Origin of the sequence: uncultured Vagococcus sp., from assembly GCF_963518325.1 — a bacterium.
Taxonomy (GTDB): Bacteria; Bacillota; Bacilli; order Lactobacillales; family Vagococcaceae; genus Vagococcus_D.
This window is the reverse complement of the sequence record NZ_CAUQJB010000029.1, coordinates 1-57,671: the sequence shown is the minus strand read 5'-3', so window position 1 is coordinate 57,671 and position 57,671 is coordinate 1. Positions and strand designations below refer to the sequence as shown.

The following is a 57,671-nucleotide window of genomic DNA, read 5'->3' as shown; positions in this document are numbered from 1 at the left end:
TTTTATCGAGGCGGCTGTTGCTTATTATCAGTCAACAGGCAAACGACAATTGTTGACGATTATGGAAAAATTTGTTGAGCTGATTCATCGAACCTTTGGCAGTGAATTAGGCAAACGTCATGGTTACCCTGGTCATGAGGAGATTGAGTTGGCTTTGTTAAGAATGTATGATGTCACTGACAATCCCATGCATTTGGAATTGGCGAAATACTTTATTGAAGAACGTGGCAAGACGCCTAACTATTTTGAAGGTGAAAAAGAAGAACGGCAAGGTAAGGACTTGACTTGGAATGATGATCACGCTATTAATTTTGGTTTAGGCTATGAGTATCAGCAAGCCCATCTGCCAATTCGTCAGCAAGAACAAGCCGTGGGTCATGCAGTCCGAGCAGTCTATTACTATACTGCAGTAGCGGACTTGGCAAAAAAAATTGACGATCAGTCATTAACAGAAACGGTCAAGCGCTTATGGCAAGATATTGTGGACTATCAGATGTATATTACTGGGGGAATAGGCTCTAGTGCCATTGGCGAATCGTTTACGTGTCATCATGACTTGCCAAATGATGCCATGTACTGTGAAACCTGTGCCTCTGTTGGCTTAGCATTTTTTGCTAATAAAATGCAGCAACTTGAGTTATCGGGTGAGTATGGAGATATTTTTGAAAAATTGATTTATAACGGTACGATTAGTGGGATGAATTTGACAGGAGATCGTTTCTTTTACGTCAATCCCTTGGAAATTAATCAATTTCAAAAACACCGTAAGGATCAAGAGCACGTTCTTTATGAGCGACAAAAGTGGTTAAAAACGGCTTGCTGTCCACCGAATTTAGCTCGGTTTATTGCCTCCTTAGATGGCTATCTATTAAGTGAAGCGCCTGGGGCTCTTGCGATTCATCAATACATTAGCTGTGAGTACCAATTGGAAGGCTTTGGTTTGAAGATTGAGTCCGATTTACCTTGGAGTGGGTCAATTCATTTAACGATAGAAACTAAGGAAATGGTAAAAAAAGCGATTCGGTTACGAATTCCTGAGTGGACTAAGGAGAATGTTCACATTTTTGTCAATCAGCAAAGACAGACACCGACGATTGAAAAAGGGTATGTGACCCTTGAAGAAAAATGGCAAAATACTGACGTTATCACCCTTGAATTTGATATGACCCCTAGATTAATTTATGCCAATCAACAAGTCATTGAAAATATCGGCAAGGTGGCCATTCAAAAAGGACCAGTGATTTATTGTGTGGAAGAGTTGGACAATGGAGCTGATCTTGCTAGTCTTTATATTGAAGACTTGGCAGACGTTGAAATTCAGGTATTGCCTTCTTTGTATCAGGGAAGAGCGCTGACTTTTACGGGTTATCGAATGACAGGAAACTCGGCAAAGATGTATCATGATAAAGGTGTGACATTTGAAAAAAACACGTTGACCGCTGTACCTTATTACGCTTGGGGAAATCGTGGTTATGGCGAAATGCGTGTTTGGTTGAATAAATACTAAATGAAAGTGGGAGACAAGATGGGTAAAAAGAAATGGGTAGTAGGGACTTTGGTCTTGGGATTAGTCTGTTCTGCGTTAGTGGGATGTGGTAAAAAAGAAGGAGAAACTGCTGACAAGGATGGCAAGGTGACCTTAAAATTTTCCAGTTGGGATAAATTTGATGAAGGCATTATTAAGGCCTTTGAAAAAGAAAACCCTAACATTAAGATTGAAAGCATTCAAGTTGCCGATAGCGACTATTCGCAAAAGATTAATACCATGATTATAGGAGGCAATGCCCCAGATGTGATTTTATCATTTGAGGCTGATTTGCCAAGGTTTGCCCAAAGCGGTGCCATTGAGTCACTGGATCCTTATATTAAAAAGGGAGCGTCATTTGATGTGGCTGATTTTATACCTGCTGTTGAGAAAATTGGTGAATCCACAGGTGGCAACTATGGCTTGCCTTGGGCTTATGCGTCAGAGATCATGTATTACAACAAAGATATGTTTGATAAAGCTGGTGTAGCTTATCCGACAGTTGATTGGACCTGGGATGATTTTAAAGTGGCAGCTGAAAAATTAACCGTGCGGGAAGGGAATAAAACGACTCAATGGGGAGCAGATGCCATTAGTTTTAGAGGCATGTGGTATTCCATGATTGGTGCAACAGGCGATGATATTGTCGATAAAGAGGGAAATTTAGCTTTAGGAGATGGTCTGGTAAAAGCTTTGGCATTTCAAAATGAATTGACTAATGAGCTGAAAGTATCGCCACAGCCTACTTCGGGTGATGCCGTTTCCGATTTGTTCGCTTCTGGAAGTGCGGCGATGACTAGAACCGGTAGCTGGATGACCATGATGTACAAGGACAATGAGTTTAACTGGGATATTGCGCCATTGCCAGCTGAAGAGCGAGATTACAATACCCTGCATACCGGTTTCTACACAATTGCTTCAAGCAGCAAACACAAAGAGGAGGCTTGGAAGTTCATCGACTTTATGATGAGTGAGACGGGGCAAACCATGACATCGGAATGGGGCAATAATCCTTCAGCCTTAAAATCGATTGCGGCTCAGGGAGCATTTAAAAACCCTGGCAAGACAGGACCAAGTAATTGGGAGACCTTTACGGAATCAGCAGATTCAGGCCAGTTTGGCTATACCTTGATTAACCCATCGGTCACTACTGGTTTGGTCAATGATTTTGATTCTTATTTGTTAGGGGCTAAGTCATTGGATGAGATTGTTGAAAAATCGATTCCAAATGCTCAAAAACAGATTGATAAAGAAGATTAACGTAAGTTTAATTGTGCGTATAAGCTTCCCTGGGGAGAATAATCTGCAGGGAAGTCTAATGGTAATAGGAGGGACAACATGAGAAAAAAGCAAGGAATGGAAGATCAATTGACGGCCTTTGGGTTTCTTTCACCATGGGTTATTGGCTTTTTACTTTTTACAGGAGGACCGATTATTGCCTCTTTTGTTTTAAGTTTAACGAAGTGGAATTTGCTGGGAAATCCAAGCTTTGTTGGGTTTGCCAATTATCAGGAGCTGTTTAGTCCATCTTCAACCTTTTACAACACTTTAAAGGCAACGTTTATTTTTACCTTGCTGAATGTGGGAATTACGGTTTTTTGGTCGTTATTTTTAGCTATATTGTTAAATTTTAAATTGCGGTTTATGAAAGTTTTTCAGTTCTTCTTTTTTGTACCGGCGGTGATGCCTTCAGTAGTTATGGCTAGTTGTTTTATTTTAATGTTTAACAATGAACTGGGAATCGTCAACTATCTTTTGTCTTATATTGGCGTTGATGGTCCTAACTGGCTTGGAAATACCAACTTGGTTTGGGTCGTAGTCGGCATGATGAGTGTTTTTACTTTTTCCACAGGTCAGATGATGCTGATTTTTAATTCAAGTTTGAAAGAAGTACCTATCGAGCGTTATGAAGCGGCCAGTTTGGATGGGGCCAATGCTTGGCAACGATTTATCCACGTAACATTGCCATCCATTTCTCCGATTTTATTATTTAATACGATTGTCGCTACGGTCAACTCTTTTAATGGTGCCTTTACAATTATCTACCCGCTGACAGGAGGCGGACCAGGAGATGTTACCAAGGTGCTTAGTCTAGAAATTTATGAAAAAGCCTTTAAACAATTTGATATGGGCATGGCATCTACGCTCGCCTTTATTCTCTTTATTATTGTCGGTCTGATTTCAATTTTCCAGTTTAAATTTGGAGATAAAAAAGTCAATTATGGTTAATTTAGTTTTAAGTAGGAGGTAGGATGATGAAAGTAGATAAGTTAGAGGGATATATCAAGGTATTCCAGTACTTATTATTAATTATAGTGGCAATTTTTATGTTTTTTCCAATTTTTTGGGTCTTTTCCAATTCATTAAAAACGCTTAATGGTATTTCAGAATATCCACCACAGATTTTTCCGAAAAATCCCCAATGGGGGAACTACATTGAGGTATTCAAACAAACGAATGTCTTGGGCTATATGAAAAACTCGTTGATTTTAATCGTAGGTAATACGCTTGGTACCTTGCTTTCTAGTTCATTGGTCGCTTATCCACTGGCCCGAATGGAATTTAAGGGGAAGGGTACCATTTTTGGTTTGATTTTAGCCACCATGATGGTACCGACCGTCACATTGATTATTCCACAGTTTATTTTATTTCGGGAACTTGGTTGGCTAGACAGTTTTTTACCTATGATTGTTCCCAGTTTTTTTGCTTATCCTTATAATGTCTTTTTATTCCGCCAGTTTTTTAAGACGATTCCTAAAAGTATTGATGAGGCAGCAATGATCGATGGTTGCAGCAAGTTTCAAATTTTCACTAAAATCATTGTACCGTTGGCTAAACCAACCTTTATTACTGTTGGTGTTTTATCAACAGTTTTCTGGTGGAATGAACTATTTGCTCCCTTAATTTTTATAGATACGGATAGTTTGAAACCACTAACTATTGGCTCACTTCAATCCTTTACTTTGCAAGGTGGCCAGAATATGACTGCCTGGAATTTGCAAATGGCCTTTGCCGTCTTGATGATTGTGCCACCGATGATCTTATACATGTTTGCTAATAAGTATTTGGTGACAGGGATGAAAACCAGTGGTATGAAAGATTAATATTTTTTTAGGAGTGTTAACTAATTTGTCAGTTAAAAGGAGGAAATGTGTTGAAGGTTGGTGGTAAGATTAATCTTAACAATCAAATCGGATCAATTGATGAGCGTTTGTACAGTTCATTTCTTGAACATATGGGGCGGGCTGTTTATGAAGGGTTCTATGAGCCTAATCATAAAATTTCGGATGATGAAGGCTTTCGACAAGATGTTCTGATGCTCTGTCAAGAACTGAAGGTACCGCTGATTCGTTATCCAGGAGGAAATTTTGTTTCGGGATATGAGTGGCAGGATGGAATTGGGGCTAAGGAAAAGCGACCAGTTCGTTTAGATTTAGCCTGGCAATCTATTGAGTCCAATCAGTTTGGTCTTCATGAGTTTATGAGTTGGAGTCAAAAAGTTGGCTCAGAAGCCATGATGGCCGTTAATTTGGGAACTCGTGGGATGAGTGAAGCTAGGAATCTCTTGGAGTATTGCAACTTTTCAGGGGGAACTTATTGGAGTGATTTAAGAAAGGCGAATGGCCAAGGAGAGCCCTTTGGCATTAAAACCTGGTGCTTGGGTAATGAAATGGATGGCCCTTGGCAGATTGGTCATAAAACAGCAGAGGAATATGGCCGTTTGGCAGAAGAGACCGCTAAGGTGATGAAATTAGTTGACCCAACGATTGAACTGGTAGTTTGTGGGAGCTCTTTTCGGGAAATGCCGACCTATGGTGAATGGGAACAGACGGTTCTTCGTCATACCTATGATGATGTTGACTATTTGTCTCTTCATCAGTATTACGGTAACCAAGAGGATGATATTGGCAGATATTTAGCAAGAGCTGTAGAAATGTCGCAGTTTATTCAAGAAGTCACGGCTATTTGTGATCAGATTCAAGAAGAGAAGCAAAGCGATAAACAAATGATGTTATCCTTTGATGAATGGAATATCTGGTATCATACGTTGGAGTCAGATAAGGAACAAGTGTTGTGGCAGGAGGCGCCTCCCTTACTGCAAGATGTTTATACTTTTGAAGATGCCTTATTACTGGGCTCTATGTTAATTACTCTCTTAAAGCACGCTGATCGGGTGAAAATTGCGTGTTTAGCTCAACTGGTAAATGTTATTGCACCTATTATGACAGAAAAGGAAGGGGCAGCTTGGAAACAGACAACCTTTTATCCCTTTCAGCAGGTCTCTCTTTATGGAAGAGGGACTGCATTAAAAACCGAGCTGACGGTCAATCATTATTTTGTCGAAGGGATTGGAGAGGTTCCATTTGTTGATTCGGTTGCGGTTTATCAGGTTGATGATCAGACAGTGACAATTTTTGCAATTAATCGTCATCAAAGCGAGGTCATGGATCTCTTTTTGGACGTTGATACCATTGTAGTTGAAGAGGTGTTAGAAGCCAGTGAATTGGCTGGGTTTGCATTAAAAGCAGTCAATACGAAAGATCAGCAAGTAGTCGTACCCTGTGAGGTAGATAATTATCATCAGGAAGGACAATCGTTCTGCGTATCGCTAAAGCCCCTATCTTGGAATATGGTTCGGTTGAAAGTGAAGTAAGTTTTAAGAGTCAAACAGCCCTGTCTGAATGTCGACAGGGCTGTTTACTTAGCTTAAATTTTCGGCAATGACTTCTAAAGCAGTCATATCTTGAATGAGGTAATAACTCTTTTCTTTTTTTAGAATATGTTCATCTCTAAAACTAGTAATGGTTCGCAGCAAATGGCGATAACTCACGTTTAAGATAGAGGCACAGGTAGTCAATTGAAAGGAAAATTGATTGTCTTTAGAGTTGGCTAAAATGAATTTGGCTAGGCGGGTTTCAACAGGCTCTGTTAAGGAATTAGCCAGTGTTACGCCTGAATTTAAACGATAACTCAAAATTTGACAGATATGTTGCAGAAACCGAACATCTTGTTGAAGAAGGTCACGGTGTTTTTTTAGGCTAATGCCAACACAGATACAGGGAGAAATTGCTTTGACATTACTTTGAGGCAGTAATTCCCATAAGGAAGATGCCTCTCCAAGAAGGGTCACTGGTTGGCTGTGATCGATGCAAATATTTTGGGTATCGGATGAATAGGAATAAATCATCACAGAGCCGTCTACTAAGAAATACAAGTAGTCTGACGGCATTTCAGACCGTATGAGGTGCTCGTCTTGCTCAAAGGAATAAAGGGCTGAGATGGGTGGTAAGTCATTGTCCAAATAGGATTGTAACTGGTTGGTTGTGATATAGGTTGATAGGCGTAATGGATCCACTACTTTTTTCATAAGTCGACGGTTCCCCTTAGTTTTTTCTTTCATTGTATATCAGAATGGGAAATGTCACAACACGAACATTTTTAGTGCTTTATATGTAAAATGAATGTAAAATACTAGTAAATGTGTTGTAAATGTGACACATGTCACTTCAAAAAAAAGAAAAACTTGGTATTCTTTAGAGGTAAGAGGAATGCAAGTCAAAAACAAGCTAAATAGGGGGAAGAAAAGTGAGAATTAGAAAATTAGGGATAAGTTTATTAGTAGTCTTAGTGGTGGCGACATTGGCAAGTTGTGGTAAAAAAGAGGAATCTGCAAGTGGTGATCAAGAGAAAAAAGAATTAGTCGTTCAGTTTGTGCCAACTAACAATGACGGTTCCATGGAAGCTAAAACAAAACCTTTTGCTGAGTATTTATCAAAGGCACTTGATCGTGATGTTAAGGTAACCTTGGCTACTGATTATTCGACAATTGTTGAGGCGATGGCGTCGAAACAAGTAGACATCGGGATTATGCCGCCCGCTGCTTATGTCCAAGCCAAAGACATGGATGCGGCTGAAGCCATCTTAACGTCTCAACTTGGGGAAACAGATGAACAGACCGGTTTGCCAATTAAAGGTGAATTGACCAATACCTTTAAAGGAGAAGTGTTGGTCAAAGCTGACAGTCCCATGGCGAAATTAACGGACTTAAAAGGCAAAAAAATCGCCACGTTAAGCCCTAACTCAGCCAGTGGTTATATTTATCCAGTAGCGGAGTTGAAAGAGGCCGGCGTTGATCCAACGACTGAAGCGACTTTAACGACGGTAAACGACATTCCAAGTGAAATAACAGCTGTATTAAATGGTCAAATGGACGCTGCTTTTGTTTTTGAAGGAGCTCGAAATGTTTTCGGAGCTAGTTTTGGTGATCAGGATTTGTTTAAAGAATTAAAAGTGCTCTACTTAACTGAGGGAGACATTCCCAATGACGCTATAGCGGTTCAACCTTCAATGGATAAGAAACTAAAAAAACAAGTAAAAGACGCTTTTCTAAAGATGAAGGATGATGAAAAAGGCGCAGAAGCCATGACGATTTGGAGTCACTTAGGATATGAAGAGGCTGCTGACAATGGCTATGACACGATTCGTCAATACACTGAAAAAGCAGCGGAATAAATCTTAACAGGAAACCGACAATTAAGACGTGTCGGTTTCTATTGATGGAATAGGTGGCGAAAAAAATGATTATTTTCGATAATGTTTCGAAAATTTATCCAAACGGAGTTAAAGGGTTACAAAATATTAATTTAGCAATCAATGAGGGGGAGTTTGTCGCCATTATTGGCCTAAGTGGGGCGGGGAAAAGCACATTGCTAAGAGCCGTCAATCAGCTGGTTCCCATTACAACCGGGGATATTCAGGTTAATGGTCGCTCAATCACCCAAGCAACGAAAAAAGAGTTACGTTTGATTCGTCGGGAAATCGGTTTGATTTCCCAGCACTTTAATTTGGTGAAACGAAGCACGGTACAAAAAAATGTCTTATCTGGACGCTTAGGTTATTACAGCACATTTAAAAGCATGTTCGGACTTTTTACAAAAGAAGACTATGGCCGAACAGTTGAGGCTCTGACCAGTGTGGGGTTATCAGATAAATTGCATACCCGCAGTGATCAATTGAGTGGTGGCCAGCAACAACGGGTGTTAATTGCAAGAGCGTTAGTCCAACAGGCGCCGATTATTTTAGCTGATGAGCCGGTGGCGTCGCTAGATCCGATCACCACTGAAAAAGTGATGGACGATTTGCGTCAGATTAATCAGACCATGGGGAAGACTATTCTGATAAACTTACATTCGATTCCTTTGGCTCGTGATTATTCATCCAGAATTATTGCGTTAAAAGAGGGGCAAATTGTTTTTGATGGCTTGCCTGCAGCATTAACTGATGAGCGCTTGGAGTCAATTTATGGGAAGCGGATCTTTGAAGAAAAGGTAGGGGATGTCAGTGAAGCCTAAGGATACCATTCATTTTAAGTGGCGTAAACAACTGCTGATCGTCTGTTTGTTGCTACTGTTATTTCAAGGAAGTGTCTGGGTAACTGAGGCTGATTTTCAAAAGATTGCGACTCATTCCGATCAGATTGTGGTATTTTTATCTCGATTAATTCATCCTGATTTTAGTTATTTTCCTAAGCTGATTGGGCCATTGATTAAAACCTTGCAGATGTCGTTGCTAGGAACGTTTATCGGTGTGATAATTGCGATTCCCGTTAGTTTTCTAGCGACTACAGTAGTGACGGGAAATCCTGTTGTGTCGACTTTTTTCCGTTTTATTCTAGGGGTTGTGAGAACGATTCCTACCTTGCTGTTAGCGGCCTTGTTTGTGGCTATTTTTGGAATTGGTGAAGCCACAGGGGTTTTAACGATTGGGGTCTTTACTTTTGGAATGGTTTCGCAGTTAATGTTTCAAGCGATTGAAACCATTGATTTTGAACCGATTGAGGCCCAACTAGCAGTGGGAGCTAATCGAACACAAATGGCGGTTTGGGCCGTTGCCCCTCAGGTCTTTAGTCAGTTTGCCAGTTATTCTTTTTATGCCTTTGAAGTCAATGTCAGAGCCTCTACTGTTTTAGGCTATGTGGGAGCTGGCGGGATTGGGGTTATCTTGAATTCGTCACTGGCCTTATTAAAATATGAGCGGGTCTCGATTATCCTATTAACGATTTTAGTTACGGTGGCTATCGTTGATAAACTAAGTGAGCGAGTTAGGAGGTCGTTGCAATGATACTGAAAGATCTGAGTAAAAAGACCATTCTGTGGCTGTCTCTTCTATTGCTGTTAATTATTTATTCGGCAGTTAGTATTGATTATTCTGGTCTCAGCAGTTTTTCTTTGGCCATGGGACTAGATGTCTTAAAGGGCTTGAGTCAACCTGACTGGTCCTTTTTATACGATGGTAGTGGTGAGGATTTGATTAGTCTGTTAATCTTAACTATTGGCATTGCCTTTTTAGGAACGGCGATTGGGACTGTTTTGGCGATTCCTTTTACCTTGCTAAGTGCGACTAATTTATGGCCCTCCTTACCATATCTGTCTAAATTAGGTAAATTTCTCTGTAATTTATTGCGGGCTTTTCCAGAGCTAGTCTTTGCGATTATTTTTGTGAAAGTAGTTGGTCCCGGTCCCTTTGCCGGTGTGATGGCGATTGGTGTTCACCAGATTGGCATGTTGGGCAAGCTCTTTACCGAAGAACTTGAAGGGATGGACGAAAGTCTAACTGAAGAAGTCGAAGCGATAGGTGCTAATTTTTGGCAAACCTTATTTTTTGTGAGAATTCCATCGTTAATGCCGATATACAGTTCTCTGGCTTTAAATCATTTTGAAATTGCCGTTAGAAGTGCGGCGACACTGGGCCTTGTAGGGGCCGGCGGAATTGGTGCCCCTTTAATATTTGCCATACAAACTCGTAATTGGAGTAAAGTCAGCATCATCTTGTTAGGTGTGGTTGTGACGGTTTTTCTACTTGATTTAATTACGGGAATAATTAGAAAGAAATTGAGATAAGATGAATATATTACATATGTCGGATATCCATTTTTGTCAGTCTTGTGACGTAGTTGAGAAAGGCTATAAGGGCATGATTGCTAAGATGGAAAATCCTTTGATTCACGTTGCCGCCTGTCTGACTCATGTGAGAGAGCGCATGGCTCTTGATTTAGTGATTATCAGTGGGGATTTGACTGAAGATGGATCAGTTGAGGATTATCGTTATTTAAAAAGATGGTTTAAGGAGCAAATCGGTGACATCCCTATTCTGGTAACTTTGGGTAATCATGATATTAAAGCCCATTTTCGAAAGGGATGGCTGGCTGAAGAGGGCAGTGAGGCGCCTTATAATCAGGTGATGAGTCTTAATGGAATAGAATTGATTTCTTTTGACAGCTCGGTTTATGGCATGGCTGATGGCCAGATGAGCCAGTCCCAATTTGACTGGTTGGAAAAACAGTTGGAAGTCGTGGGCAATAAGCCTGTTTTACTAATCACCCATCATCATTTATTGGAGCAGCAGTGTAGTACTCCTCGGCTACCGGAGTCGGTCCAATTGCTGAAGCTGATTCAAGATTATCCCGTGTTGGCTTTATTAAATGGTCATACGCATCACGCCTATACAGGGGATCTCTTGGGGATTCAGTATTATACGGCTGGGGGAATGTCTTTTGTCGGGGAGGATGAAGGCGTCGGTCAGGTCAGGTTTGAAGAACGGTATGGCTATAACGTTTATTGCATAAAAGAGGGAAAAATTAATCAGCAGACCACCGAAAATTTTATTACGGGAAGGGTCATTGCCCGAGTGAATATGCTAGAAGAATGATGAACCCCCGTTGAAGGTCTTCAACGGGGGTTTTGAGTGAGTCTGCGAATCGATAATATGATGGCAATAGACATCAGGGCACCAAATAAAATGCAATAGTAGCCATAATCCCTTGAACACTGTTTAAGACAAATTGGATAATCATGTAATAGGATACTAAGGAGCCATAAATACTTCCAGTGATTGAATAGCCTTTTTTTGTAGTTGGTGAGTTCATTTTGTCACGCTCTTTTCTTAGTTGATAAATTACCTATAACGAATCAATCACTCGTTGACTATTTAAGATTTAACTTGTTGCAAAATGAGTCGTTTTCTTGCAACATGCGATAGAAAGGTTGTTTAAATCGATCATTGATAAATACTAAACGGGTGTAAATATGAGAAGGAAATAGCTAAATCATAAATGGCAGACAGATATTAATTAAAAGTGCGTAAATCGAAAAATTAGCTGACTTTTTTTAAAAAATGCTGAGAATTGTTACGAGAACCTTAGCAATCGCTGGGAGCTACTCTACTCCTTAAGAGCTGGTAAAAAAATGGTGGAGACGGCGAAGAGGACATTGCTTTATTTAAACGAAAGTCCAAATAGCTATTTTAACCGACTGTCCCAATGCAGCTGATTTTTAATGGGGAAGGTTGCTTAATAGATAAAATGGGTTAATAGGTCTGATAAAAAACTTGTGTTTTTATAAAAAAAATGGTAATGTTCTTAAAGGGTAAAGTAAACGAACTTAAAAGGAGACGGATATGAAAAAGTTTATTAAGTTAGGTCTAAGTTTATTGTTGATGACGGCAGTTGGACCAGCGGCATTGGCAGCGGAGGATATGGTGATAATTGGTGAAGGGCCACTTGTCAACCAGAGTACAAGTCGTTCTATGATATCAGCTGAAGGACAGGATCCCTTTGAAGCGAAGAGCGAAAGAGATCGGGAACGACTGCCTGACAGTGAGCAGGCGTTAATTAGCGAGATTGAAGCGTATCTAACTGATAACGCGAATCCTAATGCTCGTAATTTTGGTGCTGTTGCTAATAAATTAATATCAGCGCTGGTTTTTGATGTGACAGTTAGGCGAGAAAATACGATTATTAATGCGGCTGAATTATTTGGTTTATTAGGTGGCAGTGGAGAGAGTAGCTGGTTTGATCATGTAGCCGGAAAAAGTGACCGTTATTTATCCGTGTATGATGAGCCAACTGGAAAAAATGTTAAACTCCATGCCTTTTATGTGGACAATCAGTCAGATAAAACAGCTGTGGTGCAACACGGCTATCGTTCTAATGCCATGAACATTATGAAGGAAGCTGAGATGCTCTATGACTTAGGTTATAATGTTATTGTGCCCGATGCACGTTCTCATGGCCGAAGTGAAGGGTCATATATTGCTTTTGGAGCCTATGAAAAAAATGATATCAATGCTTGGATTGACCAAGAACTGACAACCAAGCCTAATCAAAAAATTGTATTATTCGGTGTTTCTATGGGGGCGGCCACTGTGATGATGTCTCAGGAGACGCCGCATCCTAACGTGGAAGCATTAATTGAAGACTGTGGTTATTATTCAATTGAGCAACAAGCTCGTGATGTGACGCGTTTAATTACCTCACGCTTACAGTATATCCCAATTGTTAACTCGATTGACTGGTATAATTGTGAAAGTCAAATTATCGATTCGTTAAACGATCACTATGTGAAACCGATTTTGAAAGTGGATTTATTTTCAATTTCGCCTTTAAAGGCTGTTTCAACCTCCAATGTACCCAAGTTATTTATCCATGGAACAGCAGATTGGTTTATCCCGCCGATTGCTAAAGATAAATTATATGCTGCCGCTATCGGCTATAAAGACCAGTTAGCTATTGTTGGCTCGGGTCATGCAGAAAATATTACAGTTGGGGGAGAGGCGTATCGACAAAAAGTCGCTTCATTTTTGACAACGGTTGAGAAAATGACCAGCTCAAGACCAGAGTTGGCCGAAACTAGAAATCTGTTAATAAATTCAGAATTCAAACGGAATCAAAGTGAAACGAGTTTTGAGTCTTGGAAATTAAGCAATGACGGTGTTAACTTTAGTGAAAACTGGCAGTCTAATCCGTATGAATTTGTGTTGAAACGGTCAGGAAAAGACATTATTTCGGCGATTTCTGTGGATGAAAATGGATTGAAATTCTACAAAAAATGGGAAAAATCAGCAGGTTATGTGGGGCAGGATGTTGCCTTGATTAAAGGTCAAAACTATGAGTTGTCATTCAACTCGTGGAACCCTAATCCAACAGAATACAGTGAACAAGTCATTCACTACGGCTTTGGCCAAGTTACTAAACGGGAAAAACAGACAGCCCGCAATAAAGTTACCAAAAAATTGACTTACACCCCTGTCAGCAGTGGGGTAGAAACTATTAGCTTAGGCTCTGAGATGACTTTTTACAATTGGTTTGGTCGTACCAATACAGCGATGTATCTTTCTGATGTTAAATTGATTAATACTGATGTAATCCCGCCAAATAAGGTCATTATTACTGGTCTGGAAATAGAGGCAAATAGGACTAAGATTAAGGGCCAAGGGGAACCTAACTCGACTGTTTTACTTAGAGCAATTGGTGGAGCGGTTATTCTTGAGGCTATGGTAGATGAGTCAGGTTGCTTTACTGTGACGATTCCTAAACAAGAAACAGGGACAGTGCTTCATTTAGTTAATCAGGATGTGAAAGGCAATATCAGTGAGTCTATTGTGCTAGTGTCTAATTAAATGTAAAATTAAAATGAGCCGTCACATAATTATGTGTCAGCTCATTTTTTTAATACAGCAAGTCTAATAATCTTAAAAAGAGTCGCCTTTTTTCTTAAAGAGAGAATATCATGTCTAATAATAGAAAAACTTGTCAAAAAAATTATAATATTGTAAACAATTTGACAAAAAAAAGAGTCATTTTAGTTTACACTATTATTATGTTGTTTTTAAATCAATTAATTGAGTTGTTGTGACGTTGAGAAATTAAAGAATTGGAATAATGAGAGCAATTATGGAGGATGTTTCAGAAACTATCTATATTTATACCTATCGTGTTAGTAACGTGATCAATTTCTTTTGATGCTGCTAATCAGGTGTGGAGAAGTGTTCAGTATACTGTGGTAAATTGATTGATACATGATACGAAGACTGGATAGTGTATGGCTTGAAAGGGGAAGAGTATATGAAAATTGGATACACGGTCTTTAATCCAGACCCGTCAGACTTGATTCGTTTATACGAGGAAGGCAAGTGCGAAAAGGTAGAAGTGGTTAAGAGTAATGGGGATCGAACAAATGAGTTTCTTTCTTTTTTAAAGGAAAACAAAGGGAACGAAATTGTTGTGACAAATATCGAAGCACTTCATATTTCGTTACGGGCCTATAGCCAAATAGAGGCGCTTCTGCAACTCTATGAGAGTCAGTTGATTTTTTTAGATAAGGAGATGGAGAGCGATGACAAATACCTCTCTTTATTAAGTAAGTTAGCCATGATAGAGAAAACAATCATAGGGTCTAGGACACGAGAAGGGTTAAGAAAAGCACAAAAAACAGGGAAAATAGTGGGGCGACCAAGAATTGAAGCCGAAAAGATCAATCGAATTCAGTTTCTTTATCGAGAACAAAAGAAGACTATCAGAGAGATTGTCAGTATTTGCGATGTCTCAATTGGAACTGTTCACAAATACAAATAAAAACTAAGGGTAGTTCAGTATAATGAAGAGTTGCCTTCGATAAATGTCGGTCAGATAAACTTGTACGTTTGATTACTCAAACTAGTGGGAAAGTTTGCGTTTTATTAAAAAATTACGATCAAATTGAATCAAAAGACATGACGATTTGTATGATTGTCTTAAGTTTGATTTGTAGCTAATCACTTCCGCCAAACTTATTAGAATTTCTAATCTTGAGCAAGCGTCTCTCCTTAAAATAGTTAGTAAGTTTTACTAGTAATTTGGTACAGATTATCTGAATTTTTATAGCTAGCTTAGGAGATGAGCAATGGATATCGAACTAATGTTAGAAAAAAAAGATCAGTTATTATACAAAGTGTTGAAATATGTCAGCGCTATCGAAAATCAAGTTGTAAGTTATGAAGAACTATTTGTAGTGACAGAGTTGAGTCAACAAACTTTGAGTAAGTTGATTCACGAGCTAAAGGAGCTGGTGAATCAAGATCAAACGATGGAAATTGAAACATCGGGAGCTAGTCATTATAAATTTATTAAAAAAAATGGTTTTTCTTTAGGTTACTACTTCGGTGTTTTGTTAAAGAAAAGTTATTGTTTTAATATATTAGTAGATTTATTTTATGGGAAAAAAATAACACTAGAAAAAGTTTCTCAAACTTTCTTTTTTAGTCAATCGACAGTGTCAAGAAAATTAAAACTATTGCGATGTATTTTGCGTACTTACGATTTGGATATAAAAAGGCGTAATAAAACTTACGTTCTTACTGGTAAGGAAGAGCGTATCAGGTACTTTTTTTACCTGTTATTTGATATCAGTCAATATGAAATAAGTCCTTTTGTTAGTCAAACTGTTTTTAGTTACGATCGTTTCTGTGATATATTTCCGAAGACGTCACAGCAGTTTATTGATCGGTTTAGCAAATTCTTTAGTGTGTGTCGAAGTCGTTTTTTTCAAGGAAATCAATTGTCGGATTCAATAGAAGAAATTAGTATGGGGTTTGAGCAGTATTCTTATGAGCGTTTTAAAGCCAATATGTTTAAAATCACACAAGCACCATTGGCCAAAAATGTTATTGAAAATGAGTATAGGTTTCTGTATTTCTTTTTTTATACTGGTGGCATCATTGATATGGAAACAATTAGGGACGTATCCGTTGATTGTTCCTCTAATTTTTATAATAGTGATGAGTTATTTCAGGTTAATACAATTATTGAGACCTTTTCTGATTATATGGCGATCACCTTTACTGAGGATGATCTATTATTTTTGAAAACCAATCTATTCCTAGCGATAAAAAAATATAAGATGTTCACATCGATTACTAAGATTGAATATGAAGATATTAATTTAGAAAAAAATAGTTTTTTTTCAACGATTTATCAGAATTTTTTTAGTTTTTATCACAGTAAAATAAAGCAACCAATTCCCTTAAGCCAAGAAATATTTCATTTAATAGTAGGGGAATTTATCTTGAAAAATGAATCAGGTGTGGTCGTTCATGTATACAGTAAATATGGTTCTAGACAGAAAGAACTTATTGAAAAGAAAATCAGTAATTGTACGGATGTTCCGATAGAGTTTGTTAACCGCTTAGATAATCATCGATTACATTTAATCGTATCAGATGGATATTTTAGAAGTAATTCTAACGTCGCTTATTTTTATATTCAGGACTACGTTGAAGGTGATATTGGAAAATTAGTTAGAGTAATCAATGACCTTTATTTTGAATTGAAATCGAAAAGAACTGATACTATTTTGAACGCGAATCGACAAATAAACTCTTGAAATAACCAAGAATCAGAAAACGTCTAGTTCATTCAGGGAGCCTTTAGGTAAAGGTTTCCTGTTTTTTTGTCAAAAAAAATAAATTAACTCCTATTTTTTGACGGAAAAAAGAAAGGATTCTGACATACACTATAAATGTATCTGGTAGTCAAATAAAAAAATGCGAACTATGTTGTTTTTAATAGTTTTTTTTATTTTTCTATAATTCAGAAGATATATCAGTAAAAGGAGGAGTTTGTTATGTTTCAAGTATGAAATGGAGTAAGACTATTTGGAGAGGTTAAGTAAACAAGACCTAGCTTGTGTTAAAGTGAACGGATTTGAAGCACAGAGGTAGAGGTTGATTAAAAAGAATAATAACTGAGGAGAACACATGAAAATTAAAATGACGAAGAGTGCAATGAAAAATTATGCAAGTTTGTTTCTGGTATCGAGTATGCTTTGTAACGCCATTTCACCTACAGTGGCCCTAGCAACTGTTGAAAATGTCAGTGAGGTTTCCGCTACCAGTTTAAATGCGGAAATTGTGACGCCTGACAATCTATTGAGTAACCCAGAAGTGATGATGGAAAACGGAAAATTCCCAGGTTGGACAATGAAGTACAGTAACAGTCACATAGGTACATTGGTTCTGGCTGAATTATTGCAAGAAAACAGTGATGGTTATTATGTCATGGGAGATAAAGTTTGGATCACAGGTTATCAAAATGGATCTGAAGGCGGCGGCTTTACCATAGCTTCTAATACAGGCGCCTATTCAGCAGGGTGTTTGGAACAGGAAGTTTACTTGAAAAAAGGGCAAACCTATAGTGTAACTTTTGATGTTAGAGAATTTGGCGGCGCTCCATTAAGTAGTCCATCTAGTTCGAAGTTGATTTATTCTTTTGGTCAAGGGGATGAGGAAGCAAAAATAGAAACGATTAATTATAGTAATCAATTTTCAACAAAGACGTTGACCTATACTGCTAAAGAGGATGGTAATGCCAACTTATCGCTACAGGCTTATAATAACTGGGGTGGTATTTATGGACAAATAACGTCTCGCTTGAGGATTGAAAAAATTAAGGTAATTAATACCGATGTGACGGCACCGGTTAAACCGACTATTCGAACGGTTGTTGATACCACATCTACAGTGATTCAAGGGGTAGGGGAGCCTGATACTGAAATTACTATCACTTCAAGTGAAGGTGAGTTAGTAACAGGCCAGACAGACGCTATCGGTGAATTTATGTTTGAAATTCCAAGACAAGTAGCTGGTACTGTTTTGTTGGTCAGGAATAAGGATTTTGCAGGAAATATCAGCGAGCCTAGAGATGTTCTTGTTCGACAAGGCAAGTTGGATAAACCTCAGGTAGAGCCGGTCACTAATACTGCCACACAAGTCGTTGGTACTGCTGATCGACAAGTCACAGTGATTGCGACTATTGATAAAATTGACGGGTCTCAAAAGCAGTATTACGCTGAGTCACAAAATGACGGTTCGTACGTTGTTCCGATTCAAACACCAGAATTTGGTGAAAGCATCGGTCTTCACTCAGAAGCTAATGGGTTTAGGAGTGATAAAGAAACAGTAAAAGTATCAGATGTTATTCATCCAGAAAAACCTGAATTAACCGTTATTTCAAACGAAGATAGCGAGATAAAAGGATATGGCTTATCTGGCAATACGATTAAAGTAACGTTACCAAATGGTGATGAAGTGACAACTAAAGTTTTGAAGGACAATAGTTTCATCCTAGAAATACCTAAACAAGAAATAGGAACTGTGGTCAAAGCGGTCCAAATTAAACCCTCTGGCTTGGTGAGCGAAGAGGCTTCGATGGTGGTCACGAGAACATCTATTGTCATGCCCAAAGTTAATAAGCTAACGGATAAATCGACAAACATCAATGGGAATGGCGAGCCTAATGCAGATGTAAATATCGTCCTAAAAGATAAAGATGATCAAGAAACGGATAAATTAATAGGGGCGACGAATTCACAGGGGGATTTCACAGTGCCGGTAAAAAGTTTGGAAAATATCGCCCAAGTGGATGTCTATCTGACTAAAGAGGGCTTGACTAGTCCTGTAACGATAGTACCAGTTGAAGATACGACTCCGCCTGAAATCCCGCTAGTATTCGATATAACAAAGGATGACACAGTCATCAAAGGAACTGCTGAACCTGAGTCAATTGTGAGAGCCACTGTTGAAGGGAAAGTGATTGGTGAAGCAACTGCAACTAAAGAAGGTGAATTTTCAATACCGATCGCAAAACAAGGGACGAACACTATTATCAAGGTGACGGCAACTGATCAGGCTAACAATTCATCTGATGCTGCTGAAGTTGTGGTAGGTGAAATTTATTTAGCTTCGCCAATTCTTGAAGAAGTAACGAATACGTCAACAATACTTAAGGGAAGTGCTCTTGCTAGTGCTCGTATTACCATTGATGTCAAAAATGTTGCCGGGGATAATATTGAGTTTTATGAAGGAAATGCAGATTCCAAGGGTCAATTTAGTTTTTTACTTCGTAATCGGTTAGATGTTGGTTCAAAAGTTGAATTAAGGGCATCTAAAGATGGTGTGTTTAGTCACGTTGTAACAGAAATTGTTAAGGATGTAATTGCACCAGAAGCGCCAGTTGTTAACCCCATTTTGGTGATTGATAAGGAAATTTCTGGCACAACTGAAGGGGGCTCCTTGGTTAAAGCCTTTGTTGAGAATTTGGAAATAGGCAGCACTATCGCTGAAAAGGATGGCAGTTTTGTCATGGCGATAGAACCTTTAGAGGCTGGAACTGACGTGTTGATATCGGCAACTGATTCTGCAAACAATCAGTCAGAATTTACGACAGTGGAAGTCCAAGAGTTAATCGGCGATATATTAGTGGAAGACTATGTTATTGGTAGCAATCTCATTAAAGGGTCATACAATGGTGCTGTGTCAAAAGCTCGTCTCAAGGTTAATGATAAAGTAATCTCATGGGGAGGTGCTTTTAAAAATCAACAGTTCTCCTACTACGTTAGTTCAGGTCGGATTAAAGAAGGTGATAAAGTTCAACTTGAAGCCTTTGCGAAAAATGAAACCTTACTTGATTTAAAAGAAGTCAAGGTAGTCGTCGTGGCTGAGGGGCAAGTTGAAAAAGCAAGTCATATATTAGGAAGTAATTTAATAACTGGAAATTACAAAGATGATGTTTCTTTAATTCGATTGATTATTAATGACAAACCTGTTTCATGGGGAGGTCAGTTTAAAGATGGTGTCTTTTGCTATTACGTTAAATCGGGACAGATTAAAGAGGAAGATAAAGTGACATTAAATACCTATGACAGGTATGGCAGTCTTTTACAGGAAAATGTCTCAGTTTCGTTAAGCAAGGCGACGGGTGAGATTAAGACAGCGAATTATCTGTTGGGTGATACTACGATTAAGGGAACTTATGCAGGGAATATTGCTTTGGCCAAGTTGACCATTAATGACCAGGTCGTGTCCTGGGGAGGCGACTTTAAAGACGGGGAATTCACTTATTATGTGTCGCCAAAACGTATGAAGGACGATGATGTGGTGGTATTAAGTTGCTACGATCATGTTGGTAATTTACTTTCAGAGAATCACATTGTGTCAATCTCAGTGCCAGATAGTCAGCTTACTGAGGCACGTTATGTTTTAGGTGGGTCAATTCAAGGCACGTATTCTGGTTTGGTTTCCAAGGGTCGACTTTTTGTTAATGGACGAGCTGTTTCTTGGGGGGGAAGTTTTAAACAAGGGCAATTCACCTATTATGTTGCTCCCGGTGTTATCAAAGCAGGGGATGAGGTTAAAGTAAATGGATATGGGGCAGATGATCAATTATTGACAGAAGACCTTTTAGTCACAGTGTCAGAACAGGGGATTAATAATGCTGTTTACAAGTTAGGCGCACCTACTATTACGGGCACTTATGTGGGAACTATGACGAGGGCGCGATTGTCTCATAACGATCGAGTGGTTTCCTGGGGAGGGAATTACCACGATGGGCAGTTTTCTTATTATATTAATCCGACTCTGGTAAAAGCAGGAGATCAATTAACGTTGGATTCTTATGATGAAAAGGGAGAACTATTATCAGAAAAACTATGGGTGACTTTCAAGTAACCAAATTGCCTAATGATTAACAATGTGTAAAAAAAGTGAGGATGGGACTGTCAGTTGTCCCATCCTCACAGTTAAAAAGGGGAAAAAATGAAAAAAATTAGTTTATTAATTACCATTCTTTTACTTGTAATGTCAGGTTGTACCCAAAAAAAAGAAAGAGAAAACGAAAACAGTATTAAGTTAGTTGAAGAAGAAAGTGTTGTAATTGATGGTTTGGAAATTCAGTTCTCTGAGGTTAAAACAACAGATATTGTGACTCAAAAAGACGATGAACGGATTCTTTACACCTTTCCTGTGACAGGGAAAAATTTGAGTTCGGTATCAAAAGGTTTGGGTGCTGCTGATTTTAAACTCGTAGCTATGGATGGTAAAACATATGAAATCGACCATTCGTTCGTTATTTTCGGTGATTCAGTTGCGCCAGGTGAAAGGATTGAAGGGGAATTGAATTTTTCTTTAGAGGGCAAAACTCTGCCGGAAAAGTTAACATATCAGCCAACAGATAAGGTTGTGAAGACTTGGAAAATCAAAAAAAAATAGAGAAAGTCACTCAATTAAAGGGTGAGCGGTCCTTAAATCCAAAGCTAGCTTATCGGATTGCGAAACGAATGATTGATATTACGCTATCACTGATAGGCCTCTGCTTGTTGCTCCCTTTTTTTTTGCTAATCGCAATGGGAATTAAAGCCGAAGAGTGGGGAGGCACCGTTTTTTTTAAGCAAGTTAGGGTGGGGAAAAATGGGGCCTCATTTGTGATGTATAAATTTAGGACGATGGAAATGGCAGCGGAGGACAAGTTGCCAATGTTAATTGAAAAAAATGAAATAGATGGGGCCATGTTTAAAATTAAAGAGGATCCTAGAATTACATCCTTTGGTAAATTATTAAGAAAAACTAGTTTAGACGAATTTCCGCAGCTACTAAACGTCTTGAAAGGGGAAATGAGTTTAATTGGTCCACGACCGGCTTTACCAAAAGAAGTTGCGCATTACACAGCCTTTGACAAACAACGGCTAGCGGTCGTGCCAGGTTGCAGTGGCTTATGGCAAGTAAGTGGCAGAAATCAGCTAAGTTTTTCGCAAATGGTTGAACTCGATTTAATCTATATTGAAAAAGCCGGAATTTTTTACGATTTTAAGTTAATGCTGAGAACAATCTTAGTTATTTTTAATGGCAAAGGAGCTTGTTAATGAGGGCCAATAAGAGGGAAATGCTATTAGATACGCATATAGACTGTCTGACGATGGCAGAAACATTGGCAGAGATTGAGACGATTATCGCAGAAAAAAGAAAGGTGCACCATGTGGTATTGAACGCAAGTAAGGTGAATTTACTTAAACGAGATGCTAAATTGGCTGCGATTATTAATGAGTCTGCTCTCATTAATGCGGATGGACAGTCAATTGTCTGGGCCGGACGTTTTCTAGGGATAGATGTTCCAGAAAGGGTTACGGGAATTGACATTTTTGAAAATCTAATTGAACTCGCGCAGCGTAAGGGATACAAAGTCTTTTATTTTGGAGCAGAAGAAGAAACTGTTTTAAAGGTGAAGGCCATCCACTTGAGACGGTACCCTAAATTGCAGATTGTGGGGCATCACAATGGTTTTTTTGATGAGGCTCAGTCTGTTAAAATTGCTGAAAAAATTTCGCGTTCTCAGGCCGATATTTTATTTGTTGCTTTTTCTAGCCCTATGAAGGAGTACTGGGTTAATGCCCACAGGGAGCAATTAACGGTTCCTTTTGTCATGGGGGTGGGTGGTAGCTTTGATATAGTGGCTGGTGTGACCAGGCGAGCACCAACTTGGATGCGTCGATCAGGTTTAGAATGGGTGTATCGTTTTTTACAAGAGCCAAAACGAATGTTTAAACGATATTTTATTGGAAATGTGTCATTTATATTAAATGTTCTGCAAGAGAAATGGATGAGGAAGGGTCATGAGTAGGGTCGATAAATCAAATAAGGGCTTTTTAGTAATTTGTGGAATGTTCCCAGTAATTGATGTGTTGAATGGGTTATTTTTGTCTCTCAATTACAGTTTTCCAATTGGGATACTCTATCGTTTTTACTTTTTTCTTTTTTTACTGGTGGGCATTTTACGGAAGGGTTTAAAGAAAACTAGATTAACTGTTTACACAGCTCTGGTATTGGTGTTCGTCTTGAGCACATTACTCTTGCAGACCGTTTATTTTAATTATCCATTATCCATAATTATTGCAGATGGTTCGGTTTTAATTAAATGTTTATTTTGGTCATTAATTCCATACTATGTGTATCAGCGTAAGGAAACCATTGGGCCGCGATTAAGCCCTTTATTAATTGGGTTAAACGTGCAATTTGTGTTGGGACTATTGGTGCCTTACATATTGGGGGTAGGGAATTTCACTTATGAAAATTCTCAAGCAGGTTATAAAGGATTTTTCTTTGCAACCAATGATGTAACCTTTGCTTTTATCATCTTATCTTTCTTTTCAGGTTGGTATTTAGTGAGTCAATTTGGGAAAATGCACACATTGGCAAAGGTGAGCTTAGGTTTGCTGTATTCGATGAATGTGTTTTGTTTCTTAATTATTGGAACAAAAACAGGCTTAGTTTTTTGTTGTCTTTTGACCGTTTATGTATTGGTTCAATTACTCTTTTTGATGAATGAGGTGACCGGACTTGAGAAAATGGTCATCATTATGATGCTTCTGATCGTTTTTTTATTTTTTTTGTGGCATGGTCAGGAGTTCATAGAGGAGAAGTTAGCAGGTGTGATAAATCGATTGACTTTTTTTTATTACCATTACAATCGAGATCTTGTTAGATTATTAACGAGTTCAAGAAGTACTTATCTCAAGGAAGCGACGACGCTTTTTTTTAACAATAAATCTTGGCTTTTTGCCTTCTTTTTTGGCTTTGGGGTGGAGCAACGTCTGCTAATGTTTGGTCGTTATGGTTTGGTGGAAATGGACTTTTTTGACACTTTTTTTTCCTTAGGGGCCGTGAACCTGTTCATCATAAGTGTTGCATTTTTATTTTACAATCGCTTGAATCGGCAGAGAAAGAATAACATATTTGGTCATCTGTTTTTGATTTCATTAACGTATAGTTTTTTTGTTGGGCATGTCCTGTATTCAGCATTATCCTCAACACTTTTCGGTTTAATTTGTTCAGGAATCATCGTGGATACGTCAGAACAACAGGATGGTGCTACATGATGCCTGTTGTAAGAGGTTTGTTAAGTGCCTGGCGAATGAAGGTCTATCTGAGGGAAATGAAAGGATGAAGAATATGAAAGTGATAATGGTAGGACCTGGTGTTAAAGAAAAAGGCGGGATGGCTACGGTCATTAGTAATTTTCAACGGTATTATGCTGGGAATCATCAAATAGAGTACGTGGAGTCTTGGAATTCAAGTCACATATTGGCAAAAGTCTTTAATGCGATTTGGCAGTTGCATAAACGAGTCAAAAAAGAGGAAAAGACTGTCCTTCATTTTCATGTGGCACAAAATGGTAGCTTTTTTCGAAAGTCACTTTTGGCGATGTTATTTAAAAAAAGAGCAATGCTAATTTTTCATATGCATGCTTCACAATTTGATGTTTTTTTTAAAGAGTCATCTGCTCCCGTCAAGTGGTTAATCGCGACGGTTTTATCTGCTACCGATCAAGTGGTTGTGTTGAGTCAGGAATGGAAGTTGTTTTATTCAACGATTATTTCAACTAATATTGTGGTTATTGAAAATGCTGTATCACTCATTGAGAGTCATCCATATAATCCTTGGTCGTTAAATGTTATCACTCTTGGGAAAATTGGGGAACGGAAAGGTAGTTTTGACACTCTGCAAGTCGCTCAACGATTACCGGAAATTAATTTTCTTTTGTTTGGTGATGGGGACACGTCAGAGTTGCAACATCTGATAAAAAATCGCCAAATTAAAAATGTGTTTATCGGTGGCTGGATTGATGAAGCAACCAAACTATTACTGTTTGCAGATGCCAGCTTGCATTTATTACCCTCGTATCATGAGGGGCTGCCTATGTCAGTTTTAGAGACGATGGCTGTTGGAATTCCTAATATGGCAACCAGTGTAGGTGGGATTCCACAAGTCATTGATTCTGAGACTGGTTATTTAGTTGCGCCAGGAGATTTGGAAGCGATGGTTGATGGCTTAAAACGACATTTTAATCAATTAGAATTGAGGCAGACCATGTCTGTGGCTGCTCGTCAAAGAATCGAAAAAAAGTTTTCAATTGAGTCGTTTTTTGATAAGTGGAATATGCTCTATGATGAGTTAGAAAAAGGAGATCTATAAAAAAATGAATAATAAGGAATTGAAAAATGGAATTAATGTCATTGGCTTAGGATATACAGGGTTACCAACAGCCCTCATGTTAGCCGCATCGGGTTATAAAGTCACGGGGACAGACTGCCAAGAGCAACTTGTCTCACAATTGTCACAAGGTAGATTACCTTTTACAGAACAAGGCATGGCCGAGCTGTTTGAAAAGGCGTTAAGTCAACGGATTTCATTTTCGCGAGAGTATCAGGCCACTAATTTTTATATTATTGCCGTTCCCACCCCTTATGTGAAAGAAACTAAGAAAGTGGATCCCGTCTTTCTCATTCAAGCCTTAAGAGAAACGTTATCAGTCTGTTTAAAAGGTGCCGTTATCGTATTTGAATCCACTATAGCGCCAGGAACGATTGACACATATATTCGACCTATAGTGGCGGAGGCTGGCTTAGTCGTTGGCAAGGATATTCATTTGGCACACGCTCCGGAGAGGATTTTGCCAGGAAATATGATTGAGGAGTTAAAACAGAATGCGCGAACTATTGGGGCTGATAGCTCAAATATTGCTCAGAGAATAAAAGAAGTTTATCAGAGTTTTTGTTGTGGAGAAATTGAGGTGACAAGTATACGGACGGCTGAGATGACGAAGGTAGTCGAAAATACATACCGTGATATTAATATTGCGTTTGCGAATGAACTTGCCAAAATTTGTTCGGATGAATTAGATGTGTATGAAGTGATTAGAATTGCAAATAAGCATCCCAGAGTTGATATTTTAAAGCCTGGGCCAGGTGTTGGTGGGCATTGTATATCAGTAGATCCGTGGTTTTTAGTAGGGGCTTTTCCGGAACAAACCCCATTGATTCGAACTGCTAGGTTAGTTAATGAAAAAATGCCAGAGCATGTACGAATGAAAATAAAAGCGATTATGAACGAAAATGAATTGGTTGATGACTCTCGTGTTGGATTATATGGGCTTAGTTACAAGGAAAATGTAGATGATGTTAGAGAGAGTCCAACCTTACAATTACAATCTTTGCTAGAAAAAAAAGGCGGTCCGCTTTTTAAAACCTATGATCCGCTGGTCAATCAGATTATTACAACACATCAGATGATGAACTTTGATGACTTTCTAGCGGAAGTTGATGTTGTCGTCATAATGGTTGCTCACCAGCACCTTAAAGACAATCTTTGGAAGTTGAAAAACAAAATTATTTTGGATACGCAATATATGGTCGAAGGTGCTTATTATTTATGATCAATGGCAATAGGTAGGCTTATTCAACTTATTGACAGCTCATGTGGGGACTGTCAGATGAGATAGCCAAAGATGGAAGATAGTCGTGAGTCGTCTCACTTAGACGGAAAGTAGAGGCCATAGAATGGAAGAAGTTATCAGTTTTAAAGGGATTTTATTGATATTAAAGAGGCGGTTAGTCACATTGATTATGGCAGTTCTGATTTGTACATCGACGGTTATGTTAATCACATATGTATTTGTTATACCAAAGTATAGCTCTGAAATTGATCTAGTGTTAGGCTTTTCTTCCGAGAGTGGTCATGAGACTTTAGAAAGAGAAATGGATCAGTTGAATTTTAATATTACTATGTTAGATACCTATGATAATTTATTAAACAGCCCTGCGGTTTTGGCTGAAGTCAGTGCAGATTTAGAGGGTGGGGATTATTCAATTAAAAAATTGCAGGATATGGTGAGCATGAGCCGTGAAGAAAAATCACAAATATTCACGATTGAAGTAATCGATAGTTCTCCCGAAAATGCCAAGCAAATTGTGGAGAAGGTAGTCAGTGTCTTTCAGACGAAAGTTCAAGAATTGTTAGGTAGTAACCAAAAGATTTCCATTATTGCACCTGCCACGGTTAATTCAAAAGCCATTTCGCCTAATGCTGTCTTAAATATGATAAGTGGTGTTATCTTTGGTTTGTTGACGGGAATCAGTTTGATATTGTTTACAGAATTTATGGATAAGCGAGTGAAAAATGAGAATTTCATCAGCTCAACCCTTGGTTATGCCAATCTTGGAGTAGTCTCAACAATTAATCTGAGAGAGTTATCAGTGAGAGAAAATAGAAAGTAACCTCATGGTTGATTGACAAGCTCATAAGGTAAGGCCAAATTAAAACGAGGAGTGTTTGCCGTGTTAAAAAAGAAATATACAAAGTTGGATAATCGAAAGGCAAATTTTGTGTCGCATATATTTCCACATTCAACTGTGTCTGAGCAATATCGAACTATTCGAACTAATATCGAATTCGCCATGACTGACAAAAAGCTGACTTCACTGGGAATCACCTCTTCAATCCCAGGAGAAGGAAAAACGACAACATCAATTAATCTGGGAATTATCTTTGCCAATACAGGAAAACAGGTTCTGTTAGTAGATGGGGATTTGCGAAAAAAATCATTGACACACTTATTTAATTATGGAAATAAGACTGGCTTAAGCAATCTATTAGCTCAGCCTAAACTGGCAATCAGCGACAGTGTCAAGCAGACTAAAATTGACAATCTTTATTTGATTCCCAGTGGTGGGACATCGCAAAAGCCGTCGGAATTGTTAGGGTCTAAAGCTATGGCTCAGCGTTTGGACGAAATGATACATCAGTTTGATCTTGTCATTATTGATTTGCCACCAGTTGTTAGTGTGACAGATGCCCAAATTGTCTCTGCCAAGGTCGATGGGACTATTTTAGTCGTGAGAGAAGGGGTTTCAGAAAAAGCAAAAGTGATGAAAGCTAAGCACTTGCTGGCAATGGTGAACAGTTATGTGATTGGAGCTATCTACAATGACGCTAGTTTGGAAACTGACAATCAGGATTATGCTTACCTCTCAATGACTGACAGGTAAGGAGTGATTTAGTTGGAGTGTAAAAAAGTTACCAACTCTCACTGGAGAAGATATTAGTAACTGATTAAGAAGAGCGAAGGAGTGCTATGGATAAAATAAAAGTACAGCTTGATAAGTTAAAAGGAAAGGGTTTCTTTTATGTGTTTTTCGGCAATTTTTTAGTCAAATTTTTAGTGTTTTCTTCAAGTGTTTTTATTGTTAGATTACTAGGGAAAACTGATTTTGCAAAACTAGCCTATGTAGATAATGTATTGTCTTTTTTTTTAATAATGAATGGGTTTGGTGTATCAACATCTATTTTGCGCTATACCAGTATGGATAGTTCAGCAGGTGAAAAGAAAGCGTACATTTTCTGGGGATTAAAAGTAGGGATAGGGTTTAATTGCTTACTGATGGCCATCTTTTTGGTGATTATAAAGGCGAGCCATTTTCCTTTTTCAGGTGTACGTCAGTTATTGCTGCTGTTAATTTTGAGCCCAACCTGTACCTTTCTTTTTGAATATGGGACCATGATTTTAAGAGGGCGGCTAGCGTACTGTGACTATGCCTTGATCACGATTGTGTATTCATTATTGATGCTATTGTCAATGGGGGTGTTAGCCTATTTATATGGCCTTAAAGGAGTTGTTATCTCAAGATATTTATCAGTTATTTTTTCCTCGTTGATTCTGTTGCAAATGCTAAAAAGGTATCGAACATCAAAGAGCCGTTTCGCTTTAAAAAAAAGTAACAGAAAAGAGTTTGTTAGCTATTCATTTTATTCCATGTTAGCCAATGGATTATCCCTTATATTGCCTATTAATGAAGGGTTTATTGTCAATAATGTTATTGCTAGGCCATTAATATCTACTCAGTATAAAACGGCGATGCAAATTCCGATGGGGGTCCAATTTATTGCGACTGCCATTATCATTTTTATCTTTCCGTACTTCTCTAAAAATTCTGAAAATCAGCGATGGGTGCTTGAAAAATCGAAAAATATTCAAATGGTTTTTTTCGGTGTCTTTAGTTTAGTGGCGATAGTTGCCATTCTATTGACGCCTGGGATTGTGCAACTTTTATATGGGAAAAGTTATTTGGAAATTGTACCTTTAATGAGGGTTTATTGGGTGGTGTTTTCAGTTAATGCCGGGTTTAGGATGTTGCCGGGCAATATTCTTTCTGCCATTGGGAGAGCAAAATTTAATATGTTAAATGCATTGATGACCATGTTGTTACACTTATTTTTTTGTTTGTTGATGCTATCGAGATATGGCATTATGGGGATTCCATATGCCTTGTTGGCTTCTTATCTTATTTCAGGAATAATCTCTTGGCTCTATTTACTTAATATCTCAGGCAAGAACAATTGAAACACAGTTTTTCAGAAATAGGACATCATATTTTTGTTGAAATTGTTTGAGAAGAAATTGATACTGCTAGTTTGGACATTGCAGATGTTGAAGACAATCTTTTGACTGCAAGACTATTGAAGGGATAATCCTAAAGAAAAAAAGATGGAACAAAAAAAGTGCTCCTAGGTAGCAACACTTTCTTTGATTGAATGATTTATTTTAGAGGACCAGTCCGGTATTTACTGAGCATCGGCCTCAATTTTATCGGTATCTTCTTGAGTAATAATAAAGTCCATTAACTCTGATTTATCAGGATTTAGATAAGTTACTTGAATTTTCACATCTGGAAATAAACCTTTCATGCCATCAATTACTGGTTTCATGGCTTTGACCATCGTAGGCTTAAGTGCTTCCACATCAGGAACTACTTCAGATGCTTGAGCAAAGGTATAAGTATAAATGACTGTGCTGTCTTCCCCTTCTGTAATCGCAATATCAGAATACATTGCTGCATTTTGTTCTTTTAAGCTAGGAACTTGCGATTGAGCTGCTTCAATCATCAGTGAAAAATTCTTTGAATCGCTCGTTTTTGAACTAGATGATTCCTTTGTAGATTCAGGTACCTCTGAACTTGACGCTTGTTGGCTTGACTCAGATGACGATGACTTAGATGTTGCTGATGGTGACTTGCTTGAACATGCCGCTAAGCTCATAAGTGTCATCGATGCAAGTAGAGTCGTTAATAATTTCTTTTTCATAAATGCCCTCTTTCAGTGTTTTTCTCCTATGGTGGCTTATCACATTGGACAACCCTAAGTACATTTTATACTATTAATGAAGCTAATGGAAGAACCCATTAATAATTATTGTTTTTTTATTACTCATTTTTAAAGTTAATGTGATATGAAATCTATTAATGAATCGCTATGGCCTTTCTTTGCTGGTTTTAACCTAATAGTTCGGCCTAATAGTAAAAATCAGCTGGCTCCTATGGCCATTTTTTTTAGAATAAGGCAATATTCTTGAAAATAAGTGCTTTTATGCTTTAAGATACGGTATAGGTAGTTGTTCAAACAGAAGGGAATGGTTTCGAGTGAGTGCAAAATCGATGAAAATAGTGAATCGGGTAGTAGATTCCTTTTTAATTGTATTGGGTATGTTATTAATTATTATTATGGGGAGACAAATTTGGGGAATCGGATCAGAGATTTTTCAGATTTCAGAGGGGAATCCCGATCAGGTTATTCATGATGTGTTATCATTCTTTTTATTTTTCGAGTTTTTTACAATGATTTTACGTTATCTTCAAGAGGACCATCATCTTCCAATTCGTTATTTGATTTACATTTGTATTACGGCAATTCTTCGTCATCAGATTGGGAGTCCGACTAATGCTCTAGACACATTGCTAGTTTCCATTTCTATTTTAGTCTTAGTTTGCACCTTAGTTATTATGCAGAAAACCATAAGCAAAGGGGCAATTGCTTCAGAGAATGAGTCGGAACCATACTAAGCACGCTCAAACAACATCATTCGGAGTTGAATGATGTTGTTTGAGTGTTATTTATTAAAGCGGTAGCCACTGCCCCAAATTGTTTCAATGGGGAAATTGTCGAACTGCTTGTCTTTTGCTTTTTCTCTAATACGTTTAATGTGGACAACGACGGTTGAGACATCGCTGTCGAGGACATCCATACCCCAAACTTGTTCAAAGAGCTGCTCTTTGCTCCAAAGTCGATTGGGATGTTCGGCTAAAAATAACAGTAAATTAAACTCTTTGGTGGTAAAAATGACTTCCTCTTCAGAGATAAAAATCTTATGGGCTCTTTTATCAATTCGTAACTTTCCGATTTCAATGAGTGGCAGTTCCTCGTCATTGTCAAGTGTTAGGGTCTCATGTCGTTTGATGTGAGCTTGGACGCGGGCCACCATTTCACTAGGGCTGAAAGGTTTAATCATGTAATCGTCGGCACCCAGGCCTAGGCCTCTTATTTTATCAATGTCTTCTTTTTTTGCAGAGATAATGATAATCGGCGTTTGTTTGTGCTGTCTAATCTGTTTGCAAATGTCAAAACCATCCATGCTGGGTAACATAATGTCGATGATAATTAAATCAAAGGAATCAGCTAAAGATCTATCTAAGCCGGCTTTGCCATCATTTTCAATAACTGCATTCATGTTGTTGATTTCTAAATAGTCTTTTTGAAGATTAGCGATACTAGGATCGTCTTCAATAATTAAGATCTTTTTTGTCATGGTAATCCTCCAGAAGTCGTGGGAGAGTGATGATGATTTGAGTGTATTCTCCTAATTGACTGTTAATTTGAATGGAGCCATTGTGATGCTCCACGATTTGCTTAACGATACTTAAGCCTAAACCGCTGCCTTTGACCAGAGGCGTCCGAGACTTGTCAACACGATAGAAACGCCTAAATACGTGAGCCAGTTCGTCTTGGCTGATGCCTGTACCATTATCTCTTAGAGAGAAAAAAAGGTGGTCATTGTCAAAGTCTATCTTAAAGTCCAAAGTGAGAACTTTGGTTTTATCGCGAAACTTTAAACTATTTTGAATTAAATTAGTTAAGACCTTATTCATTTGAATCGGGTCTATTGAGACTAGCAGTTCCTCAGTGGGGAAGTCTGTTGTGAGATGACTCTCATTATCCCAGTGATATTCTTCTAAAAGATGGCGAATATAGGGAATAAAATCAATAGTTTTTTTGTCAAAGATGACCGCATCTAAGTCTAGCTTGGAGTATAAAAAGAGTTCCTCGATTAGCTCGTTAAGATGAGTCCCTTGTTTATGAATGATTTCCAAGTAACGCTGTTGTTTTTCCTCTGTATTTGCCACGCCGTCTTGTAGGCCTTCTACATGGCCGATGATCGAGGTAATTGGCGTTTTTAAATCATGAGAAATATTAGCGACTAATTCTTTTCGATTGTCTTCATAGCGACTGCGGTCGGCTTCGGCTTTCTGAAGCTCACGCCACATTTGTTCAAAACTTTCTTCCAGCTGGCGGACTTCTTTTGATTTGCTTACAGGAGGACTATTTTTTTTTGATTGAATAAATTCAGTGAAATTAGCAATCGATGTCGTGGCTGATTCTAGCTCTTCTAAAGGTTCAATTGTTGTTTTGGTCAGTCGGTAATTAATCAACCAAGCCGAGAAAATGGCGATAGCAATAATGATTAGAATAATCCAAATGCCCCACTTAGTAAAGAATTCAAATAAATTACTTTCACGTTTGAGAATAATAAAACTGCCGCTACTGCCGTCAAGGTATTTAAAATCAAGCTTGATGTAGTGGAAGAGTCGTCCAGCATTATCAAGGGTTCCTGCTGGTGTGAAGTTATTGAGTTCATAATCAGGTGAATGAGCGATTAGTGATTTTTCTACCAGATTACTGGAATAATAAGAAAATTGTTTGTTTTTTCTAATAACGACTTCCAATCCTTTTTCTTCTATAGAATGAATGGTGGCTAAAATCTCTTCACTAAGAGGAGCGTTGAGCAAATCAGGCGATTTTTTTACAATTCGATCCAAGGCAATAAAACTTTCTTCTTCTTCGATAGTTAGAGCTCGTTGCTTAGTAATCATTTTATAGACCTCAGTTACACTGGGAATTTTATTAAGAGTCAGGTAAAAGACCAGAGACAAAATTAACAGTAAGGAGCTGATTGAAATAATAAAGGCACTGAGATAAGAAATCAAGAAACGTTTTTTTATGGTCATAGTGGCCTCCTTTTTATTTGTTATTATATCATGTTATCGGAAGAAACTTATAGAAGTCAGTGCTAATTCATCTTATGTTTAGATTAGTTTATAGTTTGTTCATTTTTTGTCTCTTGGGAGTTAATAAACAGTTGTTATACTGTTATTAGATAAGCAAAGGGGATAATGATTATGAAGAAAAAACTATTGCCAATTATTGGCACAATGATGGTGGCAGGACTGGTATTAGCCGGCTGCTCGACTAATGCTACAACTGAGAGCTCAACGTCACAAACAAGCACTGAGGTCAAAAAAGAAACAGTGGAAACACCAAGTGAAACTAAAGGTGAAAACTTAACTCACCTATTATCAGGGACGAATTGGCAAGGAACTAAAGTTTATGATAAAGACAACAATGATTTAACAGTGGAAAACCAAGGGTTTATTGGTCTGGCCAAATACGATCAGGAGACAGGTTATTATGAGTTTTTTGATAAAGAGACTGGAGAGACTAGGGGAGATGAAGGCACATTCTTTCTGACAGCTGATGGCGAAAAACGAGTGTTGATTTCTAAAACGAATAATTACCAAGCCGTTGTTGATGTGACGGAATTGACCGAAGATATTTTCACATACAAACGCATAGGGAAAGACAAAGCTGGACAAGATGTAGAAGTATTTGTTGATCATATTCCTTATAGTGATAAGGAGCTGGCATTTACAAATGGACGAGAAGCCTTAACCAGTGAAACTGGTACAATAGAAACAGCTCGACCTGGCTCATCTATTTTAGGTGATACTTTATGGAATGGCACCAAAGTGATAGATGAAGAGGGCAATGATGTAACTGAAGCAAATCAAGCGTTTATCAGTTTGGCTAAATTTGATGAACCCACAAGTAAATATGAATTTTTTAATCTAGAAACAGGCGAGACTCGTGGTGATTTTGGTTACTATGATGTATTGGCTCACAATAAAGTACGAGCTCATGTTTCAATTGGGGAGAATAAGTATGGCGCAGTTTTGGAAATAACTGAATTAACGGATAAAAAGTTTACGTACAAACGAATGGGGAAAGACAACGAGGGGAACGAAATTACCGTTTTTGTTGAGCATGAACCTTATACAGGTGAATTTGACCCAACATTTACATTCTAGTGATAAGGGAAAAGCCAAGGTTAGAATGTGGGAAGTATTTTAACCTTGGCTATGTTTAAATAAAATGAAACAAGTTGAGGTGAGGGGTCTGATGAAAAAAATAACTAGCTGTATGGTGTTATTGAGTGTAATCGTGTTAGGAGGCTGTAAACCAGATGTCAGAGAGGGACAAGCCCAGCAAAGTTCTGAACCAGAAGTGACCCAGGTGACGGTTAGCAACAGAGAATCTGAGCCTTCAAGTGAGCCCACAGAGGAATCAGCAGATGAGTTAGTGTTTGATCAGCACGACTACCAGTACGATGTAGTGACGGGTGCGACTCAAACTACTTTTGGCACGACTCCTCCAGCCCTCTATAGTGAAACAGAAAAAAAAGCTAAAATGTTTTGGTCCAATCAGCCACCTCTTGGTCTTCTCAAAGGGGATTATTATAAAAATGAAGGTCAGTTTACTGGCGGGAACTATGGGATTGTTGAAATCGTAACGGCTGAAAATGAAGGTAGAATTCTAGATGTGGAATTTACTGAATTTGCCAGTGAGCCATATTATGACACCAGGTATTCTGGCGTTAATAAGCGACTGTCGGATTATGCTTTTTTTCAAGCGAGTAATACTCGGACCGATAGTACACTTGTAACGGTGGTCAATGGGATTACCTATCTTGAAAAGCAAATGCGTGATGAGAACCGAGTAACGGGTGACTTTTATACCGTTAAAGGATCATCTACATCAGCTAGGGATGGCTTTATGCCATTAGCGGCGGCTTTGGATAATGCTATCAGAAAGCCAACCACAACCAAGTATCAGGGGTATGCAGAAGAGTTGGAGAGCGGCTTAATTGGTCGTTTGGAAGTAATCACCACCGATGGCAAAATCGAAGAAGTTTACTACGATGAATATTTTGGGGATACGGAAGAAAAAATAAAAGATCCACTATTAAAGCCTTATTACCGACAATCAAAATACTATTCATTGTCCTATCAAGAAAAAATGGGAAATGAGTTTATTGATTTTTCTGATCAATTAGTATCAGAGATTAAGCAAACCCAGTCTTTAAGTCTGGCAAATGCAACTTTGGAAAAACACCCTTCTTATGAGGTCTATCAGAAACTGGCAGAACACTTGAAATTGGACGAATAAAGAAAGGATTGGATGGTTATGAAAAATAAGAGATGGATTAGCTTACTCTTTTTAGTTAGTGTGCTCTTGTATGGCTGTCAACGACACGAGACCGTCAGCAGTGACTCAACAGTAATCAGTGAAGTGAGTGCCAGTGTTGACAGTGAATCGAGTCAAACCAACCAGTCATCAAGTGAGACGGTGCCAGTGCCGGCGCCAGAGATGTTTAGCCCAAATGACTTACTGAAAAGTGTTAAGGAAGGGGATCTTGGTCAAGTAGAAAAAATTCTGACCGATAAAGATTATAACATCGAGGAAATCGATCATGAGGGGAACACGCCTCTAAATGTGGCTGTTCACAGTAATCAAATCGAGATTGCCAAGAGATTAATTGATCATGGGGCAGATATTAATCGGCAAAATACTATCAGCGACAGTCCTTATCTTTATGGAGGGGCTGAAGGTCGAACAGAAATACTGGCTTATATGTTAAGTAAGGGAGAGCCTGATTTAAGCAAGGTTAATCGGTTTGGTGGGAATGCCCTCATTCCAGCGGCAGAAAAAGGTCATCTTGATACTGTTAGACTGTTGCTTGACGATGGTCGAGTGGAAGTGAATTTTCAAAATAATTACGGCTACACGGCGTTGATTGAAACCGTAGCGCTAAATGATGGCTCTCAGCTTTATCAAGACATTGCCAAAGCGTTACTGGATCATGGTGCCAGCAAGTCATTAAGAGATAACAGCGGAAAGTCAGCAGAGGATTATGCTGCTAACTATGGTTATCAGGGAATGACTCAGTTGCTCCAAAATTATTAGGCAAACTTTAAGACTATTTGAATGAAAAGGGGAGGCTGGGACAATTGTCCCGGCCTCCGATGCTTTTACGAAAATTGTACGATAGACGCGCTCCAAAAGTCTGCTCGCTTCGCTTGGACCGGTTCTTCGAGATTGCCGTCATTCTTAAGACTTTAGTCTTTAGAAATGAGGGACATCGTAACCTGTGTAGTGCTCGGAGCATGTGTTTATCTGTGACGAGTTGTCGAGGAAACAAAACGACTTTATGTCCCAGCTTGTTTTTCTTTTTATTAGAGATGGATGGATTCGGGCTGGTTGATATACCAAGTGTGGCAACAGTGTTGGCACATGTAAAAGCATTTCGATGGATTCAAGTTCTTGGCAGTTTCCATGGCGCTCTGGCTGTCAATTTTTGGCCCAATCTTAATGGCGTTAAAAAAAAGAGGGGCGTATGAACAGGTGCTTTTATGGATTTCATGTTGGCCATTTGAATCACTGGTTTTACCGTAAATGTATTTATGCATAACAATACCTCCTCTCTCTAATAATAGACTCAAAAATGATATAGGAGCTATTTTTTCACTATATGAAAAATAGTAAGCCATGGTGTTGTAGGGATTTGGGATAATAATGGCGTGAAATAAGTCTGATTCATGGGGAATATATCTCTAGATAATGTTAGATTTGCCTCTGTTATACAATTGGAGATGACTTTAGTAATTGTAGATAAACTAGGCCAAACAACTTTTGATGTAATCCCTAAGACTATGGAAATGAACATCGTCTATCTTTTTCGTGATGGGAATGGCAGAAGTGTTCGAATTTAATCGGTCTACTCTCAAAATATAAAAAGCCGTGGATTGGCGGTAACTGGGTAAAGAAGACAAGCTATCGGTTATGGAGCGAAGTCCAGTAACTGATTTGGAAATTCGGTATCTTATAAAAGAGACTCATACAGACTTTATCAATAAACGTGATGTTTATATGAAAGGAATCGTAGTAATTGATTATTTTAAATGAAAGCACGCTTGTCAGATCAACATTGATCTGATAAGCGTGCTTTCATTTAAACCAAGTAAAGGGTTATCCCACTTTCTTCAAGGTGTGACACCCATTCCTGAGGCAAGTCCTCATCAGTAATAACTGTGTGGATTTGTCTCAAGTTACAAAAAACAGCCGGTGAGAGGATGCCAAATTTACTGGAATCAACCATTAAAATCACTTCTAATGAGCTATCGAGACTAGCTTGCTTAATGGCAGTTTCGTAAGTATTGATACAAGTAATCCCTAAGGTTTCATGGATGCCTGAAGCCGAAGCAAAGTATTTAGTGGCACGATGTTTTTTTAAGAAGGCGATGCTTTCTGGGCTTTCAAACATCCCAGTTTCCGGGTGATAGTCTCCACCACAGAACTTTAAAGTAATCTGACTATTGGTTAATAATTCCTTTAAAATATGTGAGTTATAAGTTAGGATAGTCGGTTGTTTTTCGTCATCTAAATAAGGAATTATTTTAGAGGTGGTGCTACCAGTATCGATGATAATGGTCTCATGGTCTTCAATTAAGGCGGCGGCTTTTTCACCTATTCGGAATTTTTTTTGATGTTCTTTTTTTAAGGCTGTCAGCAAATCGTATTCTGTTTGACTGGCTTTTTTTGGTTCAGTATCGTGAAGAGCTTCTAAATCCATCAAGTCGCGGCGAATCGTCATCTCTGAAACGTTAAGTAACTGAGCCAGTTTCTTAACGGAAACCTCGCCGGTTTTTTTAATTTGTTGATAGATTTTTTCTTGTCTTATTTTTTTCTTCATATAGAGCTCCTTTTATCAGGAATTTATTTAATTATAACAGTTATCACACATTATTTGTTATAAAAATGATTGTCATTGACTGTTTTAAATTAAAATGTTAGTATTGTGTTAACAAATGTTATAAAATAATAACAAAGAGGTGTTGTAATGAATAAAGCGAGTGTATTAAGCAAAGTGGATCATACAATATTATCACCAACTGCAACAAGAGAAGATGTTGAGCGTATTTGTCAGGAAAGTATCACGTATCAAACGGCTTCTGCCTGTATTCCTCCATACTATGTGAAGGACATGAAAGAAAAGTTCGGTGATAAACTGACGATTACAACAGTTATTGGATTTCCTTTAGGCTATATGGCAACGGCTGCTAAAGTGGCTGAGGCAAAACAAGCCGTTGCAGATGGGGCAGATGAAATTGATATGGTGATCAATGTGTCTGCTGTTAAGAGTAAAGATTTTGCCAGTGTGCAAAGTGAAATTGAGCAATTAAAAGCCGCGGTTGGGTCTCATATTTTAAAAGTAATTATTGAAACAAGTTATTTGACGGAAGAAGAAAAAATCGAAATGTGTAAAATTGTTAGTAATGCCGGCGCTGATTTTATCAAAACTTCGACTGGATTTTCTAATGCTGGCGCAAGCTTGGCTGATATTGCCTTGTTTAGAGAATACTTAAGTGAAGGTGTAAAAATTAAAGCTTCAGGAGGGATACGTTCAAAAGAAGATTTTGAAGCCTTTGTTGAGGCTGGCGTCAATCGAATTGGTGCTAGTAGCGCGATTAGTGCTTTTAATGGTGAAGCTGGAAAGGCAGGATATTAATCGAGTTTAATAACTAATTTTAGTCTATCTGAGGATAGGCTTTTTTTTGTTTGCCGAGAGTCTTTTACCCTGATTTAGATAGTTCCACGAATATTGAGTCCTATGAGGGGCAAAAATGGTTATGGGTTACGGAAACTATTTAGAAGATGAACGCCTTGATTCATGTTTCAGCATCTGAGGATATTTCGATAAGTAACAATTAGATTGGCAAAAAGCCATTGCTTATATCGATGTTAGTTGTTTTTTTGTCTCAGGAAAGGTAAGCGGTATAGCCCATTAAGCTGAAAAAAGTAACTTTCCTTTTATAAAATAGGTGTATTTAATGATTGCACATGGATGTGTAAATATTGACATTAAATAACAAAATCCCCGTAGAATAGGCTTTGTGTTTATTTAAGGGGTAGTAATTTCAGATATTACATAAACATGTGCAAAGCTTGACATAGTAATGAGTCTGGGGATTCTCTATACTAATAAGAGTAGAAGCAATACAAAAGAAATTGATTATAAAAAACGATAATTATTTAATCATAGGAGGAATAATATTATGACAACAATCGGATATGCGTATAAAAGTGAAGACCAAGGGTACCTATCATCTCAACTAGAGAGCTTAGGGAAATATGGTTGTGACCGTATCGTACTTGAAACAGATGACCAAGCTAAAACAACTCATCCCCATGTAGAATTAGAGGCAGCCTTAGAAACAATGGAAGCTGGCGATCAATTAATCGTTTTTGAACTTGTTTGCTTAGGTAAATCAGTGATTCAATTAGCTGATTTTGTTGCAGCTCTTGATGAAAAAGGTGTTGAGCTAATCGTGTTAGAAAAAGATGAAGCTTTAAAAGGATTAGATAACAAAGTATTCACATCAATGATCACTAACATGGCTCAAATGGAAAAAGCGATTATCCGTGAAAGAACATCACGTGGTTTAGAAGAAGCTCGTCGTAATGGCCGTATTGGCGGACGTCCAAGAATTTCAGAAGAAACGGTTGAACGTGTACAATTCTTATATCACAATAATAAATACACATTACGCCAAATTGCTGAAGAATGTAACATCTCTTTAGGAACTGCGTACAAATACACACAAGAAGGCATCAAATAAAACTGTTATAAGGGACCCTTGGGGATTGTTGATAAGACGATTACCAAGGGTTTTTTTCTTAATCATAAGGCATCGATCATATTTCTTTCTGTTAGTCAGCAAGTGTTTTATAGTTAAGATAAGGAAGTGATTTTATGATAAATCTAGCCAAACAATTGCCAGGTAAGTGGGAAATAAAAGCCACTAATTTCCCCATGTGGCTCTCTGGTAAAAGACACCAGCCAACCATAACCTACGGGCTTGTTGGGCAAGAGCCTTTAAGATTCACTGATTTAGTTGAATACCGGACGAATAGAGGCAAAGTGAAATCAATTGTCGGCGTCGATACAGTTCTTAAGGATGGGATCAAATGGCGGGGGAAGGGGCTTTTAAAAGCCTTAAGCAGCCACTGGGAAATAGCTTATTTGGATGCTAACTTACTAATAATTCGTTTTGAAAAGTCAGCGTTAACGCCCGCTGGGGTTGATATATTAGTAAGAGAGTGTACTGAAATTAAAGATTTAGAGGTTAAAGACACCCTTGAAACATATGGATTGAGTAAGGCAGAATGTCGAAGCTTAACTTGGTTTTAACCTCAACAAACACGAAATCCACAGGCTTCGTGTTTGTTGAAATGTCTTATGTTAAAGTAGTTCCATAGGCTGTAAGTATCTCTGTCAAATGATGGCAGTCTATCTCTTGACGCTTAACCAATGGTTCTTCCCAAATGAAATCCTGAGAATATCGAGGGATTAAGTGCACGTGAAAGTGAGTCCTTTTATCCATTAATTGACCATTATTTTGAATAAGAGTCATGTCTTCAATCGGTAAAGACAGTTCTAAGAATTCAATTAGGTTTTTCTCTAAATAAATTAAGTCACTTAAGGCCTGATTTGATAATTCCGTCATAGTTTTGATATGTTCCTTTGAAATAAGCAACAAGTGACCAACTTGAATTGGATCACGATTGTAAATCAGAAAAAAATAAGTGGTTTCTAATAGTTTTTGTGCTGGGATAATTAGTGGCGTCATTATATTCCTAAGCTGCTTGTCAATTATAACACGTGCTTTCTCACCTAAGCCTGTCTTTAAAAGCTACGCTAACAGCTCTTGATTATCCAGTGATTTACTTTGGTTTACCATTTATTAGAGATGAAGTGTATAAACGGGTGAGACTAAACAGTTTGATTACGATTTTTAACTTAGACAATAGCTGCAAAACCTCAAAAGGGACTGATCATCAATGAAATCAGTCCCTTTTGAGGTTTTAGTTAAAAAGATGGCAATGACAAGAGACAATCACGCACACCCATGTGATTGATAGAGCGGACAAAGGATTGCTTATAGAATGGATGAAAGGACTCAATGGTAATTTTCTGATTCCGCTCATCCCGATAATAATAGGAAAATCCCATGTCTATGTAATTAATTAAGGTGTCGATAGTTAGGTGATCACCGTTGTTCAAACGAACTTCAAAGATGCTCTCTGTGGACTCACGATTGTGACTTCTCCGTCTAATATGGGTCACTTGATAATTGATTGTTTCTCCCCCTCTACAAAATAACCTGATACATACTAAATCGGCAAGAGAAGGATTTAGTTAAGGTAGTCTTGCTATTTAGTCACAATTTTCGAACCAAGTAAGGGACTAATTTTGATCTTGGAGTGATGTGTAAATCTAATCGTGATAGTCATCGTATCTTAACCAAAAATGTCATGGTTGATTCTTTTCCATTTTTCTTCTGGTAAATAACCGATGTAGTTGTGAGTTACTTCTGTAATAAACAAATAGTCGCCATTATCAAAAATAAGAGCTTGTAGCATGTCCAAGAGGTCGTCAACTTCAATCGAGCATTTAAGAATAATGGTTGTATCAAATAGGTTTTTACCTACCCACTGGTGTTCTTTCGCAAGTGCTTTGAACTTTGCCAGCTTTTCTACGGCGTTTGATTGGATATTGAGACTAACTAAAAAGATATTGTGATTCATACACAGCACTCCTTTCCAACTTAGTACAATACACCCTAGTTATGAAAAGTAGATGAAAATAAAATGAAAAAACAAATAATAATAAAAATTTATTATTTAGCTAGCTTGGGTGAGTCCTAAAAAAAACAATCAAGGTCGGCATAACTTAGTTGTTATGCAGACCTTGATTGTCTTCAAATTTGACCGTAAAGGTGGTGCCTTCATTTAAGACTGATCGAACACTAATTTTCCCGTGGTGAAGGGTTGCAATACGTCGGGCAATCGCCAAGCCTAGACCACTGCCGGTTTCCTGATGGGCCGGGTCTCCTTGGTAAAACTTATCAAAGACATGCTGTCTGACTGTATCTTCCATGCCGATTCCTGTGTCGCTTATTTTAACTTTTATTTGATCGGCAACGTAATAACACTTAACCGATAAGGTGCCTTCTGGCTGGCTGAATTTAATCGCATTGTTTAACAAATTTAACCATAGAGATACCATCATTTCCTGATCGCCAATAAAACTGACGGGCTCAAGGTTTAGTTCTAAAATGAGATTTTTTTCTTCCCACTTTTGTTGCAAAAGCAATAGGCAGTTACGAAGTTGTTCGTCTAAATTATAGGGCTGTAACTGAAGACGGACGATTTCATGATTTTCCAAATTAGACAGTTGTAAAATGTTGGAAGACAACTGAGCTAAGCGTTCGGACTCGCTGATGATGATTTGGATTGATTCCTGTCGCTCGGCTTCAGTTAAATCTGATGTTTGAAGTTGTTTGGCAAAGCCTTTAATAGAAACAATCGGTGTTTTAAATTCGTGGGAAAAATTGTTGATAAAATCATTATGAATAATTTCAACATTATCAAGGGCTTGAGCCATTTTATTGAAATTACCAATGAGTTCGTTAATTTCGGTATGATGACGATTCGTAATGGGAATTTTAACCTTATAGTCTCCTCTAGCAATTTGCTGTGTGCCTTTAATTAATTGTTGGGAGGTGCGCAAGAGGCTATTACTAATGGCAACAGAAACTAGACTGCCGATAATAAAACTGGCCAAACTTAAGCTAATTAAGCGAATCAAAGGGGAGTTGTTAAATCCTGGGATATTCAACTTGGTTAGAAAAACAAAAAGAATAACAGAAATAATGCCAGCCAAGAGCATAATAAACATCACGTTGGCGACAAATTGCCAGCGAAGGGTCCAAGTACGTTTCACTTTTTCACCGCCTTATAGCCTAAGCCTCTGACTGTTAGAATATCAAAATCTGGGTTATCCGCAAATTTTTTGCGTAATTTTTTGATATGGGTATCAATGGTTCTTTCGTCTGAATCACTGTCTCGTTCCCAAAATTCTTCCATCAGTTGCTGGCGGGTAAAAATCTTGTTGGGATAGGATAGAAGTTTAAAGAGCAGCATAAATTCTTTTTTAGGTAATTCCCAAGAGTCTTTGCCATTGTCAATAGTAAAGGATTCCGAGTTTAGGATCGTTTGATTGATTGTTAAACGTTTTTCACTGTAGATTTTTGAGCGTCTTAGAAGGGCTTGAACGCGTAAGATAAACTCAGTTTCATCTACTGGCTTAACTAAATAATCATCAGCACCTGCTAGAAAACCTCTCTTTTTATCAGTGACGGCTTCTTTAGCGGTGACCATCATAATTGGCAAATCGGGATCCCAGCGGCGAACCATTTCCACTACTTCGAAACCGTTCATCTCTGGCATCATGATGTCTAAGATCAGCAAATCAACTTGTTGATCTTCGATAATGGCCAGGGCTTCAACGCCATTATTGGCAGTAAGGGAGTGGTAGTTTGCTTGTTTTAACAAACGTGAATAAAGTGTTTGAATATTTTTTTCATCTTCTGCTACTAATATTGTGGCCATAATCTCACCTTTCGTCGTTTTCTTGTCACTACTATAGCACATTCAACTAGTAAAAAAAAGAAATCATCAAGTTCATATTGAAGACACATTGCTATGTTATATTAAAAACAACCTTATGAAAGAAATACATATTCTTTCTGAAAATATTAATGGTTTAAGTGGATGGAGGAATTCGATGTTACAGTTAACGGATATTAAAAAGAGTTATACGACTGGTGATTTTACCCAAGTGGCTCTCAATGGCGTCAGTGTCAATTTTAGAGAAAATGAATTCGTGGCCATTCTCGGTCAAAGTGGTTCAGGTAAGACTACGTTGCTAAATATTATCGGTGGTCTGGATCAATATGATAGTGGTGACTTGGTCATTAATGGTAAATCGACAAAAGATTTTAAAGACGGAGAGTGGGATGCTTATCGAAATAACAGTGTCGGATTTGTCTTCCAAAGTTACAATTTAATTACTCATTTGAGTATTTTGGATAATGTTGAAATGGGGATGACGTTAAGTGGTGTAGCCAGTGCAGAGAAGAAGCAGCGTGCGACTCAGGTGCTGGAACGAGTTGGTTTAAAGGATCATTTACATAAAAAACCAAACCAGTTATCTGGTGGTCAAATGCAGCGGGTAGCGATTGCTCGGGCCTTAGCAAATGATCCGGATATTATTTTAGCAGATGAACCAACTGGGGCTCTGGATTCAGAAACCAGCGAACAAATTATGGATTTAATCAAAGAAATAGCAGATGACAAATTGGTTATTATGGTGACCCATAATCCGGAACTTGCGGAGCAATACGCTGATCGAACGGTTAACTTTAAAGATGGTCATATTGTTAATGACAGTAATCCTTATGTAGAGAATGTCACAAATAATGATTATCAATTAAAACGAACGAGTATGAATTATTTTACGGCTTTAAAGCTCTCAGGGAAAAATATTGCCACAAAAAAATGGCGAACTAGTTTGACGGCTTTTGCGGCTAGTATTGGGATTATTGGTATTGCATTAATTTTGAGTTTATCGTCTGGTTTCCAAAAACAAATCGATGAATTTCAAAGTAATGCTTTATCAGAATTTCCGATTACTGTCTCTCGTCAAGCGGTGAATATGGACGAGGATACGATGAAAGAGATGCAGTCTCAAGGTCCAATGGCGAAAAAAGAATTTGTTAAGTCTAAAGAGGTATTTCTATATAATCCAGCTGACAGTAATGTGACCCATACGAATAATATTACCCAAGAGTATGTGGATTATTTGGAAGCAGTAGACCCTGAATTAGTTCGCAGCATTGGCTTTACGCGAATGGTTGGCATGAATTTATTACGTAAGACAGATGATAAAGTCGCGCCTGTCTCAATTAATATTGGGATTTCTGGCATGGGCGGCGGAGCTGGTCCTGGTGCGGGGATTTCTAGTATGAGTGGCGTTGGTTTGTCTTCTTATCCAGTCTCAATTGACGGTAAAGGCAGTAGTTACTTAAAGAAAAATTATGATGTCCTTGCCGGTAGTTATCCTAAAGATGAAACAGAAATGGTTCTAGTAGTAGATAATCAAAATCGGATCGATATTGACACCATGAAAAATCTTGGTTTTGATACGGAAGACATTGAAAGTTTGAAATTCTCAGATATTGTAGGAACAGAATTGCAATTAGTTGGCAACAATGACTTTTATGAAAAATCTGAGTTTGGTAACTTTATGCCGACTCAAGATTTAGACAAAGCCTATCAGGCAGCGAATAATACGACGGTTAAATTAGCAGCTGTAGTTCGTCAAAAAGAAGATGTCCAAGTAGCTATTTTGGCAAATGGTGTGGCTTATAGTGATGCCTTAGTTGATTTAGTTTTGGATAAAGAAAAAGAGTCGGACATTGTTAAGGCTCAAAAAGAGTCTGATACTAATGTGATGACGATGGAACCTTTTAAAGCGGAAGAAAAAGAGAGTACCGTAGCTTATCTTGGTGGCGATTCAACGCCAATGATGATTTACATCTATCCCGTTGATTTTGCAGCTAAAGATAAAATTATTGATTACCTAGATGCTTTTAATAAGGGAAAAGAGACTAAAGAGACGATTGTCTACTCAGATCTGGCTAGCTCAATGACTGAAATGACTGGCGGAATTATGGACGCTATTACCATGGTTCTAATTGCTTTTGCATCGATTTCATTAGTGGTTTCCTTAATTATGGTGGGAATCATCACCTATATCTCCGTCCTTGAACGGACGAAAGAAATCGGTGTTCTGCGTGCCTTAGGTGCTCGTAAAAAAGATATTACACGTGTCTTTAATGCTGAGACTTTGATCATTGGTGCTTTCTCAGGTTTCTTAGGTATTTTAATTGCCTACCTGTTAACGATTCCGACGAATATTATTTTAGAGGATATGACAGGATTATCAAATATTGCTCAATTACAACCACTACATGCCATTAGCTTAGTTGCGATTAGTGTGGTGTTGACATTAATTGGTGGTAGTATTCCAGCTCGTATGGCGGCTAAGAAAGATCCAGTTGAAGCTTTACGTTCTGAATAGTCATCGATTGTAAGACCTGGAGCGTGTTTAGTGCATAATATTAATGAAACTGAATGGGGGAGGGGACTGAAGTCCCCTCCCTTTTTTTTGACAAACCGATGAGTATAAACAATATGTTCATGATTGTTTGTAAAATGTGTTAGGTTGGTTTTCTTGAGGCGGCTAGTATTTGATTAAGAGGGCATAATAAGTTGAAAAGAGTTGCCATCACTTGGTTAGAGTTATGTGAAAGGCGCAAAGAGCTACGTATTTAGTGAGGGAAGTTTAATGAAGGATAGAAAAAATGAAGAGATTCCAATAATTTTAAAAAATGAATGAGGTTTATGCTTTAGAATCAGAGCCTTTATTTAGAACTCTTACAACCGTTTTGTAGGAAAAGAAAGTTTAGATGAATGAATTAAAATTAATGGGGGGGACTGGCCAGAATTAGTGCCAAAAAAGCTGGGACAATTGTCTCAGCTTTTTTTACGAGTATTGTGCGAGAGTCGTTTGGCAAAATTCTTCACGGGAACCAGCCCTATTTGGGCTCCCACTCTATCCTGCCAAATAATTATTGGCTCAGTATTCGTTACTTGAAGTATAAAACTTTCGAAGCGCTGGTATTTCCTTTGACGTCTCTATTTACCACATGGAAAAGACTGTCACTGGATTGTTTAGCAATACTAATGCTGAATGTACCTGTCTCACCGACGGGGGTCTCGTGAAGGATAGTTGACCCTGAGTCTTTAATTAACACCTTGCTGTTAGTCTCGGCTTTACCGGTCAAAGTAACGGTATTCTCTTGAGCGGTAATTGTATCAATTGTTACTTCTTTTGGTGGTGTGCGATCTGTATTGATGAGGCGTATATCCTTAATGATTGTATGTGTGTAGTTATGATCAATCCAGGAATGGTAGCCGACTCGTGATCCAAGCTTAACCAATGTAGTGTCAGTTGTTGGTGAAGTGTAGGTTAATTTTTTTTCTTCCTGATGTTTATTTTTTAAAGCGTCATCTTTAATAGTCGTATTAAAGCCATATGTGACGTTTGGATAACTCCATGTGCTACTGGAATCGTTGCTAGCCTTCAGGCTCAATTCGTATGTTTCTCCCTTAATCAATGGCACAGGCTGACCAAATTGAAGTTGAGGTCCATGATAGCGATTGAAGAGACGCAAATTACCTTGAGCAGAACTAGCGGTTCCAATATCTTCTGAACCTTTCTTTTCAATGACAAATTCACTATACTTGTTACGGCTTAAGGCATCGGAGCTGAAATTATCACCATCGACACTTGTTAACCAGTCAATAAATCCAGTTTCCGTGCTATTAAATTCCGTATTTTTTAGTAAATTAAGGTCTTCTGCGACAATCGGAGATAAGGTATCCATTTGATCGACCCTTGCCAAGAATGATGTCACGGTTTTTTTATAAAGCTCTGGGGCTACATGGAATGAGGCTCCATGGTCAGCACCAGGGACACTGAGTTTTTCTTTATAGCCAATGGCGTTGTTATAAAGAACATTCATTTCATTTGGTTTGATAAACCAGTCTGCTTCACCATGAATAAAGAGTTGTGGAACGCCAGATTGCTGAACACTCTTAAGTGGAGAGTCTGCGTTAAATAAATCAAATGATAATTTTGGAATGATGTGTCGGTTGTTTAAAAGATCAAGTAGTTGGGTCTCTTTTCCATACCAATCAAACTGGTTAATAATCGGAATAAATGATATACGATCGGTCACTAAACGGAGAACACTTCGAAATTGTTCTTCCATGGTTGAAAATCCACAATCTTCAATGACAGCTTTTACATTTGGGTGACGTTTTTTTTGCGACATAGTGACAGTAGCTGCGCCCATGGAGCCTCCATATAAATAAATAGATTGATCGTTTTTTTCAGCAACTTCCTGATTAATCCAGTTGTTTAAATCATCTTGTTCATAATAACCAAAGGTAATATATTCGCCTTCGCTTTTTCCGTGGGAGCGGGCATCAGGAAGTAAGATATTATAGCCGAGTTCGCTAAAAAATTTAGCTTGTGGTAACATGTCTTCAAACATTGACCGATAACCATGATGCAAAATAAGTGTTTTGTCTGAATCGTTGTCAATGTATTGGGCTTTTAAATAAATTTCTTTGTTTGCGGCTTTTTCAAATACTTTTAAAGTACGCGTTTCAGTGTTTGGTAACTGATTAAACCAATCGGATAGGGGTTTTTCTGGTAAAGCTATTCCTGAATCAACTTGAAAAAGATTACTTCTATCAGTTGAGCTGAGGTTTAAAGCACCTAAGCGTTCACCAATTTCAAGAATGGCGGCAAAGGTGGGGTTATTGCGTTCAAAGGCGATTCCATATGCTAAATCAATGACGAATTTGTTAAGTGCATCCTCCGTAAGGGTTCGAGATGAAAGATTAACTTCTTGATTTAATAGACGTTCTATTTCATCGATAATGACTTGCTCACTTTCAGGTAATAAGGAACGTTCTTCAGGTGTTTTAGCAGTATAAAGATTAGACAAGGATGATTGCAGCTCCATCTTATCATTATTGGTGTCATTGGTTTGTTCAATGACGTAGACGGAAGAATTTTCTTCAGCAAAAGTAACGAATGTGGGAAGTAGCCCTCCTCCAGTAATTAACGAGGCACTTAATAATAAGGATGCCTTTTTGAACTTTGATGTTCTGTTTTTCATAAATAATCTCCTTCTTCAAACAGTGTCAGATTTGGTTCATTAACAACTCTATACGTAAAAAATCAGATTGGCTAGTGTCAACGTTGATTCGAAATAGTTGGTTTAATGAACAATAAAATTATATAATTTTTATCGTTGAAAGTAAAGGGAAATTGGAATGAAATATCTATTTATTGTAGTTTTAATGAATGTAAATTGATTTTTATTTTGAATATACCGTGAATCAGAAAAAAGTTTTGAATGACTATTACCAATAGTGAACTGGACATATTATAATAGGTTAGCAGACAGAAAACGCTGGTGCCATTCTATTAAATGAGCCACGTTTAACAAAAAGGAGTGAATGTCCGTGAAAGCTGGATTTTGGTATGAATTTTGTAAAGGCTCTAATCAGAATAAGGTACTTGACCCAGTGTTAATTAATTACTTAAAGAAGTACCTCAAACCGGAGTCAATTGTATTAGGTATTAGCCCAGATGCAGAAAGTTTGTCGCATCAATTAGCTCCGTTTTATCAGTCGATTGAAACGACTGATCTTTCTTCAGAAGTGAGTGAGGCAGTAGGTCGAGAGAAGGAGGGAGAAAATGTTCAAAACGGCACAGCATTGATAGGTGAGTCCGACAGATTTGATGTTGTTTTGGGTCTAGATGTGTTGCATGTGGTTCCAGATATCAATCAGTTAGTAGTCGAGTTATATCGCGTATTAAAACCTGGTGGTCGATTAATTATTGAAGTTGCCACTTTTAAGGAGCAACAATTTGTATCGATTATTACTCGGACAGCAATGAAAATGCTTAAATATCGATTATGGACTGCTGAGGACTATCAAGAGTTGTTAATTACTGAGGGGTTTACCATAGAATCATCAAAGTATATACGACAAGGTAGTTTGACAGTCCTTATAGTCGCTAGAAAAAGTTAAATGGGATGAGGATGGTATCTATTTATCTTTTCATATACCTAAATCGATGATCGTTAAAAATTCATGTTTCATAATAATGAAGGGGTGTTTGCAACGAGTTGCTTGTTAAGCCGTGATGCATAGTGAGAGAGTCAATTGAAATCATTTATCTGTCAGAAAAAAAGAGGTTGAAGCAGGACGGAAGTATTGTTCCGCCCTGTTTTTCTTATGCATTTGGAATAAAGCTTTTGCGAACAATCAATTCTGAGCTAATGAAAACTTGTTTTTTGGTGACTCGGGCAGAAATTAACTGATCGGCCAATAGGTCGATGGCTGTCTTGCATAATTCATCTAAATCGATGTGAAAGGTAGTCAGTGGCGGTGAGACGTACTTAGCTACATCAATATTATTAACGCTAATAATGGCCACATCAGCTGGAATCGCCACATGATGTTCATTAAGTGCCTGTAGTACACCAACGGCAATAGGATCAGAGGCTACAAAAAAAGCTGTTGGTAATTGTCCTTTCAACGTCTCAATTGCATGAGTGGCCACATCGTAACCGTCTTGAACAGAGAAGTGCTTTTCACCAAAAACATAGGCCTCATTTAGTAGGCTTTTTTTTGTCATGTATTCTCGAAAGGCGATTTCTCGGTTATCCATTTCGTCACTCTCCGTATTTGGATTATGGTAGGTACCGCCGATAAAGCCGATTTGCTGATGATTATTTTCAATAAAATAATCAATGGCTTTACGAGTGATGCGTTTGGTATCAGGTTGCACGGAATCAAATAAATCAGGGTCGGGATTCATGTCGACAAAGACACCGAAGGGGCAGAGTTGGTGAAGGTAGGCCACTTCTTTAGCTGAGTAGGCGCCTATTCCGATAAAGCCATTAATGTCTTTTGGGATCGCCTCAAGGCCATCTTCATGTTTGATCAAGCAAATTTCCATATTGTTTTTCTGAGCGTAAGTTTCAATGGCTAGTCGCATTTGTTTAAAATAAACGTCTTCTAACTCTTCGCGATCGCTAATCCAAAAAAGTAATGCTACCTTTTCCATAATGGTTTGGATTTTTGCCCGTTCATAGCCAAGTTTAAGAGCAGTCTTTAATATTTTTTGTTTGGTGTCACTAGTAATGGAAAGGGTAGGGTCATCTTTTAATAATCGGGAGACAGTGGAAGACGAATAACCAGATTGTTTTGCTATTTCTTTGATGGTTACCATAAGAATGAAACCTCCTTATTTTGAATTGTCGTAGTTCATGCTAATTGAAAACGACCTGTTTCTCTATTATAGTATAGTGTTTTGATTTAGTAAATATATTTACTGATTAATTAGAGCTTACCTAATTGAATCAGTCAGGTTTAGTTACCAGATTAGAATTAAAAAGAAAATAAATTTACTAAAAAAATATAATTATTTGATAAATATATTTACAAATAGTTTTTTTTATTGTATTGTGTAATTATAGATAACGGTTACAGAATAAAGAGAGGCGGAAAAGCGAATGAAAAAACTATCAGGTATTGCGTTGTTAACTGTGGTGACACTGGGGTTAGCGGGATGTGGCCCCACTAATGAAGGGGCTGGTGATTCTTCTAGTAAAGGGAAGTCAAATAAGGATTATGATTTATTAGTTTGGGAAGATCAAAGTAAATCCAAAGGAATCGAAGAAGCTGTATCTGCTTTTGAAAAAAAACATGACGTTACGGTGAAAGTAGTGGAGAAGGCTTACGGCAATCAAATTGAAGATTTACGTCTCGATGGACCTGCTGGTACCGGACCGGATGTGATTACCATTCCGGGAGATCAAATCGGCACATCGGTGACGGAAGGACTGTTGAAGGAATTAAGTGTTGGCGATGAGATAACGGATCTCTATACAGAGTCTGCCATGAATTCGCAAATAGTAAATGGTAAAGTTTACGGCTTGCCAAAAGCCGTTGAAACTACGATTTTGTATTACAACAAAGCTCTTGTAACAGAAGATAAACTTCCTAAAAATACGGATGAATGGTTGATGTATTCAATGGAAGTTACAACAAAAGATAACTATGGTTTGCTGGCCTTGTGGGATCAAATTTATTATGCTCAAGGCGTGATGAGTGGATATGGTGGCTATGTTTTTGGTAAAGATGCTGAAGGCAATTATGATCCAAGTGATATTGGCTTGGCTAATAAAGGGGCGATTGAAGGGGCGGAGTACATTCAATCTTTTTATGAAGCAGGCGTCTTGCCAACGGGATTAATTGGCGAACAAGGAATTAATGTCTTGGATTCCTTGTTTACGGAAGGGAAAGCGGCTGCGGTCATCTCTGGACCTTGGAATATCGAGCCTTATAAAGAAGCCGGCATTGATTACGGTGTAACAGCTCTACCACTATTGGGCAATGGCAAACCGATGAGTTCTTTTATTGGGGTGAAAAGTTATAATGTCAGCAGCTATAGCAAAGAGGCTGAATTAGCACAACAATTTGTTGAATTTATTAGTAATGAAGAAAATTCCAAAGTTAGATATGAGAAAACCCAGGAAGTACCAGCTGTTAAATCCTTAGCAGAAGATCCAACGATTATGGCAAGTGAGACGTCTAAAGCCATTGCCACACAGTCTCAGCATGCTGAATTAACACCCGGAATCACGGCGATGAATTCTGTATGGGAACCGGTTGATGCGGCTCTTCAGACGATTGCTACTGGGAAAGGAAAACCTAAAGAAGCCTTAATATCTGCTGTTGAACAAATTACAGCAGCCATCGACGCAACAAAAAAATAATGAAGAGAGGCGGCGTTGCCGCCCTTTCTTTTAAACATGTTGTAACGATTATCAAAGAGAACTTATATAGAAAGTACGAGGAATTGTTTGATGAAAAATCCAACAACGGTTAAGAAGCCAGCTAATTATGCTAAGAAAGCGATGTTATTATCGCTTGTCCCCGGACTTGGCCAGATATATAATCGACAAAAGGTTAAAGGATTGTTGTTTTTATTCTTTTTTATTATGTATATGGTGGTTTTTAAGGATATTATTAATATGGGGATTTGGGGAATAGTCACCCTAGGGGTAGAAGTTCCTCGTGATAATTCAATTTTTCTTTTAGCAGAAGGATTAATTGCTCTAATTGTGATTGGTTTTGGGGCTTTATTTTATTATTTAAACATCAGAGACGCTTATAAAAATGGGCAACAACGAGATCAGGGGTTAGAAGTTAACTCACTTAAAGAAACCTATCAAGCCTTGTTAACAGAAGGATACCCTTATTTGATTACTAGTCCAGCCTTTATTTTATTGGTATTCTCTGTGATCTTTCCAATTTTATTCAGTATTAGTCTGGCATTTACTAATTATGATTTATACCATTCGGCACCTGCTAATTTAGCTAATTGGGTAGGGCTGGCCACCTTTAAGAAAATATTTACAGTAGATATTTGGCGCTCCACCTTTTTTAATGTACTTGGTTGGACAGTCACTTGGACTTTAGTAGCCTCAACTTTGCAAGTGTCCATCGGGGTCTTTTTAGCAGTTGTGGTTCATCAAAAAGAACTGCGATTTAAAAAGTTTTTTCGTACTATTCTAGTTTTGCCTTGGGCAGTTCCTGGTTTTGTGACAATTTTGATTTTTGCAGGCATGTTTAATGATAGTTTTGGGGCGATTAACAACTCAATATTAGCTTTTTTTGGACTGAAAAGTATTCCTTGGTTAACCAGTGTCAACTGGACTAGAATAGCTTTGTTAGTGATTCAATCTTGGTTGGGATTCCCTTATATATTTATTGTGACAACTGGTACGTTGCAATCAATTCCCGATGATTTATATGAGGCAGCTACGATTGACGGTGCGACGGCTTTTCAAAAATTTAAGTCGATTACCTTGCCACTGATTTTATATGCTATGGCGCCGATTATCATCACGCAATATACGTTTAACTTCAATAACTTTAACATTATCTATCTATTTAATGCTGGTGGACCAGCGGTACCTGGTTCGACAGCTGGTGGCACAGATATTTTAGTTTCGTGGATTTATAAATTGACCATGCAAAATAGCCAATATGCCTTAGCGGCAGCATTGACTATATTACTTTCGATTGTTGTAATAGGGATTGCTTTATGGCAGTTTAGAAAAACTAATTCATTTAAGGAGGAGGTCTAGTATGTCACATGACTCAAGTATTAAAGGGCAGCGTCGCTTTCGACTGTTTTTCACTTATTTACTGCTGGGATTTATGTGTGTGATTATTATCTATCCCTTATTATGGACGATTGGTGCCAGCTTTAATCCAGGAAATAGTTTGGTAAGTACCAGTTTGATTCCGAAGAATCCGACGTTAAGTCACTACGGGCGATTATTCGCAGGTGAAGGGACTCTCTTGTATAAACAATGGTATCTGAATTCCTTGAAAATAAGTATATTTACCATGGTGTTGTCACTGATTTGTGTGTCATTTACAGCATATGCCTTTTCTAGATTTCGCTTCACCGGACGCAAAAATGGCTTAATGCTATTTTTATTATTGCAAATGATCCCTCAATTTTCAGCTTTGATTGCGATTTTTGTTTTAGCTCAAATGTTGGGATTAATCAATAGTCACTGGTTGCTGATTTTAATTTACGTCGGTGGTCAGATTCCCATGAATACCTATTTAATGAAGGGGTATTTTGATTCAATTCCCATTGATTTGGATGAAAGTGCCAAAATAGACGGTGCTAGTAACACGCGAATTTTCTGGCAAATATTAATTCCGCTTTCCCGTCCTATGCTAGCAGTAGTGGCGATGAATGGTTTTACTGGTCCACTGGGGGATTTTGCACTTTCCTCTGTATTGCTGAGGAATCCGGAGTATTACACTTTACCTATTGGCTTGTATAAGCTGGTGACAGATAAGATGGGAGCCAGTTATACAACCTTTGCAGCAGGCGCGATTTTGATTAGTATTCCGATTGCTTTAGTCTTTTTATTATTACAAAAACACTTTGTTTCAGGTCTGACAGCCGGCGGAACAAAAGGATAGGATGAATAGAGATGAATAGATACGAACAGCAAGATTATTTTTTTCATGGTGGCGATTATAATCCAGATCAATGGTTAGACTATCCAGACGTTCTAGCAGATGATTTGAAATTGATGAGAGAAGGCAATACCAATACCTTTTCAGTGGGGATTTTTGCTTGGAGCGCACTTGAACCAGTTGAGGGAAAGTATCAGTTTGAATGGTTGGACAAGATTATCGATGATATTGCTGCCAATGGCGGTAATGTTATTTTAGCCACACCAAGTGCTGCAAGACCAGCCTGGTTATCTGAGAAATATCCGGAAGTACTAAGAACCAATGAGCGCCGTGAAAAAATGCTTCATGGTGGTCGACATAATCACTGTTTTTCTTCACCTGTTTATCGGGAAAAAGTCATGGCGATCAATCAGAAATTAGCAGAACGTTATGGTCAGCATCCAGCTCTTTTGATGTGGCACGTTTCCAATGAGTATTCTGGAGAGTGTCATTGCGAACTGTGTCAGGAGAGTTTTAGAACATGGTTGAAAACTAAGTATCAGACTCTTGATGCGTTGAATCATTCGTGGTGGGGACCCTTTTGGAGTCATACCATCACAGACTGGAGTCAGGTTGAATCCCCATCGCCTATTGGGGAATCAATGGTACACGGCTTGACACTTGATTGGAGACGATTTGTAACAGATCAAACCATTGATTTTTTTGAAACCGAAGCAGCTCCTTTGAGAAAGGCCGCACCAGGTGTACCTATTACGACTAATTTTATGGCGGATACCCATGATTTGATTCCTTTTCAAAGTTTGGACTATGGCAAATTTGCCCAACATGTGGATGTTTTAAGTTGGGATTGTTACCCTGCTTGGCACAACGATTGGGAAACAACGGCGGATTTAGCCAGTAAAGTTGGGTTTATTAATGATTTGTATCGAAGTTTAAAACAACAGCCTTTCCTGATTATGGAATCAACACCCAGTGGGGTTAACTGGCATGAAGTGAATAAAACAAAACGACCGGGAATGCATCTGTTGTCCTCGTTGCAATTTATTGCTCATGGTTCCGACAGCAATCTATATTTTCAATGGCGCAAATCGCGAGGGTCCTCAGAGAAATTTCATGGTGCTGTTGTCGATCATGATAACGATGTGGAGAACCGGGTGTTTCAAGATGTGAAAGAAGTGGGGGCCGTTTTAAATAAGATTAAAACAGTTCGAGGCAGTCAAAAGAAGTCGAAAGTAGCCATTATCTACGATTGGGAAAATAATTGGGCCCTAAATGATGCCCAAGGCTTTTCGCAAGAGTCAAAGCGTTATCCCCAAACACTTCAAGAGCATTATCGTTATTTTTGGAATCAGGATATTCCAGTGGATGTCATCACCTCTGAGCAAGATTTTGCTCAGTATGAGCTGATCGTTGCGCCCATGTTGTATTTAATTCGTGAACAAACAATGCTAAAGTTGGAGGCCTTTGTTAAATCGGGTGGAAAACTAGTGTCTACTTATTTAACTGGCTATGTCAATGAGTCTGACTTAGCTTATTTAGGTGGCTGGCCTGAAACTTTACGAGCTATATTTGGAATTAAGGTATTGGAGACCGATACGCTTTATCCTAAAGATCGGGTATTATTAAATTATGGTTCAGAGAATTTCTTTGCTAAAGACTATTGTACTCGAATCGCATTAAAGGGAGCGGAGCCATTGGCCTATTATCAAAATGAGTTCTATCGCGATACGGCTGCCATAACTGTCAATCAGTACGGGACAGGACAAGCTTATTTTATAGGAGCTCGTGGTAATCATGCCTTACTGGAAGAGGTTTACAACGGGATTGTCAAGAATCTGGAACTTTTTGAGCCCATTGTAATTCAAAGCCATCCAGATGTTTCGATTCAAACTCGACAAGGAGAGGAACTGTATCATTTTGTAATGAATTTTTCGGAAGAAGTTCGCGCTATCGAGTTGAAAGATGCTTTAATAGATTTAATATCGGCGGAAGAGGTCTCAGGGAAATTATCCTTGGCCCCTTATGAAGTTAAAGTATTGACTAATCTTATTGTTACTGAATAATCTCGTGAAATAATGTGTGTTGATTATGTTTGGTCATTTTGTAGCAAAAAAAGAGTCAAAACCAAATTGATGGTTTTGACTCTTTTTTTCCTGTAAAAACTCTTTTAGTAATAAATGACGTCTTTATTAAAATCAATGTATTGTTTGGAAAGAGTGATGATTAGAGCTGAAATGCGTTTTAGCAAGGGCAAGCTGATAAAAGCGAGACCTGCTAAGAGGATAGAGACTCCCAAATTTAAAACTGTCATAGCCTGTAAGCCGCTTAAAGCAGCTAAGACGACTAGGGCAGGCGAGGCGATAAAACTAATCGCCATTATCCAAGCACTAGCAAGGAAAGCGTAAATCGTAATAACCGCACCTAACATAATAACGAGATTAAAAAAGAATAACCCTACTACCGCAAAAATATTAACTTTTTTCATGATTTAATTCCTCCAATGTGTGATTAACTTATGACCTAAGTTTAGCATCTGAACAGAGCTTGAACATCAGACTGAAGTCGGAGTTTTAACTAGTCTTTTAGTCAGGTTTGCTGCTCATCCTTTTAAGACAGATTAAATCGTAATTAAATATAAGCGTTTATTTATGATAGTTTTACCATAGTGTAAGCGAATAATCAATGAAGATGTTAGACTGTAAATATGAGACGAGGTGAGCAGGAATTAGAGAAAATTTAGGAGTCAAGGTTCGAGAAAGTACCTTTACCTCTCTTATTCTAGCAAAAAAGAGGGGAATCAGACCTTTTTAGTTTATTGGTGAAGTTTAGGACAACGGATAAAAGGAGAGCCTTAACTCTAGCATTTTTAATGCGT

General features: G+C 38.1%; 50 protein-coding genes (1 of these 50 running past the window's edge). 36 read left to right on the top strand and 14 right to left on the bottom strand.

Going from position 1 to position 57,671, the window contains the following annotated elements; translation table 11 throughout:
• The 5 genes from RWN13_RS18540 to RWN13_RS18520 form a co-directional block, all read left to right on the top strand.
• Nucleotides 1-1,507 carry the 3' portion of a beta-L-arabinofuranosidase domain-containing protein gene (locus RWN13_RS18540; protein WP_314066698.1) on the top strand. It extends 404 nt beyond the left edge of the window, so 1,507 of the gene's 1,911 nt are visible here — the last part of the coding sequence; its start codon lies off the left edge, out of view; the stop codon is at nt 1,505-1,507.
• A gap of 18 nt (nt 1,508-1,525) precedes the next feature.
• Nucleotides 1,526-2,785, top strand: coding sequence for a sugar ABC transporter substrate-binding protein (locus tag RWN13_RS18535; protein ID WP_314066695.1), 1,260 nt, complete (start codon nt 1,526-1,528; stop codon nt 2,783-2,785).
• A 78-nt stretch (nt 2,786-2,863) separates the two neighbouring features.
• Nucleotides 2,864-3,754 (top strand): sugar ABC transporter permease, encoded by an 891-nt coding sequence (locus RWN13_RS18530; protein ID WP_314066692.1) that lies wholly within the window; start codon nt 2,864-2,866, stop codon nt 3,752-3,754.
• 23 nt (nt 3,755-3,777) lie between these two features.
• Nucleotides 3,778-4,629: a carbohydrate ABC transporter permease gene (locus tag RWN13_RS18525; protein WP_314066690.1), complete on the top strand. Its 852-nt coding sequence runs from the start codon at nt 3,778-3,780 to the stop codon at nt 4,627-4,629.
• 131 nt (nt 4,630-4,760) lie between these two features.
• Nucleotides 4,761-6,179 (top strand): alpha-N-arabinofuranosidase, encoded by a 1,419-nt coding sequence (locus RWN13_RS18520; protein WP_314066706.1) that lies wholly within the window; start codon nt 4,761-4,763, stop codon nt 6,177-6,179.
• Nucleotides 6,180-6,227: 48 nt separating this feature from the next.
• Here RWN13_RS18520 and RWN13_RS18515 read toward each other — a convergent pair whose 3' ends face one another.
• Complete coding sequence (locus tag RWN13_RS18515) at nt 6,228-6,893, bottom strand: cyclic nucleotide-binding domain-containing protein (protein WP_314066687.1); 666 nt, start codon at nt 6,891-6,893, stop codon at nt 6,228-6,230.
• Between the two features lie 218 nt (nt 6,894-7,111).
• Between RWN13_RS18515 and RWN13_RS18510 the strand changes: the two genes are divergently transcribed.
• The 5 genes from RWN13_RS18510 (at nt 7,112) to RWN13_RS18490 (ending at nt 11,233) form a co-directional block, all read left to right on the top strand.
• Nucleotides 7,112-8,038 (top strand): phosphate/phosphite/phosphonate ABC transporter substrate-binding protein, encoded by a 927-nt coding sequence (locus RWN13_RS18510; protein ID WP_314066685.1) that lies wholly within the window; start codon nt 7,112-7,114, stop codon nt 8,036-8,038.
• Between the two features lie 65 nt (nt 8,039-8,103).
• Nucleotides 8,104-8,877 (top strand): phosphonate ABC transporter ATP-binding protein, encoded by a 774-nt coding sequence (gene phnC, locus RWN13_RS18505; protein WP_314066683.1) that lies wholly within the window; start codon nt 8,104-8,106, stop codon nt 8,875-8,877.
• Entirely contained in the window at nt 8,861-9,646 is a 786-nt protein-coding gene (phnE, locus tag RWN13_RS18500; protein WP_399553701.1) for a phosphonate ABC transporter, permease protein PhnE, read from the top strand. The genes phnC and phnE (RWN13_RS18500) overlap by 17 nt, the downstream gene beginning before the upstream one ends.
• On the top strand, nt 9,643-10,425 hold the full coding sequence (phnE, locus tag RWN13_RS18495) for a phosphonate ABC transporter, permease protein PhnE (RefSeq protein ID WP_314066676.1): 783 nt from the start codon (nt 9,643-9,645) through the stop codon (nt 10,423-10,425). The genes phnE (RWN13_RS18500) and phnE (RWN13_RS18495) overlap by 4 nt, the downstream gene beginning before the upstream one ends.
• Nucleotide 10,426: 1 nt before the next feature.
• Nucleotides 10,427-11,233 carry a metallophosphoesterase gene (locus RWN13_RS18490; protein ID WP_314066673.1) on the top strand — a complete coding sequence of 269 codons (807 nt, stop codon included), beginning with the start codon at nt 10,427-10,429 and terminating at the stop codon, nt 11,231-11,233.
• Nucleotides 11,234-11,306: 73 nt separating this feature from the next.
• Here RWN13_RS18490 and RWN13_RS18485 read toward each other — a convergent pair whose 3' ends face one another.
• Nucleotides 11,307-11,450, bottom strand: a complete 144-nt coding sequence (locus tag RWN13_RS18485) for a hypothetical protein (RefSeq protein ID WP_314066671.1) — start codon at nt 11,448-11,450, stop codon at nt 11,307-11,309.
• A gap of 530 nt (nt 11,451-11,980) precedes the next feature.
• On the opposite strand from RWN13_RS18485, the gene RWN13_RS18480 reads away from it, so the two are divergent.
• The 13 genes from RWN13_RS18480 to RWN13_RS18420 all read left to right on the top strand — a co-directional run bounded on the left by RWN13_RS18480 (nt 11,981) and on the right by RWN13_RS18420 (nt 29,342).
• The gene (locus tag RWN13_RS18480; protein WP_314066668.1) at nt 11,981-13,981 is read left to right on the top strand and encodes an alpha/beta fold hydrolase; all 2,001 of its coding nucleotides are present in this window, start codon (nt 11,981-11,983) and stop codon (nt 13,979-13,981) included.
• Nucleotides 13,982-14,426: 445 nt separating this feature from the next.
• Complete coding sequence (locus tag RWN13_RS18475; RefSeq protein WP_314066665.1) at nt 14,427-14,936, top strand: recombinase family protein; 510 nt, start codon at nt 14,427-14,429, stop codon at nt 14,934-14,936.
• A 307-nt stretch (nt 14,937-15,243) separates the two neighbouring features.
• On the top strand, nt 15,244-16,722 hold the full coding sequence (locus RWN13_RS18470) for a helix-turn-helix domain-containing protein (protein ID WP_314066663.1): 1,479 nt from the start codon (nt 15,244-15,246) through the stop codon (nt 16,720-16,722).
• Between the two features lie 373 nt (nt 16,723-17,095).
• On the top strand, nt 17,096-20,842 hold the full coding sequence (locus RWN13_RS18465; RefSeq protein WP_314066660.1) for an immunoglobulin-like domain-containing protein: 3,747 nt from the start codon (nt 17,096-17,098) through the stop codon (nt 20,840-20,842).
• A gap of 87 nt (nt 20,843-20,929) precedes the next feature.
• Entirely contained in the window at nt 20,930-21,382 is a 453-nt protein-coding gene (locus RWN13_RS18460; protein ID WP_314066657.1) for a hypothetical protein, read from the top strand.
• Nucleotides 21,361-22,032: a sugar transferase gene (locus RWN13_RS18455; protein WP_314066654.1), complete on the top strand. Its 672-nt coding sequence runs from the start codon at nt 21,361-21,363 to the stop codon at nt 22,030-22,032. The genes RWN13_RS18460 and RWN13_RS18455 overlap by 22 nt, the downstream gene beginning before the upstream one ends.
• Nucleotides 22,032-22,787: a WecB/TagA/CpsF family glycosyltransferase gene (locus tag RWN13_RS18450; RefSeq protein ID WP_314066652.1), complete on the top strand. Its 756-nt coding sequence runs from the start codon at nt 22,032-22,034 to the stop codon at nt 22,785-22,787. Before RWN13_RS18455 ends, RWN13_RS18450 begins: the two co-directional genes overlap by 1 nt.
• On the top strand, nt 22,780-24,042 hold the full coding sequence (locus RWN13_RS18445) for an O-antigen ligase family protein (protein ID WP_314066649.1): 1,263 nt from the start codon (nt 22,780-22,782) through the stop codon (nt 24,040-24,042). The genes RWN13_RS18450 and RWN13_RS18445 overlap by 8 nt, the downstream gene beginning before the upstream one ends.
• Nucleotides 24,043-24,115: 73 nt before the next feature.
• On the top strand, nt 24,116-25,138 hold the full coding sequence (locus tag RWN13_RS18440) for a glycosyltransferase family 4 protein (RefSeq protein WP_314066646.1): 1,023 nt from the start codon (nt 24,116-24,118) through the stop codon (nt 25,136-25,138).
• A gap of 4 nt (nt 25,139-25,142) precedes the next feature.
• Nucleotides 25,143-26,378 carry a nucleotide sugar dehydrogenase gene (locus RWN13_RS18435; protein WP_314066644.1) on the top strand — a complete coding sequence of 412 codons (1,236 nt, stop codon included), beginning with the start codon at nt 25,143-25,145 and terminating at the stop codon, nt 26,376-26,378.
• A 124-nt stretch (nt 26,379-26,502) separates the two neighbouring features.
• Nucleotides 26,503-27,219, top strand: coding sequence for a Wzz/FepE/Etk N-terminal domain-containing protein (locus RWN13_RS18430; RefSeq protein ID WP_314066641.1), 717 nt, complete (start codon nt 26,503-26,505; stop codon nt 27,217-27,219).
• Between the two features lie 60 nt (nt 27,220-27,279).
• Entirely contained in the window at nt 27,280-27,990 is a 711-nt protein-coding gene (locus RWN13_RS18425; protein WP_314066638.1) for a CpsD/CapB family tyrosine-protein kinase, read from the top strand.
• 86 nt (nt 27,991-28,076) lie between these two features.
• Nucleotides 28,077-29,342 carry an oligosaccharide flippase family protein gene (locus tag RWN13_RS18420; protein ID WP_314066636.1) on the top strand — a complete coding sequence of 422 codons (1,266 nt, stop codon included), beginning with the start codon at nt 28,077-28,079 and terminating at the stop codon, nt 29,340-29,342.
• 221 nt (nt 29,343-29,563) lie between these two features.
• On the opposite strand, the gene RWN13_RS18415 is transcribed toward RWN13_RS18420, so the two are convergent.
• Nucleotides 29,564-30,082: a hypothetical protein gene (locus RWN13_RS18415; protein WP_314066633.1), complete on the bottom strand. Its 519-nt coding sequence runs from the start codon at nt 30,080-30,082 to the stop codon at nt 29,564-29,566.
• A gap of 350 nt (nt 30,083-30,432) precedes the next feature.
• Here RWN13_RS18415 and RWN13_RS18410 point away from each other — a divergent pair, with 350 nt between their 5' ends.
• A complete protein-coding gene (locus tag RWN13_RS18410; protein WP_314066631.1) occupies nt 30,433-30,837 on the top strand; it encodes a phosphate-starvation-inducible PsiE family protein in 405 nt (134 codons plus the stop codon).
• 47 nt (nt 30,838-30,884) lie between these two features.
• On the opposite strand, the gene RWN13_RS18405 is transcribed toward RWN13_RS18410, so the two are convergent.
• The gene (locus tag RWN13_RS18405; RefSeq protein WP_314066628.1) at nt 30,885-31,580 is read right to left on the bottom strand and encodes a response regulator transcription factor; all 696 of its coding nucleotides are present in this window, start codon (nt 31,578-31,580) and stop codon (nt 30,885-30,887) included.
• On the bottom strand, nt 31,555-33,057 hold the full coding sequence (locus RWN13_RS18400) for a sensor histidine kinase (protein ID WP_399553700.1): 1,503 nt from the start codon (nt 33,055-33,057) through the stop codon (nt 31,555-31,557). The genes RWN13_RS18405 and RWN13_RS18400 overlap by 26 nt, the downstream gene beginning before the upstream one ends.
• A gap of 171 nt (nt 33,058-33,228) precedes the next feature.
• Here RWN13_RS18400 and RWN13_RS18395 point away from each other — a divergent pair, with 171 nt between their 5' ends.
• The 3 genes from RWN13_RS18395 (at nt 33,229) to RWN13_RS18385 (ending at nt 36,130) form a co-directional block, all read left to right on the top strand.
• Nucleotides 33,229-34,194 (top strand): DUF4822 domain-containing protein, encoded by a 966-nt coding sequence (locus RWN13_RS18395; RefSeq protein ID WP_314066627.1) that lies wholly within the window; start codon nt 33,229-33,231, stop codon nt 34,192-34,194.
• Between the two features lie 91 nt (nt 34,195-34,285).
• Nucleotides 34,286-35,332, top strand: coding sequence for a hypothetical protein (locus RWN13_RS18390; protein ID WP_314066624.1), 1,047 nt, complete (start codon nt 34,286-34,288; stop codon nt 35,330-35,332).
• Between the two features lie 18 nt (nt 35,333-35,350).
• The gene (locus tag RWN13_RS18385; protein ID WP_314066622.1) at nt 35,351-36,130 is read left to right on the top strand and encodes an ankyrin repeat domain-containing protein; all 780 of its coding nucleotides are present in this window, start codon (nt 35,351-35,353) and stop codon (nt 36,128-36,130) included.
• Nucleotides 36,131-36,399: 269 nt separating this feature from the next.
• Here the strand turns inward: RWN13_RS18385 and RWN13_RS18380 are convergent, their stop codons facing one another.
• Entirely contained in the window at nt 36,400-36,633 is a 234-nt protein-coding gene (locus RWN13_RS18380) for a hypothetical protein (protein ID WP_314066621.1), read from the bottom strand.
• A gap of 542 nt (nt 36,634-37,175) precedes the next feature.
• The gene (locus RWN13_RS18375) at nt 37,176-37,916 is read right to left on the bottom strand and encodes a DeoR/GlpR family DNA-binding transcription regulator (RefSeq protein WP_314066619.1); all 741 of its coding nucleotides are present in this window, start codon (nt 37,914-37,916) and stop codon (nt 37,176-37,178) included.
• A gap of 147 nt (nt 37,917-38,063) precedes the next feature.
• Between RWN13_RS18375 and deoC the strand changes: the two genes are divergently transcribed.
• The 3 genes from deoC to RWN13_RS18360 all read left to right on the top strand — a co-directional run bounded on the left by deoC (nt 38,064) and on the right by RWN13_RS18360 (nt 40,415).
• Nucleotides 38,064-38,732, top strand: coding sequence for a deoxyribose-phosphate aldolase (deoC, locus tag RWN13_RS18370; RefSeq protein ID WP_314066617.1), 669 nt, complete (start codon nt 38,064-38,066; stop codon nt 38,730-38,732).
• Between the two features lie 547 nt (nt 38,733-39,279).
• Nucleotides 39,280-39,843, top strand: coding sequence for a recombinase family protein (locus tag RWN13_RS18365; RefSeq protein WP_314066615.1), 564 nt, complete (start codon nt 39,280-39,282; stop codon nt 39,841-39,843).
• 134 nt (nt 39,844-39,977) lie between these two features.
• Nucleotides 39,978-40,415, top strand: a complete 438-nt coding sequence (locus tag RWN13_RS18360) for a hypothetical protein (protein WP_314066612.1) — start codon at nt 39,978-39,980, stop codon at nt 40,413-40,415.
• Between the two features lie 46 nt (nt 40,416-40,461).
• Here the strand turns inward: RWN13_RS18360 and RWN13_RS18355 are convergent, their stop codons facing one another.
• From RWN13_RS18355 to RWN13_RS18340, 4 genes are all read right to left on the bottom strand, one after another.
• Nucleotides 40,462-40,854 carry an HIT family protein gene (locus tag RWN13_RS18355; RefSeq protein WP_314066611.1) on the bottom strand — a complete coding sequence of 131 codons (393 nt, stop codon included), beginning with the start codon at nt 40,852-40,854 and terminating at the stop codon, nt 40,462-40,464.
• 670 nt (nt 40,855-41,524) lie between these two features.
• Nucleotides 41,525-41,812: a hypothetical protein gene (locus RWN13_RS18350; protein WP_314066608.1), complete on the bottom strand. Its 288-nt coding sequence runs from the start codon at nt 41,810-41,812 to the stop codon at nt 41,525-41,527.
• Between the two features lie 145 nt (nt 41,813-41,957).
• The gene (locus RWN13_RS18345; RefSeq protein ID WP_314066607.1) at nt 41,958-43,010 is read right to left on the bottom strand and encodes a HAMP domain-containing sensor histidine kinase; all 1,053 of its coding nucleotides are present in this window, start codon (nt 43,008-43,010) and stop codon (nt 41,958-41,960) included.
• Entirely contained in the window at nt 43,007-43,678 is a 672-nt protein-coding gene (locus RWN13_RS18340) for a response regulator transcription factor (protein WP_314066604.1), read from the bottom strand. Before RWN13_RS18340 ends, RWN13_RS18345 begins: the two co-directional genes overlap by 4 nt.
• 175 nt (nt 43,679-43,853) lie before the next feature.
• Between RWN13_RS18340 and RWN13_RS18335 the strand changes: the two genes are divergently transcribed.
• On the top strand, nt 43,854-46,211 hold the full coding sequence (locus RWN13_RS18335) for an ATP-binding cassette domain-containing protein (RefSeq protein WP_314066603.1): 2,358 nt from the start codon (nt 43,854-43,856) through the stop codon (nt 46,209-46,211).
• Between the two features lie 568 nt (nt 46,212-46,779).
• Here RWN13_RS18335 and RWN13_RS18330 read toward each other — a convergent pair.
• A complete protein-coding gene (locus RWN13_RS18330) occupies nt 46,780-48,885 on the bottom strand; it encodes an alpha/beta fold hydrolase (protein WP_314066600.1) in 2,106 nt (701 codons plus the stop codon).
• Between the two features lie 349 nt (nt 48,886-49,234).
• Between RWN13_RS18330 and RWN13_RS18325 the strand changes: the two genes are divergently transcribed.
• Nucleotides 49,235-49,807: a methyltransferase domain-containing protein gene (locus tag RWN13_RS18325; protein ID WP_314066599.1), complete on the top strand. Its 573-nt coding sequence runs from the start codon at nt 49,235-49,237 to the stop codon at nt 49,805-49,807.
• Between the two features lie 205 nt (nt 49,808-50,012).
• Here RWN13_RS18325 and RWN13_RS18320 read toward each other — a convergent pair whose 3' ends face one another.
• Entirely contained in the window at nt 50,013-51,014 is a 1,002-nt protein-coding gene (locus RWN13_RS18320; protein ID WP_314066598.1) for a LacI family DNA-binding transcriptional regulator, read from the bottom strand.
• Nucleotides 51,015-51,297: 283 nt separating this feature from the next.
• On the opposite strand from RWN13_RS18320, the gene RWN13_RS18315 reads away from it, so the two are divergent.
• The 4 genes from RWN13_RS18315 (at nt 51,298) to RWN13_RS18300 (ending at nt 56,859) form a co-directional block, all read left to right on the top strand.
• Nucleotides 51,298-52,563 (top strand): extracellular solute-binding protein, encoded by a 1,266-nt coding sequence (locus RWN13_RS18315; RefSeq protein ID WP_314066596.1) that lies wholly within the window; start codon nt 51,298-51,300, stop codon nt 52,561-52,563.
• Between the two features lie 90 nt (nt 52,564-52,653).
• Nucleotides 52,654-53,940, top strand: a complete 1,287-nt coding sequence (locus tag RWN13_RS18310) for an ABC transporter permease subunit (protein WP_314066594.1) — start codon at nt 52,654-52,656, stop codon at nt 53,938-53,940.
• A gap of 1 nt (nt 53,941) precedes the next feature.
• Nucleotides 53,942-54,799: a sugar ABC transporter permease gene (locus RWN13_RS18305; RefSeq protein WP_314066592.1), complete on the top strand. Its 858-nt coding sequence runs from the start codon at nt 53,942-53,944 to the stop codon at nt 54,797-54,799.
• 11 nt (nt 54,800-54,810) lie between these two features.
• Nucleotides 54,811-56,859, top strand: a complete 2,049-nt coding sequence (locus tag RWN13_RS18300; protein ID WP_314066590.1) for a beta-galactosidase — start codon at nt 54,811-54,813, stop codon at nt 56,857-56,859.
• A gap of 104 nt (nt 56,860-56,963) precedes the next feature.
• On the opposite strand, the gene RWN13_RS18295 is transcribed toward RWN13_RS18300, so the two are convergent.
• Nucleotides 56,964-57,281 carry an HAAS domain-containing protein gene (locus RWN13_RS18295; RefSeq protein WP_314066588.1) on the bottom strand — a complete coding sequence of 106 codons (318 nt, stop codon included), beginning with the start codon at nt 57,279-57,281 and terminating at the stop codon, nt 56,964-56,966.
• Between the last annotated feature and the right edge of the window lie 390 nt (nt 57,282-57,671).

Coding starts and splice junctions, on each gene's coding strand:
- RWN13_RS18315 (WP_314066596.1), top strand. CDS start 51,298: ATGAAAAAACTATCAGGTATTGCGTTGTTAACTGTGGTGACACTGGGG.
- RWN13_RS18535 (WP_314066695.1), top strand. CDS start 1,526: ATGGGTAAAAAGAAATGGGTAGTAGGGACTTTGGTCTTGGGATTAGTC.
- RWN13_RS18300 (WP_314066590.1), top strand. CDS start 54,811: ATGAATAGATACGAACAGCAAGATTATTTTTTTCATGGTGGCGATTAT.
- RWN13_RS18395 (WP_314066627.1), top strand. CDS start 33,229: ATGAAGAAAAAACTATTGCCAATTATTGGCACAATGATGGTGGCAGGA.
- phnC (WP_314066683.1), top strand. CDS start 8,104: ATGATTATTTTCGATAATGTTTCGAAAATTTATCCAAACGGAGTTAAA.
- RWN13_RS18350 (WP_314066608.1), bottom strand. CDS start 41,812: ATGAATCACAATATCTTTTTAGTTAGTCTCAATATCCAATCAAACGCC.
- RWN13_RS18310 (WP_314066594.1), top strand. CDS start 52,654: ATGAAAAATCCAACAACGGTTAAGAAGCCAGCTAATTATGCTAAGAAA.
- phnE (WP_314066676.1), top strand. CDS start 9,643: ATGATACTGAAAGATCTGAGTAAAAAGACCATTCTGTGGCTGTCTCTT.
- RWN13_RS18520 (WP_314066706.1), top strand. CDS start 4,761: ATGGGGCGGGCTGTTTATGAAGGGTTCTATGAGCCTAATCATAAAATT.
- RWN13_RS18295 (WP_314066588.1), bottom strand. CDS start 57,281: ATGAAAAAAGTTAATATTTTTGCGGTAGTAGGGTTATTCTTTTTTAAT.
- RWN13_RS18355 (WP_314066611.1), bottom strand. CDS start 40,854: ATGACGCCACTAATTATCCCAGCACAAAAACTATTAGAAACCACTTAT.
- RWN13_RS18465 (WP_314066660.1), top strand. CDS start 17,096: ATGAAAATTAAAATGACGAAGAGTGCAATGAAAAATTATGCAAGTTTG.
- RWN13_RS18460 (WP_314066657.1), top strand. CDS start 20,930: ATGAAAAAAATTAGTTTATTAATTACCATTCTTTTACTTGTAATGTCA.
- RWN13_RS18480 (WP_314066668.1), top strand. CDS start 11,981: ATGAAAAAGTTTATTAAGTTAGGTCTAAGTTTATTGTTGATGACGGCA.
- RWN13_RS18305 (WP_314066592.1), top strand. CDS start 53,942: ATGTCACATGACTCAAGTATTAAAGGGCAGCGTCGCTTTCGACTGTTT.
- RWN13_RS18515 (WP_314066687.1), bottom strand. CDS start 6,893: ATGAAAAAAGTAGTGGATCCATTACGCCTATCAACCTATATCACAACC.
- RWN13_RS18330 (WP_314066600.1), bottom strand. CDS start 48,885: ATGAAAAACAGAACATCAAAGTTCAAAAAGGCATCCTTATTATTAAGT.
- RWN13_RS18440 (WP_314066646.1), top strand. CDS start 24,116: ATGAAAGTGATAATGGTAGGACCTGGTGTTAAAGAAAAAGGCGGGATG.
- RWN13_RS18435 (WP_314066644.1), top strand. CDS start 25,143: ATGAATAATAAGGAATTGAAAAATGGAATTAATGTCATTGGCTTAGGA.
- RWN13_RS18405 (WP_314066628.1), bottom strand. CDS start 31,580: ATGACAAAAAAGATCTTAATTATTGAAGACGATCCTAGTATCGCTAAT.
- RWN13_RS18320 (WP_314066598.1), bottom strand. CDS start 51,014: ATGGTAACCATCAAAGAAATAGCAAAACAATCTGGTTATTCGTCTTCC.
- RWN13_RS18410 (WP_314066631.1), top strand. CDS start 30,433: ATGAAAATAGTGAATCGGGTAGTAGATTCCTTTTTAATTGTATTGGGT.
- RWN13_RS18470 (WP_314066663.1), top strand. CDS start 15,244: ATGGATATCGAACTAATGTTAGAAAAAAAAGATCAGTTATTATACAAA.
- RWN13_RS18525 (WP_314066690.1), top strand. CDS start 3,778: ATGATGAAAGTAGATAAGTTAGAGGGATATATCAAGGTATTCCAGTAC.
- RWN13_RS18420 (WP_314066636.1), top strand. CDS start 28,077: ATGGATAAAATAAAAGTACAGCTTGATAAGTTAAAAGGAAAGGGTTTC.
- RWN13_RS18445 (WP_314066649.1), top strand. CDS start 22,780: ATGAGTAGGGTCGATAAATCAAATAAGGGCTTTTTAGTAATTTGTGGA.
- RWN13_RS18415 (WP_314066633.1), bottom strand. CDS start 30,082: ATGAAAAAGAAATTATTAACGACTCTACTTGCATCGATGACACTTATG.
- RWN13_RS18400 (WP_399553700.1), bottom strand. CDS start 33,057: ATGACCATAAAAAAACGTTTCTTGATTTCTTATCTCAGTGCCTTTATT.
- RWN13_RS18340 (WP_314066604.1), bottom strand. CDS start 43,678: ATGGCCACAATATTAGTAGCAGAAGATGAAAAAAATATTCAAACACTT.
- RWN13_RS18385 (WP_314066622.1), top strand. CDS start 35,351: ATGAAAAATAAGAGATGGATTAGCTTACTCTTTTTAGTTAGTGTGCTC.
- phnE (WP_399553701.1), top strand. CDS start 8,861: ATGTCAGTGAAGCCTAAGGATACCATTCATTTTAAGTGGCGTAAACAA.
- RWN13_RS18450 (WP_314066652.1), top strand. CDS start 22,032: ATGAGGGCCAATAAGAGGGAAATGCTATTAGATACGCATATAGACTGT.
- RWN13_RS18530 (WP_314066692.1), top strand. CDS start 2,864: ATGAGAAAAAAGCAAGGAATGGAAGATCAATTGACGGCCTTTGGGTTT.
- RWN13_RS18335 (WP_314066603.1), top strand. CDS start 43,854: ATGTTACAGTTAACGGATATTAAAAAGAGTTATACGACTGGTGATTTT.
- RWN13_RS18490 (WP_314066673.1), top strand. CDS start 10,427: ATGAATATATTACATATGTCGGATATCCATTTTTGTCAGTCTTGTGAC.
- RWN13_RS18390 (WP_314066624.1), top strand. CDS start 34,286: ATGAAAAAAATAACTAGCTGTATGGTGTTATTGAGTGTAATCGTGTTA.
- RWN13_RS18360 (WP_314066612.1), top strand. CDS start 39,978: ATGATAAATCTAGCCAAACAATTGCCAGGTAAGTGGGAAATAAAAGCC.
- RWN13_RS18380 (WP_314066621.1), bottom strand. CDS start 36,633: ATGCATAAATACATTTACGGTAAAACCAGTGATTCAAATGGCCAACAT.
- RWN13_RS18365 (WP_314066615.1), top strand. CDS start 39,280: ATGACAACAATCGGATATGCGTATAAAAGTGAAGACCAAGGGTACCTA.
- RWN13_RS18475 (WP_314066665.1), top strand. CDS start 14,427: ATGAAAATTGGATACACGGTCTTTAATCCAGACCCGTCAGACTTGATT.
- RWN13_RS18375 (WP_314066619.1), bottom strand. CDS start 37,916: ATGAAGAAAAAAATAAGACAAGAAAAAATCTATCAACAAATTAAAAAA.
- RWN13_RS18430 (WP_314066641.1), top strand. CDS start 26,503: ATGGAAGAAGTTATCAGTTTTAAAGGGATTTTATTGATATTAAAGAGG.
- RWN13_RS18485 (WP_314066671.1), bottom strand. CDS start 11,450: ATGAACTCACCAACTACAAAAAAAGGCTATTCAATCACTGGAAGTATT.
- deoC (WP_314066617.1), top strand. CDS start 38,064: ATGAATAAAGCGAGTGTATTAAGCAAAGTGGATCATACAATATTATCA.